Source organism: Hyphomonas pacifica (genome assembly GCF_000682675.1).
Lineage (GTDB): Bacteria > Pseudomonadota > Alphaproteobacteria > Caulobacterales > Hyphomonadaceae > Hyphomonas > Hyphomonas pacifica.
On sequence record NZ_AWFA01000019.1, the window covers coordinates 1 to 42,207 of the forward strand.

Consider the following 42,207-nt stretch of genomic DNA (forward strand, 5'->3'; position numbering starts at 1 on the left):
GTATATCCCGGCACGGAGGGGTGTCGGAAAAATAAAAGTCAGACCCCTGTTTTTGTTTCAGTTTTGTGACGAAATTTGTGGGGTATGCTGTCATAAAACTCATACCGAACTGGATTAAGGGCGTCAGGCATGACCCGTCCTGATTATCGCGCCATTTTCATTTCCGATGTGCATCTCGGCAGTGCCGGCTGCCAGGCCGATGCGCTGTGCGCCTTCATGAAGTCGCATACGTCAGAGCAGCTCTATCTGGTGGGTGACATCATTGATGGCTGGCGGCTGCGCAAGAAATGGTACTGGCCACAGGCCCATACCAATGTCATCCGACGTATCCTGACGGCTGCCAAGCGCGGCACGGAGGTGACCTATATCATCGGCAATCATGACGAGTTCCTGCGCGCCTTCTTGCAGTTCCGGCTGGCCTTTGGCGACATCAAGGTGAAGAACCGCGCGACCCATGAGGGCGAGGATGGCAAGCGCTATCTGGTTGTGCATGGCGACATGTTTGACGGCATGATGCGGGCCGACCGCAAATGGATCATGCATCTGGGCGACCATGCCTATAATTTCCTGCTCTGGGCCAATACGAAGCTGAACGCTGTGCGCCGCCGTATGGGCATGCCCTATTGGTCTCTCTCGCAGGCGCTGAAAAAGCGCACGAAACGCGCGCTGAACCATATTCACAATTTCGAGGGCCATGTGGCCGATTACTGCCGCCGCAAGGATTTTGACGGTGCGATCTGTGGCCATATCCATGTCGCCGAGATGCGTGAGATCGACGGCATCACCTATATGAATGATGGCGACTGGGTGGAAAGCTGCACCGCGCTGGTGGAGCATCATGACGGAGGCTGGGAATTGCTGCACTTCCAGCCGCACGACGTAAAAGCGCCGGAACCGGTGGCCGAAGCCGCAAAGATGCGCGTGGTGGCGTGAGGCGCTGCTAGTCGGCCTTCACCCGTTCTTTCCAGGCGAGGGTGATCTAAATGCGCTTACCGTTCTGGCCGCTTGACTTCCGCGCCAGACGCCGCCACGCAGCAGCATGAGTTCTGTCCTGAAGGCCATTCTTGGCCCCACCAATACCGGCAAGACGCATTACGCCATCGAGCGGATGACGGGCTATGGCACCGGCATGATCGGCCTTCCGCTGCGCCTGCTTGCGCGCGAGGTGTATGACCGCGTGGTGGAGCGCAAGGGCGCGGCCCATGTTGCGCTGGTCACGGGGGAGGAGCGGATTGTTCCGCCTACGGCGCGCTATTGGGTCTGTACCGTGGAATCCATGCCGGTGGAGAAACGCGTCGACTTTGTCGCCATCGACGAGATCCAGTTGGCCGAGGATGAAGACCGCGGGCATGTATTCACCGATCGTATCCTGCATCTGCGCGGCACGCATGAGACGCTGCTGCTGGGCAGTGACACGATGCGGCCCCTGTTGCGGCGGCTGGACCTGAATGCCGAGACCGAGCCGCGCGAGCGCTTTTCGGAGCTGCGCTATACCGGCCATGCCAAGATCACCAAACTGCCCAAGCGTACGGCCATCGTCGCCTTCAGCGCGGATGAAGTCTACGCCATTGGCGAATTGCTCCGCAGGCAGAAGGGCGGCGCTGCCATCGTGATGGGCGCGCTGAGCCCGCGCACGCGCAACGCCCAGGTGGCGATGTATCAATCGGGCGAGGTGGACTATATCGTCGCGACGGATGCCATCGGCATGGGGCTGAATCTGGATGTCGACCGGGTGGTGTTTGCCTCGCGGTCCAAATTCGATGGCCGTCGCCACCGTCTGCTGACCCCGGCCGAGTGCGCGCAGATTGCAGGCCGGGCCGGGCGCTTTCGCACCGATGGCGAGTTTGGCGAGACGGCGACCTGTCCGCCCATGGATGAAGACATGTGGCGTGCGATTGAGGCGCACCGTTTCGATCCTGTGGACCATATCCAGTGGCGCAATTCCGATCTCGATTTTTCCAGCCTGCGCCTCTTGATCCGCAGCCTTGAGAAACCGTCCGGCCATGCGGCGCTGATCCATAATCCACATGCGCTGGATGAATGGGTGCTGCGCCGGATGAGCGAGGATGAAGCTATCGGGCCGCATGTGGCGGGCGCGCGCAAGGTACGCCGTTTGTGGGATCTGGCGCGGCTGCCGGATTTCCGCAAGGCAGGCCCTGAAGGGCATGCGCGGCTGGTGCTGGGGCTGGCGGAAACGCTGGCCGATCCGGATGCGCGCCTCTCTGACAAGGGGCTGGAACGGCGGCTGGATGATCTTTCCTCGGTTCAGGGCGATATTGCGAAATTGCAGCAACGACTTGCCAATATCCGCACGTGGACCTATGCCGCACACCGGCCGGACTGGCTGGAGAACCCTGAAAAATGGCAGGATCGGACGCGGGAGATTGAAGACTCCCTGTCAGACGCGCTACACGAAGCGCTGACGGCCCGGTTTGTCGACCGGCGAACAACGGCCCTGCTGGCAAGTCTGAAGAAGGAAGACGCTCTCGTGACCGAATTGACCCCGGAAGGTGATGTCCGTGTGGAAGGCCATGTGGTCGGGCGCCTCAAAGGCCTGATTTTTGAACCCGTGCTGGATGCCCGCACGCTGGAAGGCAAGGCCGTGCGCAACGCAGCGCAGGCAGCTGTGCGCCCGCTGATCCTGGAGCGCCTGTCGCTGATCGTGGCGGCGCCGGATGATGCCTTCCGTCTGAATGATGAAGGCGAGATCGAATATATCAATTCCCCCGTCGCCCGTCTGATGAAGGGATCGGGCTGGATGGCACCGCGCGTCGAGATTTCCGGCGCTGTGGAAGTGGACCCGAATGAACGCGAGCCCGCTCGTCAGAGGCTGGAAGCCTGGGCGATGGCAGAGATTGCGCGCGTCCTGCCGACCCATGCGAAGCTGGCGAACGAGAAATCCGGCGAGGCACTGGAAGGCCTGGCGCGCGGGATTGCGTTTCGCGTGCTGGAAAGCGGTGCGGCGGTGGATCTGCGCCAGGATGATCCCAATCTGCGCCTCAGCGCCGAACAGCGCGAAGCCCTTAAAGGCATCGGCATTCGTGCCGGCCGGGTGGCCGCACATGTGCCGGACGCCCAGAAGCCTGCCGCGCAGCGCATGATTGCCATCCTGCGCGCGGTAGAGGCTGGTCAGCCTTTCCCGCTGGCCCCGGAGGGCGCAGGATCGTTCGCGCTGGACGGCACCTGGCCGGAAGAAGCGCTGGCGGCCAATGGCTATCTGCGCTTTGGCAAGCGGGCCGTGCGCGCAGACCTCGCCGAACGCCTCGGCTGGGAAATCGCCAAGCGCCGCAAGGAAGCCGGCAAGAATGCCTTCGCCATCGAGATTGATCTTGCTTCTGTCGTATCATGCCCGGCCGATGACTGGCCTGCAGTGCTGAAAGGCTTTGGTCTGGCCCCGGCAGAGAAGGACAAGGAAACCGGAGCGGTCACGCTTTGGCGCTATGCGTCGCGGGCACGTCCGGAAGAGGGCGGCGCAGCGCGAGGTTCCCGTCAGGGTGGCCAACGCGGCGGCGACAAGCCCGCTGGCGACATGGGGCAGGGCCGGAGCCCGAAAGGTCCGCGCGGGGCCAGACCTCAAGGCGGTCCGCAAGGCGGGCGTCATCAGGGCGGCAACCGGGGTGGCACTTCCAGGCAGCCTGACCCGAACAGCCCGTTTGCGGCGCTGGCTGTCCTGTTGCCGGACCAGAAACCGGCCCAGCCCAAGCCAAAGAAGAAAAAGAAGAAGCCAAGAGACAATCAGCAGGGTGGCGCGGCGAAGGCGGCCTCTTCTGACTCCAGCTTTGTGTACAAACCCTTTCAATGAGCGAGGCGGTCACGCTGCGCATTGATGTGTGGTTGTGGCGCGCGCGCTTTTTCAAAACGCGGACCCTGTCAGGCGCTCATGTCCGAAAATCCGGCATACGGCTTTCACGGAATGGTCAGACACGGCGTGTAGACAAGCCGGGAACCGCAATCTGTGTGGGGGATATTGTCACTCTAGCCAGAGGGGCGCATATCACGACCATAGAGGTGCTGGACCTTGGAATACGGCGCGGCCCACCGGAAGAGGCGGCGGCACTGTACAGGACGCTGGAGGCTGACCGATGATGAATGCGCTGAAAAACCTGTTTCGCGCCAAGACCCCGGCAGAAAAGCCGATGGACCCACAGGTCGCCGCAGCGGCCCTGCTGGTTGAGGCGGCTCTGTCAGATGGTGTCTATGTGAACATGGAAAGCGATGTCATCGCGGAAATCCTGCTGGAAGCCTTCCAGTTCGATGCCGACAAGGCAGATGCTGTGCTGGCTGAGGGCGAGGCCCTGGCCGAAGAGGCGGTCGGCTCTCACCAGTTCACAAAACATGTGAAGAAGCTGGCGATTGAAGAGCGCGTCTCGATCATTGAAGGGCTTTACCGCGTGGCGCTGGCTGATGGCGAGAAAAGCGACATTGAAGACGCCTATATCCGTCACGTCGCTTCGCTGCTGCATGTCGATGATATCCTTCGCGCACAGGCCCGTCAGTCCGCAGAAGCCCGCATGCCTGACCAATCCTGAACAGTGCTGTCAGAAGGTCTCATTGACATGAGGCCTCCTGCGCGCCATTTCGCCCCTGCACAATTTCTCAGAAGGCCCCTGCTCATGACTTATATTGTCGTCGACGCCTGTATCCGCTGTAAATACATGGATTGCGTCGAGGTTTGCCCGGTCGATTGCTTCTATGAAGGCGAAAACATGCTCGTCATCCATCCGGATGAGTGCATTGATTGCGGTGTGTGCGAGCCGGAATGCCCGGTTGAGGCCATCAAGCCAGACACCGAGGACGATCCGGACGGCAAATGGCTGAAGCTGAACAGTGAGTATGCCAAGACCTGGCCAAACATCACCCGGATGAAGGAACCGCCTGAAGATCGGGAAAAATTTGCGCAGGAAACGGGTAAACTGGAGAAATATTTCAGCCCTCAGCCAGGGACTGGCGACTGATTGTCCGTCTCCGGACGCCCTGTATTTGCTGCACTTCTCAACAAAAGTTACAGAAAAGCCATGCGCGGTTAACTTTAGATTTGGTCAACACTTGGCCGTATGTGTTGAAAAACCTGCACATTTATGCTAGTGTTCAGACTTGAGTAATAACTGACAAGAGCCGAAATCATCACCTCAGCCGTCATAGTGGCCGGACTGGGACGATTTTTATCGGCTCGTTACTGCGTAGAAAAGGGCGATACCTAACATGGCTAAAAAAGCATCTGCGGAACTGGCGTTTGAGGTGGGTCAGAGCGTCGTTTATCCCGCACACGGGGTGGGCAAGATCACAAGCGTCGAGAAGCAGACTGTGGCCGGGATGGACCTGGAAGTCTATGTAGTATCCTTCGATCAGGACAAGATGATCCTGCGGGTTCCGACAAACCGCGCTGAGGCGTCCGGTATGCGCGCCCTGGCTGGCTCCAAGCTGGTCGATGACGCGCTGAAGACGCTGGGCGGCCGTGCCCGCATCAAGCGCACCATGTGGTCGCGCCGCGCACAGGAATATGAAGCCAAGATCAATTCCGGTGATCTGATCTCCATCGCGGAAGTCGTGCGCGACCTGCACCGCGGCGAAGACCAGCCGGAACAATCCTATTCCGAGCGTCAGCTCTATGAGAGCGCGCTGGACCGTATGGCCCGCGAGCTCGCCGCTGTCGAAAACATCGACAAGGGTGACGCCATGGAAAAACTCGCCAAGTCGCTGGCGAAGAAGAAGGTTGCAGCATAGGGCGTAAGCCCGAACGCGCATCATGCAGAACCCCGGATCGCTCTCGCGGTCCGGGGTTTTTCTTTGGGTGGAGTTTGCCGGCCTTGCCGTGTTTCGGTGCTGAACAGTCTGCCGCACGAACGTACCGCATTAAGTGTGCGCTGCCGACAATATTAGGCGGGAAGGGCCTGCATGACCGCTGAGGCCCCGAAAGTAAACATACTGCGCGCTCGCCTTTACGAAGTCGCGGTTTCTGGCAGGTCCTGTTAACCATACGGCAAAGTCCGCGGTGCAGTCTTTCTCCGTTGCCGGATGTTCCGGCGGCAGATGGGTGCCTTCGCTGACACGGGAAAATTCCCGGGGGCGGGGCAGGGTGACAGGAGAAACAAGATGCCCTTCTCGGATATTGAAATTAAGCCCGGTGGCCTGCTGGATCGTGATGCCGCCGCTGAAGAATTCTATCAGGCAGGCCTCGCCTGTGCCGCAGGCCTGGAATCGGATATCGATCTGATCGCCGCGCACAAATGGTTCAATCTGGCCGCCGCCAAGGGCCATGAAGATGCCAAGCTGCAGCGCCAGGAGATGGCCGACATGCTGAGCACGGACGAAGTGAAAGTGGCGCTGTCTGCTGCCCGCGACTGGCTGAAGCTGGCCCATTAATACCATTCAGGCCAGCTGCCCGGGACGGGGTGCCGGCCTGAATGCTTCTTACGCCTAGCTGATGCGGCGGTCCTGGTCTTTCCAGTAAGGCTCGCGCAGATCCTTACGGAGGATTTTGCCGGATGGGTTGCGCGGAAGGCCTTCCAGAAATTCGATGGATTTCGGACATTTGTACCCGGCAATCCGTTCGCGCGCATAGGCGAGAATGCTTTCTGCCGTTGGCGTTTCGCCGGGCTTTGGCACGATCAGCGCCTTGACGGCCTCGCCCCATTTTTCGTCCGGGACGCCGATGACGGCGACATCCGCGACGCCCGGATGACCGAAGATCGCATTCTCCACTTCTGCCGGATAGACATTTTCCCCTCCGGAGACGATCATGTCCTTCACCCGGTCATGGATGTAGAGAAATCCGTCCTCGTCGAAATAGCCTGCATCGCCGGTTCGGAAAAAGCCCTCTGCATTGATGGCATCCCGCGTTGCGTCGTCTCTGTTCCAGTATCCCTTCATGACAAAAGGAGACTTGATGGCGATCTCGCCAACCTCGCCTTGCGGCACAGGATCTCCGTTCGCGTCCAGACAACGCACGATGGTGGACGGGTAGGGCACACCACAGGAGCGGAGCTTGCCCCATGACGGATCATGCGCTTCGGGCGGCAGATAGGTGGCGCAGCCGGCTGTTTCGGTTAGACCGTAAAGCTGTGTGAAGCGGGCCCCCATAATTTGCTTGGCTTCCAGCAGCAGGCTCTCCGCGATGGGAGAGGCGCCATAGAACACCTGCTTCATGCTGGACCAGTCAATCTGGCGCACATTCGGCATCTGCGTCAGCATCAGGATCACGGCCGGCACCCAAAAGGCATGGGCGATCCTGTGTTCCGGGATCAGCTTCAAGATCAGCTGCGGGTCAATCTCGCGCAGCACCACGGCCTTCGCACCCTGCGCGGCGGTCAGGATGCCGATATTCACGCCTGCCACATGGAATAGCGGCATGGCGTTCATCACGGCCTCGCCGACACCGTAGCTGGCCCATTCGAGGCGACCGGCCTGATCGAACACGGCGTGATAATTGCCATTGGTCAGCTGCACACCCTTGGGCAGACCAGTCGTACCGGAAGTGTAAAGCTGGATGACATCATCCGTATCCAGTGTTTCCAGGTCGGGGGCGATGTCGTCCTGGTTGTCGCGCCAGGCATTATAGGTCGGCCAGTCGCCATGGGGCTCATCAATCGCGATGATATGCTGAACGTCCGGCAGCTCGGTGCGGATCTTGTCGATCATGTCGTAGAAATCACGACCAACGAACAGGACCTTCACATTGGCGTCCGAAAGGATGAACTTTACTTCCGGTGCGGCGAGGCGTGTGTTGACGGCTGTCATCACTGCGCGGGCCTTGGCAGCCCCGAACAGCATCTCGTAATAGGCGGCGGTGTTCTTTGCCAGATAGCCGATCCGGTCATCGGGGGAGGCGCCAAGGGCGATCAGGCCATTGGAGACCTGGTTGGAGCGCGTTTCCAACTGGGCAAAGCTGGTGGTTTCCCCTTCAAACCAATAGGCGTCATCCTGTGGACGAATGCGCGCCTGCACCCCCGGGATGTCGGCTATATGGGGCATTGCCTCCACGTCTATCATGTTTTCCTCCGATACTTGTCTTGTTCTTTTTGAAATATCTTGTTTGACGGGAATAAATTGTCGGAAGCGAGCTTTTTGTCAAATAGGTTGACATTCGGGCGTGAGGGAAACTCCGAACTTATCCGTTCTCTTTCAGGCAAAGATTTATGTCTTAATGGTCGCGGCGCAAGCCATTGCCTTGAAGTCTTGCCGGTAATCGGCCACATCCCATGACATGACTGTACAAACCACATCGCCCGACGCCGCCCTTGCTGAAACCATGCTGGAGATGGGTCGCCGCGCCCGTGCCGCTTCCCGCGCCCTGGGGCGCAAGACCCCGGAAGACCGCACCCGCGGCCTGAAGGCCGTCGCGGCTGCCATTCGCGAGACTGCCTCCACAATTCTGGATGCCAATGCCAAGGATATGGATGCCGCCCGTGAGAAAGGCCTGGACGCGGCCATGCTGGATCGGCTGGCCCTCAACCCGGAGCGCCTGGAAGGCATCGCTGCCAGCGTCGAGACGGTTGCCGATCTGGGCGATCCGATCGGGCGTGAACTGGCGCGCTGGGAACGGCCCAACGGGCTGGAGATTTCCCGCGTGGCTGTGCCGCTGGGTGTTATCGGCATCATTTATGAAAGCCGTCCGAATGTGACGGCTGATGCAGGCTCGCTGTGCCTGCGCTCCGGCAATGCGGCGATTCTGCGTTGCGGTTCCGAAAGCACGAATTCCTCACGTGCGATCATTGACGCCATGCAGGGCGCACTGATGAAAGAGGGGCTGCCGGAACATGCCGTTCAGCTGGTCATGACAACCGATCGCGCCGCTGTGGGCCATATGCTGGCCGGGCTGGAAGGCAATGTCGATGTCATCGTGCCGCGCGGGGGACGCAGCCTGGTCGAGCGCGTGCAACGCGATGCCCGCGTGCCGGTAATTGGCCACCTTGAGGGCCTCTGCCATGTCATCGTCGACAAGGATGCCGATCTGGACAAGGCCGTCTCCATTGTCGTCAACGCCAAGATGCGCCGCACCGGCATTTGCGGCTCTGCCGAGACGCTGCTGGTGGACGAGGCAGTTGCGGATGACATGCTACCCAGCATCGCGGCGGCTCTGATGGAAGCGGGCTGTGAACTGCGCGGCGACGCGCGGGCCCGCAAGATTGTACCCGAGATGAAAGAGGCCGTTGAGGCTGATTGGTCTACGGAATACCTCGCGCCGATTCTGGCCGTTGCCGTGGTGGATGACCTTGACGCCGCGCTGGACCATATCGGCACTTGGTCTTCCGGCCATACCGAATGCATCATAACGGAAGACGATGCGGCGGCAGAGAAATTTTTTGCGACCGTCGACAGCGCCATCCTGCTGCACAATGCTTCCACGCAATTTGCCGATGGTGGCGAGTTTGGCATGGGCGCAGAGATCGGCATCGCGACCGGGCGTATTCATGCGCGGGGGCCAGTCGGCGCCGAGCAGCTGACGACATATAAATATGTCGTGCGTGGATCGGGGCAGGTTCGTCCTTGAGCAGATTGGTCCTGCCGGGTCCGACAAAAGGGCTGCGCATCGGCCTGTTTGGTGGCAGCTTTCACCCGGCCCATTCCGGGCACTACCATGTGGCCTCAACCGCGATGAAGCGGCTGCAGCTGGATTGGGTCTGGTGGATCGTGGCGCGGGGCAATCCGCTCAAGACCGGGCACGGCGATTTTGACAAGCGTTTTGCCTCCGCCAAGGCAATGGCGCATGAGCCCCGCATGATTGTCACCGACATTGAGCGGCAGATGGGACTGACCTATACATATCAGACCCTTTCGACGATTGTGAGCGCTGCTCCGCAGGCAGATTTTGTCTGGCTGATGGGCGCAGACAATATGGTCGGCTTTCACCTCTGGGGGCAGTGGCAGCAGATCGCGCAACTGATGCCGATTGCCATTATTGCGCGGCCGGGTGTCGGGCCGGGGGCGCGCAACTCTCCCTTTGCGCGGCGCTTTGCGGCAAGCCGCATTCCGGAGGCGGCCGCCAAGACTTTGCCGGGCCGCACGCCGCCAGCCTGGGTTTATCTCAATGCACCGTTGGACCCGGCATCTTCCACCGCGATCCGGGAGAGTAGGGTATGACCCCTCTCAGTCCGGAAGACCTGGCGCGCCACAAACGCCACATCATGCTTAAGGAGATCGGCGGCCCCGGCGTGCAGAAGCTGCGCGCCGCGACGGTCTCCATTGTCGGGGCCGGGGCGCTGGGCGGACCGTTCGCCATGTTCCTGGCAGCGGCCGGCGTAGGCAAGCTGGAAATCTGGGATGATGACCATGTTGAGCGCTCCAATCTGCAGCGCCAGGTCCAGTTCGGGGAAGGGGACCTTGGCAAGTACAAGGCCGATGTCCTGGCTGCGCATCTGATGCGAGACCATCCGCATACGGTGGTTGAGCCCCGGCGCAAGCGCTGGGCCGATAGCGACGCGTTGCACGGGAGAATTCTGGTCGATGCGACCGATAATTTTGCGACCCGCTATGCTCTGAACCAGGTGGCGCATGCCAGCGCGCGCTACATGGTTCATGGTGCTGCAGCAGGCTGGCGAGGCCAGGTGAGCGTGTTTGCCTCCGGCCGCACGGGCGACGCACCTTGCTATCAATGTTGGGTTCCGGAAACCCCGCCGGACGCCGAAGCCTGTGACGAGGTGGGTGTGGTGGGGCCAGTGACCGGCATGGTGTCGACGGCGATGGCGCTGGAAGTAATCAAGCTGGTCACTGGCGCCGGCAGCCCCCTGATCGGGCGCATTCTTCTTCTGGATGGACTGTCTGCAACCCCAAGGACAATCGGCCTGAGACGCGATGCTGCCTGTCCGGTCTGTAATCAGCTGCCAGCCATTTGACTTGTCCCCCCGGCGCAGGCTTAGTGCCGCGACGTAGATTTGCTTACAGGGGAGATTCGCGACGTGTTCAGACGATTTCTTGTCGTTCTTCTGACGGTGGGGGTCATTCTGACGGCCGGATGGTACATGCTGAAACGGCCCGACATTTCCTACAACACGCTGGAATCCGTCTACTCCTATAATGACAGTCGCTTTCTGAAATCGGGCGGAGAAACCCAGATTCATTTCCGGGATATCGGTCCGCGTGATGCACCTGTCATCGTGCTGGTGCACGGCTATGCGGCGTCCATGCACACTTGGGATGACTGGGTGAAGCGCCTGCGCCGGGATTACCGCGTGATCAGTCTGGATCTGCCGGGGCATGGCCTGTCGCGCTGTGTCGACAATAACGCCATTGGCATCGAGCAATTCGTCGATACGGTAGACCGGGTTGTGACGACAGTGGATGTGCGCAATTTTACCTTGGTGGGCAGCTCCATGGGCGGGCATTCGGCTTGGGCCTATGCGCTGGAATATCCGGAAAAGCTGGACGCGCTGGTCCTGGTCGATGCTGCAGGCTGGCCGGATGAAAAGGGCGAAGGCGACAGTGATCCGCTTATCTTCAAATTGCTGCGCAATGGCGTTGCGCGCAAACTGATGAAGGATCTCGATATGTCGGCGCTGATCCGTTCTGGCCTTGAGAAGAGCTTTGCGGATCCGGCGCTGGTCGATGATCCCATGGTGGAGCGCTATTCCGCCCTGTCACGTGCGCCTTGCCATCGTGAGGCCCTGCTGAAGCTGATGAGCGGCGCGACGACGCGCGTGCCGGCGACGTCGGAAGCACTGGCCAGAATCTCCGCGCCCACGCTGGTGATGCAGGGAGAGGTCGACAATCTGGTGCCGGCCGCACATGGTCGCAAATTCGCCGAGGCCATTCCGGGCGCAGAGCTGAAACTCTATCCGAATGTCGGGCATATTCCGCAGGAAGAAATTGGCGAAATGTCCGCAGACGATCTGAGGGCGTTTCTGGCCGAGGTGTATGCGCCAGCATTACCGGCAGAGGCCTCTGCACCTACGGAAGGGGAATGATGTCGCAGCTGTGAAACCGGGCTCTGCGCTGATGCGTAAATGCTTCAAAGGAGACACATTACATGCGCATCGTTCTGTCCGTCATCGCCGCTGCCCTTCTGACAGCCTGCACCAGCCAGCCGGATTACCGGGAAGAAACCACGCCGCCGCCAACCGTCTCGTCTGTGGATTTGCAGCGCTATACTGGCCTCTGGTACGAAATTGCCCGCTATCCGAACAGTTTTGAGCGCAATTGTACCGGCGTGACCGCAGAATATGTGTTGAATGAGGATGGGACGGTTGCCGTCACCAATACGTGCTTCAGAAACTCTGTTAATGGCGAGAAGGATGTGGCCGAAGGGCGCGCGCGTGTCGTGGATGGCTCCAACAACAGCAAGCTGAAAGTGAAGTTTGCGCCAGCCTGGGTGCCTTTTGCCGAAGGGGACTACTGGATCCTCGCATTGCAAGATGACTATTCCGCATCCCTCGTCGGTAGCCCGGATGGCAAATATCTCTGGATTTTGGCACGTGAGCCTCAGTTGGAGTCCGGCACGCTTGATGCCTTAAAAGAGCGTGCAAAAGAGCTGGGATATGACATGGCTCCGCTGGAGATGACGGTTCAGTCACAACAGGGGTGACGGGATTTGCGGGCTCTGATACGCGAAGGGAATGAGCCTGCCTGACCTTGATGACCGCAATTTCGACGCCGAGCGCCAGCACTGGATTTCCGTGCGGGTGTACTATGAAGACACAGACTTCACCGGCATGGTCTACCACGCCAACTATCTGCGCTTTTTCGAGCGCGGACGATCAGACCATCTGCGTGATGCAGGCATTTCGCATCAATCCCTGCTGGACCGCGAAGACCCGGCGGCGTTTACGCTGACACGGGTCGAGGTCGACTATAAAAAGGCCGCGCGGGTGGATGATCTTCTGCATATCCGCACGCGCTATATCGGCATGGAAGGCCCGCGTATCCGCTTCTCGCAGACCTGCTTTCGCGGCGAGGAAGTGATTGCAGAGGGCGAGATCACGGCCGTGATGATCCATGCCGATGGCCGTCCGCGCCGCCCGATCCGGGAATTGGTGAAACATTTGGAAGATTATCGCTGGATCGCGCCTGAGGCGTGACGGGCGAGGCTTTGCGCCCTTAGCTTGGGCTTAACGCCCCGGATCGCGTCTTTTCCTGATCAAGCTGAAGTCTTTATTGGATCTTCCGGATTTTTGGCCACGATTCATTAACAAAGCGCGCCTAACGGTTAACCAAGCTGCGGAAACTGGCGATTCTGCCCCGTTTCTGCCGGATTTGACGTTGATGAAGAGGGGCCGGTCCCGGGCGGGATACGGTTGCTCACCCATGACCCGTAATAAGGAGCGTTAGCCCTAATGGAATCAGAAGCGATTGGCACCGCCGCGAGTCACACAGATTTCTCGCTGATTAGCCTGATAATGGCGGCTGACCCCATTGTTAAGCTTGTTCTCTTGTTTCTCCTCCTGGCCTCTGTCTGGTCCTGGATGGTGATTGGCGAAAAGCTGTTTTCTCTAGGAAGTCTGCGCCGCAAGGCCAAGCAGTTCGAGGAAGCATTCTGGAGCGGCCGTACGGAAGATTTCGACATGCGGCCTGGTGTTGGCGGCAATGATGCGGCCAGCCGAGTATTTGCCTCGGCGGCGCGCGAATGGTCCGATGCAAAGCGCATTACTGCCACCCCGGAAGAGGCTGCTGCGATTGTCAGCCGCGCTGAGCGCTCCATGCGCGCGAGCGTGGATCGCGAGTTGGGCAAGGCTGGCAACGGTCTTGGCATTCTGGCTACGATCGGTTCGGCCTCTCCCTTTATCGGCCTGTTCGGTACGGTGTGGGGTATCATGAATGCCTTCCTCAACATTGCGGAAAAGCAGGATACCAGCCTCGGCACCGTTGCGGGCCCTATTGCCGAAGCTCTGTTTGCGACCGGCATGGGCCTCGTCGCCGCTATCCCAGCTGTTATCTTCTACAACAAATTCACCGGCGACCTGACCAAGCTGGGCGACCAACTGGACGCATTCTCCCAGGATGTCCTTGTCCGCCTGTCACGCCGGGCATCTGATAGCGCGAGGGACTAGGCGATGGGTCTGATCCTTGGTTCAGGAGGCAAGGGCGGACGTCGGGGGCGGCGCGCGCTGAATGCCGAAATCAATGTGACGCCCTTTGTGGACGTCATGCTGGTCTTGCTGATCGTGTTCATGATCACCGCGCCGCTTCTGGTACGCGGTGAGGAAGTGAACCTGCCGAAGACCAGTTCCGGGCCATTGCAGACAAATCCGCAGGAAGACCCGTTGGCCATCTCCATCCGCGAGAATGGCGATGTTTTCATCCAGACAACCAGGATTGAGGATCTGTCTTCGCTTGGGCCCCAGTTGCAGGCAATCATTGGCGAAGGCTATGATCAGCCAATCTATCTGCGCGGCGATGAGAACACGCCCTATGGACGCATCATGGATGTGACCGCAGAGATCCGGGCAGCTGGCTATACGCGCGTATCCTTTGTGACTGAACAAAAGAAGAAGTAGGAGCGACCCGCCCCAAATGCTTCGCGGCTTCACCATCTCGACTGTGTTGCATGCCACCGTGCTTGCGGCTGCGGTGTTGACCTGGCCGCAGCGCAAGAGCGAGTGCGACCGGCAGATTGAACGGCTGGAACGCGAGGAGCCAGGCCTGTCGCAGGTCGATATCCTGATGCGCCTGCCGCAATGCGCCAGCGCGATAGATGTGCCGATCGACATTGTCGATATTGGTCTGGTGACGGACATTGCCCCGGTCCGAAAGGCAGATGTGCCACCGGAGGAAGAACCCGAAGAGACCGAGCCGGAAGAACAGCCGGACCCTGTTGAAGAAGACGCCGAGATTGTCGACGAGCCGCCTGAAGAGCAGCCCGATGAAGTCAATGAGACGCGTGAAAGCGAACCTCAGGAAGAGAAAGTCGTTGTTGAGGACCCGGAAGCCGAGCCCGAGCAAGAGCCGGAACCGGAGCCCAAGAAGGAAGAGCCGCCCAAGCCGAAAGACAAGCCGAAGCTGATTGAAAAGCAGAAGCCCAAGGCGGAAAAGGATGATCTGGATTTCCTGAATGATTTTGAAGACATCCTGAAAGATAAGGCGCAGGACCAGCGCAAGGTCGCGCGCGAAGAGGCGCCTCCGCCAATCAACAAGCCGGTGCTGAAGGATGTGCAGGAGCCCCGCAAGGGGGCAGGGGAGCGCCGTGGCAACACAGCGTCTCTGCAAGCCGCGATGCGCCGCCAAATCGGCTATTGCTGGAATGGCATTGATGATCTGCCCAAGGATGACCAAATTGATGTCGTTATTCGCGTTAAACTGAATATTGACGGTTCCCTTGACGGAGACGCGCGCCTGGTGTCACCACGGTCGATACCGGTTGGCCGCAGAGGCGTGGTGGTTCAACGGGCCCTGACGGCTGTGCGCCAATGCGCAAACTATCAGCTACCAGCAGATGACTATGAAGAGTGGAAAGACATTGTGGTCACGGTCGGGCCACTCGAATAACCGAATGAGTACTCCAGGGAGAGTTTGATAATGACCCGTATTCTGACAATGCTGATGCTGGCGGTTTTCATGCCGCTTAGCCTGGCCCTGCCTGCCGCCGCGCAGCTGCAAGTGCGGGTCGATGAAGGCAACTTCAAACCCACACCGCTGGCCATTCCGGACTTTGAAGTTCGCGGCGAGAATGCAGAAATGGCGCAGAATATTGCGGATGTGGTGCGCGCCGACCTGGAATCGACCGGCCTGTTTGACATCCAGAACCCCGCCTCCTTCATCCAGAAGGATTTGTCGATCGACGTTCAGCCACGCTTCCCTGACTGGCGCATCATTCAGACCGAAGGTCTGGTTGTTGGTGCGTATGAGGAGCTTCCTGACGGCAAGATCGCCGTTTCCTTCCGCTTGTGGGATGTGTATGGCGGGGAAGTGATGCGCATCAATGGCCAGCCGGGCCGCCGCCTAACTACGACGCCGGACAATTGGCGCCGTATCGCGCACAAGATTGCTGACTCCATCTATACGCGCCTGACCGGGGAAGACCCGTATTTCGACACCCGTATCGTCTATATCGCCGAGACTGGCCCGAAGACGGAGCGCGTCAAGCGTCTCGCCATCATGGATTCCGATGGCGCCAACCAGCAATATCTGACGCCGGGCACGAATACGGTGCTTACCCCGCGCTTCAGCCCATCTGCCCAGGAAATCACCTACATGTCCTATGAAGGGGGCCGCCCGCGCGTGTACCTCTTCAATATCGAGACGGGCCGCCAGGAACTGCTCGGCAACTTCCCGGGCATGACTTTCGCGCCGCGTTTTTCCCGTGATGGGCAAAGCGTGCTGCTGACGCAGGCACAGGGCGGTAACTCCGAAATCTATCTGATGAATCTGCGCACGCGCCAGTCGCGCCGCCTGACAGACCATCCGGCGATTGATACTTCGCCCTCCATGTCTCCGGACGGCCGTGCGATCGTGTTCACGTCAGATCGTGGTGGCAGTCCGCAGCTTTATATCATGAATACCGATGGCAGCCCGCGGACCTGCCCGTCAGGCGGTCGTGACGTGGCCTGCCGTATCACCTTCAACAAGGGCCAGTATTCCACGCCGGTCTGGAGCCCGCGTGGCGATCTGGTGGCATTCACCAAGCAGCTCGGCGGTCGCTTCTACATCGGCGTCATCGGAATTGACGGTAAGGGCGAACGTCTCCTGACCGAATCCTACCTGGATGAGGGGCCGGACTGGTCCCCCAACGGGCGTGTCATCGTATATTTCCGCGAAAGCCGCCCTGGCGCAGGTCCGCAGCTCTGGTCGGTTGACCTTTCCGGCCGCAATGAGCGCCGTGTCCAGACCCAAACGGATGCCTCTGACCCCGCCTGGTCTCCACTTTTGGAGTAATTTTATAATAATTTCATAGGTTTCGCCCTCGGATTTTCGTCCGGGGGCGTTGCTTTTTTGAGACATATGGTGGAAATAGGTATCAATTGGGTCGGCAGCTATGTTTCCGCCCGATTGTTGCCCGAATTCTGTCAGAATATGGAGACAGATAGCCGCTACATCCGGCACAACGTTGACAAACGCGAGCCGTAAGGCGTCAAATAGCACTCAGGACATCCAGGGGAGTCTGATTAGCAATGAAAACCACTCTTAAAATTACTGCCGCAGCAGCGGTTGTGCTCGCGGTCGGCGCGTGTGCGTCCAAGCCTGAGCCTGTCGAACAGGTTGAGGAGAAAGCACCCGTTGAGGTCGTGGACAACACGCCCACCGTGACCGAGCCGGTCGACACCAAACCGGTAGGCCCGACGGGCCCGGTTGCCGGTTCGCTCGAAGATTTCCGCGTTAACGTTGGTGAGCGCGTATACTTTGACCTGAACGGCTATCGCCTCGACAGCGACGACCAGGAGATCCTGAAGCGTCAGGCTGCTTGGCTCGAATCCTATCCGGCTGTACGCATTCTGGTTGCAGGTAACTGCGATGAGCGCGGCACACGCGAATACAACCTGGCACTGGGCGAGCGTCGCGCGTCCATCGTGAAGGACTATCTGGTCAGCCTGGGCGTTAACCCGTCCCGCATCGACACGATTTCCTACGGCAAAGAGCGCCCGATCGCTGCTGGCTCTGATGAGCAAGCATGGGCCCTGAACCGTAACGGCTTCACGCAGCTTGTTTCCGGCACAACCAGCTAGGTTTCTGCCGCGAATACCTTACACTATGCAGCCGGGTGCCTTATTTTGGCCCCGGCTGTTTTTGTATGTTCGCCCGCATAGTTCCGGAGGCCTGTTTTCATGTTCAAAGCTCCCGCACTCGTCCTGGCTGGTTTCTGCCTTCTTGCAAGTCCCGCCATGGCCCAGCGCAGCGCACCCATTACGCAAGGGGTCACAAGTTCAGACCTCGCCAATCAGGTTGCCCAAGCGCGCCAGCAAAGCGCCGAGGTGCGGGTTGAGGTGAATGGCCTGACCGGAGATGTCATGCAGCTGACAGGCCGGGTCGAGACCCTGGAATTCCAGTTGCAACAGGCCCGCGAAGAAAATGCGAATTTGCAGCGCGACAATGAAACCCTTGTGGATGAATTGGACGAGATGCGCGCTCAGCTGGAGCAACAGTCTCGCGTGCTGGCCTCCCTGCAGACCTATCTCTCCTCTGCCGGCATCATGCCGGAGACAGACATGATGCCGGGTGCAGCAGGCGACTTTTCCGCGCCGTCTTCGTCTGACGGGCTGTCGGCCCGCACGGATGCTGGCGCGTCGTCCGATATGCGCCCGTTGACAACTGATGGCAGCCCTGCCGAGGCGACAGGCCCGAAACGCCTTACGCCGGGACAGATGGCCGGGGATATCAGCGGCCAGGACAATCTTCCGGAAGGCAGCCTGGGCACGCTACCGGCCAGTGCACTGCCTGGCGAAGCAGGCCCGCTCTTTGCCATGGCGAAGTCCAAGCTTATCCAGTTTGACTATGCTGGCGCCGAAGAGGCGTTTCGCGCTTTCCTCGACAAGTTCGGTGATGATCCGCAGGCCGGCGAAGCCCATTACTGGCTGGGTGAGGCGCTGTACCAGCAGAAGGCCTATGCTGACAGCGGCGCTGCCTATACGACGATGATCCGCTCCTATCCGGAAGACCCGCGCGCACCGGATGCGCTGGTCAAGCTGGCCCGTGCGATGCGCTTGATTGGCGACAAGGACAAGGCGTGCCTTGCGCTGGATACGCTGCCGAAGCGTTATCCGAATGCTTCTGGCGTCACGCGTGATCTGGCCGCTGTCGAGCGGACCAAATCCGGCTGCATCAATTAGATTCTTCAGACGGGTTCGATGAACGCTTTTGACCGGCTCTGCGGCTCTGCCATAGGGCCGGTTGGGATTGCGGTGTCAGGGGGAGGGGACTCCCTCGCGCTCCTTCTGCTGGCGCAAAAATGGGCGAGGGCAAAAGGGCGGCATCTGATTGCCTTCACGGTTGACCATCGCCTACGACCCGAAGCCGCCGAGGAAGCGGCAGGCGTTGCGGCGCTGTGCGGGCGGTTGCATATCCCCCACCAGACCCTTGTCTGGAATAGGCCTGCGGGGAAGCAGGCGGCGGCTCGCCGGGCTCGGCATGCGCTGATGGCGACAGAATTGAAGGCGCGCGGCGGCACGCATTTGATGCTGGGTCATACGGAAGACGATCAATGCGAAACCTTTCTAATGCGCGCGCGTCAGGGGTCCACATGGTACGGCTTGGCGGGCATGCAGCCGGTCTCGCTGTCTCCTGTCTGGCCAGAAGGGCAGGGCATCCTGCTGGCACGGCCAGTGCTCGGCTACAGCCGCGAAGCCTTGCGGCACGTTCTGCTGGAAGCGGGGCAGTACTGGGTGGATGACCCGTCAAACGCCAACCCTGTCTACGAGCGTGTGCGCGTGCGGGCCCTGCTGGCCAGACACCCACGTCTGAAGCGGGGCATTCTTGCCTCTCAGGCAAGGCTGCAGCAGCTGAGACGGCTGGAAGAGCGGGCCATGGGGCGCTGGATTGAGCATAATGTTAAGGCGAACGCCGAGGCCGGCCGGTTTGAGATCTCGCTGGGCGGCTTACCCTTGGAACGGGCCGAAAGGCTGATCAGCCTTCTGATCCAGATTATTGCCGGACGGGAAGTACCGCCGCGACGCGATGGGGTTCAGCCGCTCGTCGCACACCTGATCAGCGAGCACCGCTTTGAGGGCGCTACTCTGGGCGGTGCCTTGATCTATCGCAAGTCTGGGCTGATCCAGCTGTCTGCCGAGCCTGCTGTAACCGGGCCAGAGGCTGATTTTGGCCGAGCCGAGGCCCGTCTGGGGGCGATTATGGCGCTCTACTGCGGTCAGACGTGACAAATCAGCTATATTAAGACCAAAGGAGTCGTTTTCCTGTAACAAGACCCCTATGTTATTGTGGAAACATCCGAACCTGAAGCGAGACGCGATATGAACGTCAGGAACCTGGCTATTTGGGGCGCCATTGCCCTGCTTGTTATCGGCATGGCAGTTGCCATGGGCGGTAATTCCGAGTCGGCCGGTGCGAAAAAGGCCCAATTGTCCGAGATCAACGAGTTGATCATGAATGGCTCGGTGACCGAAGCGACACTCGGTAATGAGCGCATCGTCGTTCAGACAACCGATGGCCGCACGCTACAAAGTGAACTCCGCGTCTTTGACACCCGCACACAGGACTATCTGGAAGAGCATAATGTGCCTTTCACCGTGGATGCCGACAGCGGGCAGAACGGCTTTGCGTCTCTCATTTTTTCCATCCTGCCGATTATCCTGATTGTCGGCTTTGTCTTCTTCATGATGCGCCAGATGCAGTCTGGCGGCGGGCGCGGCGCGATGAGCTTCGGCAAGAGCCGGGCGCGCCTACTGACCGAGAAACATGGCCGCGTCACCTTTGATGATGTGGCTGGTGTGGATGAAGCGAAGGAAGAATTGCAGGAGATTGTCGAATTCCTGCAGGACCCGTCCAAATTCCAGCGCCTTGGTGGCAAGATTCCGAAAGGCGCGCTGCTGGTGGGCCCTCCGGGCACTGGTAAGACGCTGCTGGCCCGCGCTGTTGCGGGGGAGGCTGGCGTGCCCTTCTTCACGATTTCCGGCTCTGACTTTGTCGAAATGTTCGTCGGCGTTGGTGCCAGCCGTGTGCGCGACATGTTCGAGCAGGCCAAACGCAGTGCGCCCTGTATCATCTTCATCGACGAGATCGACGCTGTGGGCCGCTCCCGCGGGGCCGGTCTGGGCGGCGGTAATGATGAGCGCGAGCAAACGCTGAACCAGCTGTTGGTCGAAATGGATGGCTTTGAGGCCAATGAAGGCATCATCATCATGGCCGCAACCAACCGTCCGGACGTTCTGGACCCGGCGCTGCTGCGTCCTGGCCGGTTCGACCGTCAGGTCACCGTCGGCAATCCCGACATTATAGGTCGCGAGAAGATCCTGCGCGTTCACATGCGCAATGTGCCGCTGGCCAAAGATGTCGACGCTAAGGTGATTGCGCGCGGCACGCCCGGCTTTTCCGGTGCAGACCTTGCCAACCTTGTGAACGAGGCGGCCTTGCTTGCGGCTCGTCGCGGCAAACGGGTCGTAGCAATGCAGGAATTCGAGGATGCCAAGGACAAGGTGCTGATGGGCCCTGAAAAGCGCTCCATGGTCATGTCCGAAAAGGAAAAGGAACTGACCGCCTGGCACGAGGCTGGCCACGCCATCGTGGCGCTGAAAGTGCCCGTGGCCGATCCGGTTCACAAGGCAACCATCATTCCGCGTGGCCGTGCGCTGGGCATGGTGATGCAGCTGCCCGAAGACGACAAGATGTCGATGTCCAAGATCGAAATGACCTCTCGCCTGGCCATCATGATGGGTGGCCGTGTGGCGGAAGAGCTGAAATTCGGCGACGACAATGTCACCGCCGGCGCAGCTTCTGACATCCAGCAGGCTACGCGTCTGGCGCGGGCCATGGTGACGCGCTGGGGCTTTGCCGAAGCGGTCGGCCCGGTCGATTATGGCGATGATCAGGGGGATGTGTTCCTGGGCCAGCAACTGATGCAATCCTCTCATGTGTCTGAAGAGACTTCCCGCAAGATCGAGGAAGAAGTTCGCAAGCTGATCCAGACCGGCATGGATGATGCCCGTCACATCATGACCGAATACCGAAAGGACTGGGAAGCGATCGCGACCGGCCTTCTGGAATATGAAACGCTGAGCGGCCATGAAATCAATGAGCTGCTGAAGGGCAATCCACCTGAGCGTCCGGACTTTGGCGATGATGATTCCTCACCGGGCTCTGCCGTTCCGGTCATCGGCAAGCGGCGCAAGCCGAAGGGCGATGGCGGCCTGGGCGATCCGGAGCCGAACCCGGCCTGATCCAGCGGCAAGACTGTTTCATCAAGGCGCGTATCCCAAGGGTACGCGCCTTTTTGCTGCGCTGCGGAAATTCATGCTGCGCTGCAAAAAGCAGGAACGGAATCAAATATTAGCCTTTATGTGACCCTACAGAAAGAACGACAGACGACACAGGGAAGGGCTCATGTGTAATCAGCCCGTATATGTAACGCTGAATGATGGTGCGCATGCCGTTTTGCGACCGGCTGATATCCAGGATGAAGCCCGGTTTGCGCATCTTGTGGAGAATATGTCGGACCAGTCGCGCTATCTGCGCTTCTTTTCCGGTGTACGCCAGATCCCGCAAACCATCATCCATATGCTGGCCGATGCGGATGGGCACCGCCATATCGCCTGGGGCGCAGCAGAGGTTAACGCTCCGGGACACCCCTTCATCGCTGCGGCGCATGTTTTCCGGGACAGGGAAGACCCCACAAAGGGCGAACTCGCCATGGGTGTCCTCGACGCGCACCACTCACAAGGCCTGTCGCGCATGCTGATTGCCTGTCTGGCGCTGTGCTGCCGGGATGAGGGCGTCATTGCGCTGGAGGCTGAAACCCTGTCCGAGAACCGCAAGGCGAACAATCTGTTCCGCGACATTGGTGGCCATGTCGTGCGGGCAGGCCCGCCGACCATGCTGTGGAAATTCCATGTGGGGGAGGTGATCAGCCTTCTGCGTGCCATGGAAAGCCCGCGCGGTCTGCGCGAAGTGTTCCGTGTGAATGGCGCGGAAGATTAGAGGTAGGTTAGGGCAGCATCCACTATGCGGAAGAGGGCATAGCCAAAAACGGCGATGGCCCAGCGCCACGCGGCGACAGGCTGGGTCTGATATTGCAGTCCATCATATTTGTCCCAAATCACAAAGCCATCCTCGCCGAGGGCGCGGGCCTGCATGATATGTGTCAGCAAGTTGACCAGTGGCAGACCAAGAGCCCCATGCCCGCTAATATGGACATGCCGGTACGCTTCAGGCTGGCGGAGAAAGCCAGGCGCCTGCCAATCGCATTGCGCACGCGGATGCGCATCAGCGCCTTGCCGGGCGTATTGCCGAATTGGGAAATGCAGAACGCCTCCAGCAGCCAGAAGACCAGCATCTGCAGAACGAAATACCCGATCACAAAGCTCCAGCCCTCGAAATAGGCCTCTTCAAAGGGCCAGCCAAACAGGCCCACGCCAAGGCCAGAAAGCGCGCCTAGATGCGTGGTTCAGTATCCGCATGATAGCCAGGTGTCTTTGGCGTCGCGCCCAGCTCTTCGCCGAACACGTCAATGTCCGGAGTGGATGTCGATATCATTAAAAAAGCCCCCATCTGGCTCAACCCCAGATGGAGGCTAAATTGTTCATCCCGCAATGGGAAGCGAAGATTTTAGGAAACTCGCTCCACCATCATGTGCTTGATCTTGGCGATGGCTTTCGCCGGGTTCAGGCCTTTCGGGCAGACCTGCGCACAGTTCATGATCGTGTGGCAGCGATACAGTTTGAACGGATCTTCCAGATCGTCCAGACGCTCGCCCGTGGCTTCGTCGCGGCTGTCGATCAGCCAGCGATAGGCCTGCAGCAGCGCAGCCGGGCCGAGATACTTGTCGCCATTCCACCAATAGGATGGGCAGGAGGTGGTGCAGGAGGCGCACAGGATGCACTCGTAAAGGCCGTTCAGCTCTTCACGGTCTTCCTCTGACTGCTTCCATTCCTTCTCAGGCTCAGGTGTAACCGTCTTCAGGAAGGGCTGCACGTAGGCGTGCTGCGCGTAGAAATTGGTCAGGTCCGGGATCAGATCCTTCACTACCGGTTGCGAGGGCAGGGGAGCGATGGTGATCACGCCGCCCGGCAGCTCGTCAAAGCCCTTGGTGCAGGCAATTGTGTTCTGACCGGCAATGTTCATGGCGCAGGAGCCGCAAACACCTTCCCGGCAAGAGCGGCGGAAGGCCAGCGTCGGGTCAATATTGTTTTTGATGTAGAGCAGGACGTCCAGGATCATCGTGCCGGCGCGGTCCATGTCTACCCAATAGACATCCCAGCGGGGATTACCGCCTTCTTCCGGGCTGTAGCGATAGATCTTGAATTGACGCAGATTGGTCGCGCCTTGCGGCTTCGGCCAGGTCTTGCCTTTTTTCGGGGCGGACCCTTTGGGGAGTGTGAGCTGTACCATGTCGTGTTCGCCTTGATGTCCTAGTAAACCCGGGCCTTGGGCTCGATATAGCTGATCTCGTTGGACAGCGTGTAATCGTGCACAGGGCGGTAATCGAGGGTGACTTTGCCGCCGTCATCGCACCAGGCCAGCGTGTGCTTCATCCAGTTTGTGTCGTCACGTTCGGAGAAGTCTTCCCGGGCGTGCGCGCCGCGGCTCTCTTCACGGTTGGCTGCGCCATTCACGGTGACAGCCGCCTGCAGGATGAGATTGTCGAATTCAAGGGCTTCGACAAGGTCGGTATTCCAGACCATGCCGCGATCCTTAACATCTATGCCCGGGAGTTTCTTGAAGACTTCCTCAATGGCGTCAACGCCTTCCTTCAGAACGTCGCCGGTACGGAACACGGCGCAATTGTTTTGCATCGCTTTCTGCATTTCGAGGCGGAGCTTGGCGACTGGCTGGTCCCCTGTGGCGTTGCGCATCTTGTCGAGGCGGGCAATGTGGCTGTCGGTTGCGCCTTTTGGCAGTTCCGGCTGGGTTGCGCCGGCTTCCGTCGTTGCGCCGCAGCGCTGGCCCGCCGCACGACCAAATACAACGAGGTCGATCAGGGAGTTGGAGCCAAGACGGTTGGCGCCGTGAACCGACACACAGGCTGCTTCGCCCACAGCCATAAGGCCAGGAACGATGGCGTCTGGATTGCCGTCTTTTTTGGTCAGCACTTCGCCGTGATAGTTCGTCGGGATGCCGCCCATATTGTAGTGCACGGTTGGCAGAACCGGAATCGGTTCTTTCGTGACGTCCACACCGGCAAAAATCTTTGCTGTTTCGGAGATACCCGGCAGGCGAGCGGCCAGAACTTCTGCGCCGAGGTGCTCAAGGTGCAGGTGGATGTGATCCTTTTCTGCGCCGACACCGCGGCCTTCACGGATTTCCATCGTCATCGCGCGAGAGACCACATCGCGGGAGGCGAGGTCTTTCGCAGACGGGGCGTAGCGCTCCATGAAGCGTTCGCCTTCGGAATTGGTGAGATAACCGCCTTCACCGCGCGAGCCTTCGGTGATCAGACAGCCCGAGCCGTAAATGCCGGTCGGGTGGAACTGAACGAATTCCATGTCCTGAAGCGGCAGGCCGGCGCGCAGCACCATGGCGTTGCCGTCGCCCGTGCAGGTGTGGGCAGACGTACAGGAGAAGAAGGCGCGGCCATAGCCGCCGGTTGCCAGAATGGTTTTCTGCGCGCGGAAGCGGTGCAGCGTGCCATCATCCAGTTTCCAGGCAGTGACACCGCGGCAGGCGCCGTCTTCATCCATGATCAGGTCAAGCGCCAGATATTCGATGAAGAATTCGGTCTCTTCCTTCACGCACTGGCCGTACAGCGTGTGCAGCATGGCGTGGCCGGTCCGGTCCGCAGCGGCGCAGGTACGCTGAACAGGGCCTTGGCCGAAATCGCGGGTCATGCCGCCAAAGGCGCGTTGGTAGATCTTGCCTTCATCGGTCCGGGAGAAAGGCATACCCCAGTGCTCAAGCTCGTACACGGCCTGCGGCGCTTCACGGCAGAGATACTCAATCGCGTCCTGGTCGCCCAGCCAGTCAGACCCCTTGACGGTGTCATACATGTGCCAGCGCCAGTCATCCTCGCCCATATTGCCGAGGGAGGCGGCGATGCCACCCTGCGCTGCCACAGTGTGGGAACGGGTCGGGAAAACCTTGGTGATACAGGCCGTTTTCAGGCCCGCCTGAGCGGCGCCCAAGGCTGCGCGGAGGCCGGAGCCACCGGCGCCGACAACAACGACATCATAAGTATGGTCGGTCCAGGTATATGTGCTCATCTCGTTAATTCTCCCGCAGGGCTCAGGCGCCTGCGCCAATCCAGAGTTTCAGAACCGACAGCGCGACCGTGACGAACAGCGCGATACACGCAAAGCTGTTCAGGATCAGCAGGGTCGAACGGGTTCCTGTCTTTTCGATATAGTCCTCAATGACGACCTGCATACCAAGGCGCATGTGAAAGATCGCCGCGCCAGCGGTCAGGATCAGCAGAATGGCATTCAGGGGCTGGCCAGCCCATGCCTGTGCGGCTTCCATGCCGGCACCCATCGCATTGATGATGGAGAACATAAACCATGGCACCAGGAAGATCAGGGCGATTGCGGACACGCGCTGGCGGATATGATGCTCCGTGCCGGATTTGGCGGAGCCGAGACCGCGGGCATTTTTGGCAGGGGTGGTGAATTTGCCGTATGACATGTCAGCAGCCTCCTACAGCCAGATCGTGGCAGCCATGATGGCCGCTGCGCCAACAAAGGCGAACACGTAATTGAACAGGGACACGGCGCTGGCTGTTTTTGGGGTGAAGCCGATATTCGGGCCATCCCATAGCAGGTGGCGAATGCCGTTTGCGAAGTGATAGAGCACGGCAACCGCCCAGAGATACATGATGATCTGGCCGTACCAGGCCGTCACCAGGCCTTCGATGGTGGTGTAGCACTCAGCGCCGGTGGCGAGAGCGACAATCCATGCCGTGATGAGAAATGTCCCGAAATAGAGCGCCACACCCGTAATACGGTGGGTGATGGACGCTGCCATGGTGAGATGTGGACGCCAAATCTGAAGATGTGGCGACAGGGGGCGGGTATCGGCCCGTGGAGTGCCTGACATGAGGATTACCTTGCCTGCAATGAAACGCTTGGCTTTGGGTTCTAGGATTCTCTATGGTCCTGTCAACGCTGCAACGGGCCGGGAGCGACAATATGAAACTTTTTCTCTGCGCTTTAAGTGTGGCCATAATGGTCCCTTTGGCCGCCGCGGACCCTCTGGATGAGCTGATTCCGGCCTATGAGGCGCATGTGAAATCTGCCAGTCCTGAAGCAGCTGCAGGCGATCACGACAAAACCCCTCATCAATGGAGCGACGTCAGCTTGCAGGCGGTTTCCGGCTATGCCGAGGAGGCCCGGGCCCTTCTGGAAAAAGTGCAAAATGCCGAAACAGACCGGGTGATCGACCAGGCCATCCTCGAAAGACTGCTCCAGTCTGAGCTGATGGACGCCGATTATGACACGGCACGTATCCCGTTTACAGGGGATTGGGGCTTTCAGGCTCAGCCTATTTTCGCTGCCATGCGCGAAACCATCACGACTGTGCCGGCAGGACAGGCCTGGATTGACCGTCTGAATGATACGCAGCGCTATTTCGAGCAGAATGTTGCCAATATGCGGCGCGGCATCGAGACCGGCTGGACCGCCAATGCGGACCCGCTGGGCACGGTGATGGCGCAAATCCGCGAGCAGATCGTGGAGGATCCGGTGGAAAGCGGCCTCTATGCGCCATTCCTCAGCCTGCCGGATGACATGCCGGAGGCCGACAGGGCGCGCCTGCAGGCGGACGGACTGGTTGCGGTCAGCCATGCCATTGATGCCTATCGCGAGACGCTGGACTTTCTGGAAACCGAATATGCGCCTGAGGCCCGCGACGGCGCAGGCATTGCCGATCTTCCGGGCGGCCGCGATGCCTATGCCGCCGCCGTGGAGCATTACACAGCAGGGGCAGGCTATGATGCCGAAACGATCCATGCGCTGGGCAATGAAGAGGTCCAGCGTATCCGCGCCGAGATGGAAGCGATCATCGCGGAGATCGGCTATGAAGGCAGCTTCGATGAGTTTCTGACCTATCTGCGCACTGATCCGCAATTCTATGCCGAGACGCCGGAACAGCTGATGGCGGCTGCCGAGGAGGTGTCTGCCCGCCTGCGTGCCATACTGCCGGACTATTTCAGCCACCTGCCGGAGCTGGATTTCAATGTCGAGCCGGTGCCGGCCTCGATTGCGCCCGGCTATACGACAGGCCGCTATGTCTCCGGAGAGCCCAAGGAGGGCCGCAAGGGCACATATCTGGTCAATACCTATGCGCTGGACCAGCGTCCGCTGTATGAGCTGCCATCTCTCTCGGCCCATGAGGCCGTGCCGGGCCATCACCTGCAAATCACGCTGGCGCAGGAAATGACCGACCAGCCGGAATTCCGGAAGAACTATTATGCCACCGCTTTTGGGGAAGGCTGGGGGCTCTATTCGGAAAGGATTGCCGGGGAGGCGGGCATCTACCGCACACCGTATGAGCGCTTTGGTGCGCTGTCCTATGAGATGTGGCGCGCCTGCCGTCTGGTCGCCGATACGGGCCTGCATTGGTATGGCTGGAGCCGTGAAGAGGCAGAGGCCTGCTTTATTGAGAATTCTGCCCTGTCACCGCTCAATATCCAGACCGAGGTGACGCGTTACATTGGCTGGCCGGGGCAGGCGGTTGCCTACAAGGTGGGCGAGCTGAAGATCCGTGAACTGCGCGCCTATGCCGAAGAAAATCTTGGCCCGAAATTCGACATTCGGGCCTTCCACGATGTCGTGCTGGGCGAAGGCGCAGTGCCGCTGGACGTGCTCGACTGGCGGGTGAAGACCTGGGTTTCTGGCCAGGTGGAGTCGGCAGAACCTGCTGCGGAGACGTCGCAAGACTGATCAGTCCACCGTCACCGGCAGTTTCAGATACACTTTGCCATTATCCTCTTCCGGGGGCAGGGCCCCAGCGCGGATATTCACCTGCAGCGAAGGCAGAATCAGGCGCGGAGCTGAGAGAGTCTGATCACGCCTTGTCCGCATGGCAACAAAGTCCTCCTCGGTCACGCCATCATGCACGTGGATATTGCCTGCGCGCTCGTCCGCGACGCTGGTTTCCCATTCATAGGTTTCGCGCCCGTCCGGTAGATAGTCATGCCCCACAAAGATGCGGGTCTCTGGCGGCAGGGACAGGATCTTGCGGATGGACCGGTAAAGCGTTGCCGCATCACCGCCCGGAAAGTCGGCGCGGGCGGTGCCATAGTCTGGCATGAACAACGTATCGCCGACAAAGGCTGCATCACCGATCAAATAGGTGAGGCAGGCGGGCGTATGGCCTGGCGTATGGATCACGCGCGCCTCTATATTGCCGATCTGGAATATGTCACCTTCCTGGAACAGACGGTCAAACACATGACCATCCGGGATCAGATCATCTGCGTTAAACATGGGTTTGAACTGGCGCTGTACATCCACAATGTGCGCGCCGATGCCATATGCCGCGCCAGTCTGCTTGCGGATATAGTCTGCCGCAGACAGGTGGTCTGCATGGGCATGCGTGTCCAGCACCCATTCAACGGTGAGCCCGGCGGCTGTCGCAGCGTCGAGAACCTTGTCAGCGGAGGCGCTAGAAAGTTTGCCACTGTTCGGTTCGAAATCCAACACAGGGTCAATGATCGCAGCCTGCTTCGTCCCCGGATCAGAGATCAGATAGGTCACTGTCGAGGTGTCGGGATCAAAATAGGCATGGATGTCCATGGGGGGCTCCTTGTCCGTATATTTGCCCCATGGAACAGACACAGATCAGCCCGGAGGTCATGGCCCGGAATGCGGGCGCAGCCGCAGACCTGTTGCGGGCATTGGCGAATGAGCACCGCCTTATGGTGCTCTGCCAACTCGCTGCCGGTGAGCGCAATGTGACCCAGCTTTGTGAGGCGTGCCCGGTTTCCCAATCGGCCTTGTCACAGCATCTGGCCAAACTGCGCGCGCAAGGCCTCGTCCGGACGCGCCGGGAAGGGCAGACCATCTGGTATGCCATTGCCGATCCGTCGGCGGCCAGGATCATCCGGACACTGGCGGAAATCTTTTGTCCGGAGGCTTTGACATGAGTACTTTGAAACCCCTCAGCCCGGCAGAAGTCTCCCGCCGCCTGGCCAAGGGAAGAGTTACCCTGGTCGATGTGCGCGAGCCCCATGAATATGCGCGCGAGCATATTGCGGGAGCTGTCTCATTGCCCTTGTCGAGAGTGCGGCGCGGAAATCAGAAAATGCCAGCTGGCCAGGCCATCGTCTTTCATTGCAAATCGGGCATGCGGACGAAGATGCATTGTGATGCGCTGGCGGCGCAGGCAGAAGGCAAGGCCTATGTGCTGGAAGGTGGCCTTTTGGCCTGGAAACAGGCGGGCTTACCGGTTGAGCATGCACAGGGGACAGAGCTGTCGCTGCGACCCTTCCTGTTTGCTGGCGGTGCGGCCATGGCGCTTCTCGTCCTGATCAGCCTGCTGACAAGAGGCTGGTAAGCGAATGTTTGGGCTCGATTCGACAACGCTCGCGTTGGCGCTGGCCAGTGGCGCGCTGGTGGGATTGTTCCTGTCTGCCTTTGGTGGTGGGGGCTCTGTACTGGCGGCGCCGTTGCTGGTCTATGTTGTCGGCGTTAAGGACCCGCATGTGGCGATTGGCACATCCGCTGCGTCGGTTGCGGCGACCGCTCTGATCAGCTTGATCGGCCATGCCCGCGCGCGCAATGTGAAATGGCCATGTGCATCCGTTTTCGCTCTGTCGGGCCTCGCCGGATCGCTGGCCGGGTCATCGGTCGCAAAGCTGGTCGACGGGCAGGCGCTGCTGCTGGCCTTTGCCTTTGCAATGGCGGCGATTGCGCTCTCCATGTTTCGCCAGCGGGAGTTTGCAGGCAATCCGGATGTGCATCTGACGCCGGCCTTCATGATGCGTCTTGTGCCGCTCGGCTTGCTCGTCGGCTTCGCGGCGGGATTCTTCGGGATTGGTGGCGGCTTCCTGATCGTGCCGGGCCTGCTTTATGCGACCGGCATGACGATTGGCGCAGCGATGGCCTCCTCGCTCGTTTCGGTGACGATTTTTGGTGCGGCGACTTCGGCGAACTATGCCCTCAGCGGCTATATTGATCTGCACTTGGCGGCCATTCTGGTGATTGGGGGATTACTTGGCGGTCTGATCGGGCATCAGCTCGCCAGATACCTCGCCAGCCGCGCTCTGCTCGCCCGTCGTGTGTTTGCTGCTTTCATTCTGGTCGTGGCTGCCTATGTGGCGATACAGGCCGGGTTGGCGCTTGCCGCCTGAGCTGGAAGCGGCCTAGACGAGGCGGTTACGACCATATGAGGCGGCATGAAACTCACCATTATTGAAACAGGCCTTTTGCCTGAAGCCATCCGGCATGACTTTGAAGACTATCCGGCGATGTTCCGTCGTCTCATCGGCGCGGCAGATCCGGACCTGCAATATGAGACAGTTTCGGTCATCAAGGGGCGGGCGCTGCCCGATCCGTCCAGGCTGGATGCTGTCCTGATCACCGGCTCTCCGGCCGGCGTGTATGACAGTGATCCATGGATTGCGCCGCTGATGCAGTTCATTCGCGAGGCGGCCGGGGCAGGCGTGCCGCAGGTCGGCATCTGTTTCGGGCATCAGGTAATGGCCGAGGCGCTTGGCGGCAAAGTGATCAAGTCTCCGAAAGGCTGGGGCATTGGCCGCCATACTTATGAGATGAAGGCCTGCCCGGACTGGATCGGAGAGGCCTGCCCGGCAACCATTTCCGTACCGGTCAGCCATCAGGACCAGGTCGTGGCCTTGCCGCCCGGTGCCGGCGTGCTGGCCGCGTCAGAGTTCACGCCCTATGCGGCGATTGATTATGGCGCTGTGCCGGCCATGTCTTTCCAGTGCCATCCGGAATTCAACGAAGCCTACTCGGCCGCGCTTTACACCGCGCGCAAGGGGCGACCGCTGGCGGAAGAGGCCGTTGCACTGGCGATTGAGGGGCTGAAAGCGCCCTTGGATAATCAGAGGCTGGGCCGCTGGATTGCCCACTTTGTGACCCGCCGGGGCTGAACCTGCTCAATACGTGAAGTCCGGTGAGGGCTTTGTTTACCAAGTCGCGCGGCGCTGCCCGCGTTTGCCTGCGCTATGCTATTTCGCCTGTGGCGCGAAACCTGCATACTCATCGCTGAATTGACACATCCGTGCTGTAGGGACGCACATAGCCTGGAGACGTAACGCTCATGATGCCTAAACCGCTCGTAAATATTGCCCCGAACACATTGGAGTTCGAGATCCTTCCGCTGGTGAAGCCGACTGGTTTCCGCGAATATGACGCCCGTTGGTGGTTCAACGGCATCGGCAAGGAGAAAGCCCCCGAACTCAACCTGACCGGGGTGCAGGCATTAGGTCTGGGCATGGCGACCCTGTTCCACGAACTGGGGGTGGAACCGAAAGTTGTGACCGGACATGACTATCGCTCGATCAGCCAGCCGATCAAGAACGCGCTGATCCTGGGGCTTACACAGGGTGGCTGCGAGGTTCTGGACGTCGGCCTCGCCCTCTCGCCCATGGTCTATTGGAGCCAGTTCGAGCTGGACGTGCCATGCTGCGCCATGGTGACGGCCAGCCATAATGAGAATGGCTGGACCGGCGTGAAGATGGGCGCGAACCGTCCGCTGACTTTCGGGCCGGATGAAATGGGCCGCCTGAAAGAGATCGTCATGGGCGGAGACTTCCAGCCTCGTGCTGGCGGCGCGCATCACCGTGTGGACGGCATGCGCGAGAGATATATCGCAGCTGTCGTAGGCGACACAAAGCTCAGCCGCCCGCTGAAAGTCATCGCCGCGTGCGGCAACGGCACGGCAGGGGCCTTTGCACCGGATGCGCTGCGCGCAATGGGCGCAGACGTTATCGAGATGGATTGCAATCTCGATATGACCTTCCCGAAATACAATCCGAACCCGGAAGACTCTGAAATGCTGCACGCCATGGCCGCCATGGTGAGGGAAACCGGCGCAGATGTGGCCCTCGGTTTTGATGGGGATGGCGACCGGTGCGGTGTGGTGGACAATACGGGTGAGGAGATCTTCGCCGACAAGATCGGCTTGATGCTGGCGCGCGATCTGTCGAAACTGCATCCGAATGCGACCTTTGTGGTCGATGTGAAATCCACCGGCCTCTACAAGACCGATCCCGTGCTGAAGGAAAATGGCGCGACGGTTGATTACTACAAGACCGGCCACTCCTACATCAAACGCCGCACGACAGAGCTCGGCGCGCTGGCAGGTTTTGAAAAGTCCGGCCACTTCTTTTTCCGTGAGCCAATCGGTCTTGGTTATGATGACGGCCTGGTTGCCGCTAAGGCCGTACTGGAAATGCTGGACCGCAATCCGGACAAGACCATGGCGGACATCAAGTCAGAACTTGGCGTGGCCTATACCTCTCTCACCATGTCTCCGCATTGTGATGACGAGACCAAATACGGCATCATTGACAAGATGGTCGCGGAATATGAGGGCCTGAACGGCACGGAAATCCTTGGCCGGAAAATTGTCGATGTGAACACGGTCAACGGTGCCCGTGTGACGCTGGAGGATGGGTCCTGGGTGCTGGTTCGCGCTTCGTCCAACAAGCCGGAACTGGTCGTTGTGGTCGAATCCATGACCAGCGAGGATGACATGCGGAATCTCTTCCACAAGGAAGTGAAGCCGCGCCTCGGCAAGCATCCGGAAGTCGGCGCCTACAATCAGGAAATTTGATTGCAGTCAGACCGGGGTTTGACATGTCCTGCTGCCTGAAGGCAGCGGGCACAGTCCTCAGGCCATATCGGCGGCGGCTGCGTCATCCATTTGGGTGGCGCGGGTCCAGGCCTGGCGCGGGGCCAGACGCTCCCAATAGGCTTTCAGCACGTCATGCTCGGGCAGGGTGCCGAATTGCAGGCCCCAGCCGACCTGCGCGCCGACATAGACATCGGCTGCGGTAAAATTCTCCCCGCAGACATAGGGTGTGCCGGACAGCGCGCGGATGAGGGTATGATAGGTGTCATCAAAGTCGCCATAGCCAGCCATGCGCTTTTGTTCCGGCGTGACCTGAAAGCCCAGCGAGCGGTTTATGATCGCGCTCTCCAGCGGGCCGGAGGCAAAAAACAGCCAGCGATAGTAATCCGCCCGCTGATCCCTTGGCGGCGCAAGGCCTGTCTCCGGAAAGGCATCTGCCATATAGGCGCAGATGGCGGCGCATTCGGTGACCGTTTTGCCTTTGTGCACGATAGCGGGTACCTTCCCCATCGGGTTGATGGCCAGATAGTCCGCGCCCTTCATTGTGCCATCATAGGTCAGCAGCACCGTGTCATATTCGGCGCCCACTTCCTCCAGCATCCAGCGAATAATGCGACCGCGGGATTGCGGGTTTGTATAAAAAGTAAGATCTGCCATGCGCCCCTCCATTGTTCACGATTTGATCTAGTCTTTGCGCTGCTTCGCGTCAATCCTTGGTACGGTTCCGGAAAGCCTGGTCATATGGTATTGCGTGACGATAATGTGTTTCTCACTGTGCCAGCGCATGCAGCCTCTTGACCTGTTGGCACAAAAATCGCACCCCTCGCCGCAACCCCTATTGTTTGTTTGTGGTGAGGGATTTCCATGCGCGTCGCGATGATTGGTACCGGCTATGTAGGCCTGGTGAGCGGAGCCTGTTTTGCTGATTTCGGACACGTTGTGACGTGTGTCGACAAGGATGCAACAAAGATCGAAAAGCTTAAGGCTGGCATCATGCCGATCTATGAGCCTGGGCTGGATAGCCTGGTCGCGAAGAATGTCGAGGAAGAGCGTCTGTTCTTCACAACTGAGGCGAAAGACGCGATCAAGGATGCCGATGCGGTATTTATCGCTGTAGGCACGCCATCCCGCCGCGGCGATGGCCATGCGGACCTTTCCTATGTCTATTCTGCTGCAGAAGAGATCGCCCAGCTGATGGACGGTTTCACCGTCGTTGTCACCAAGTCGACCGTTCCGGTCGGCACGGGTGACGAAGTGGAAGAGATTATCCGCAAGGCCCGCCCGGATGGTGACTTTGCCGTTGTCTCAAACCCGGAATTCCTGCGGGAAGGTGCGGCGATCAAGGACTTCAAGATTCCGGACCGCGTCGTCGTCGGCACTGAAGACGAGCGCGCCCGCAATGTGATGAAGGAACTCTATCGTCCGCTGTTCCTGAATGAGACACCGATCCTGTTCACGGCGCGCCGGACGTCAGAACTGATCAAATATGCCGCCAACGCCTTCCTGGCCGTGAAGATCACCTTCATCAACGAGATGGCTGATCTGTGCGAGAAGGTTGGCGCGAATGTGCAGGAAGTGTCCCGCGGGATAGGTCTGGACGGTCGGATCGGCAAGAAATTCCTGAATGCCGGGCCGGGCTATGGCGGCTCCTGCTTTCCGAAAGACACGCTGGCCCTGACCAAGACGGCGAATGACTATAATTCTCCCGTCCGCATCGTCGACACGGTGGTTGAGGTAAACGCTGCCCGCAAGAAGGCGATGGCCGGCAAGGTTATCGAGGCCATGGGCGGCGATGTCAGCGGCAAGACGATCGGCGTGCTGGGCCTGGCCTTCAAGCAGAACACCGATGACATGCGCGATGCGCCTAGCCTGGACATCATCCCCGCGCTGCAAGCCGCCGGAGCCACGATCCAGGCCTATGATCCTGAAGCCATGGAAGAGGCCTCCCACCTGCTGAACGATGTGACCTTTACCAAGAGCGCCTATGAGGCTGTTCAAGATGCAGATGCGATGGTCATCATCACCGAATGGGACCAGTTCCGTGCGTTGGATCTGGATCGGATCAAGGGGGCCCTCAACTCTAATATTGTGGTAGACCTCCGGAACATCTATGCACCAGACGATATGGCGGCCCGCGGATTCCACTATTTCTCCATTGGCCGTCCCAGCGTCTGAGACTTAAAGAGAACAGGACAGGACAGATGAAATTTTTCGTAGATACCGCCGACACCAAGGATATCGCCGATCTGGCTGAAAGCGGCATGATTGACGGTGTGACCACGAACCCGTCCCTCATCGCGAAAGCCGGCCGTCCCTTTGCGGATGTCATTCAGGAAATCTGCGAGATCGTGCCGGGTCCGGTCAGCGCAGAAGTGGTCGCCACAGACTATGAGGGCATGATCACCGAGGGCCGTAAATTGGCGAAGATCGCTGACAACGTTGCCGTAAAGCTGCCGCTGACCTGGGACGGGCTGAAAGCCTGCCGCACGCTGTCGGGTGACGGAACGCAGGTTAACGTGACGCTCTGCTTCTCGGCCAATCAGGCGCTTCTGGCTGCTAAGGCGGGCGCGACCTTTATTTCTCCCTTCATCGGCCGTCTGGACGATATCAATATCGATGGCATGGAATTGATCGCGGACATCCGCCAGATCTATGACAATTATCTGTTTGACACGGAAATCCTGGCGGCCTCCATCCGCTCTGCGAACCATGTGAAGCTGTCTGCCCTGGCTGGCGCTGATGTGGCGACGATGCCTCCGGGCGTCATCAAGTCACTGGCCAATCATCCGCTGACCGACAAGGGCCTGGAAATCTTCCTTGCCGACGCACAGAAGGCCGGTATCAAGGTCTGATCCGATGGCACAGCCAGAGGGTCCGCAGGGCCGTGTCTTGATCATCGCCGGGTCTGATTCCGGCGGTGGGGCAGGCATCCAGGCGGATATCAAGGCCATCACGATGCTGGGCGGTTATGCGATGACCGCCATCACCGCCATCACGGCGCAGGACACACATGGTGTACAAAGTGTGTGGCCTGTGCCGCTGGATGGGGTGCTCAAGCAGATTGACATGACCCTGAAGGATATTGGCGCAGACGCGATCAAGACCGGTATGCTTGGCAGTGCCGAACTGGTCGAGGCAATTGCCGAGCGTCTATCGGAACTGGCGATCCTGGTACCGCGCGTAATTGATCCTGTCATGATTTCCACATCGGGCCATCGTCTGGTAGACGAGAAAGCCGTTGGTGCCATCCGGTCCGAACTCGTTCCTGGCGCGCGGCTGGTGACGCCCAATGCACCAGAGGCTGAAGTGCTGAGCGGCAAGGTGGTTGAAACCGTAGACGGACAACGCCGTGCCGCAGAAGCGCTGCTGGAACTCGGCGCGAATGGCGTGCTGGTCAAGGGCGGCCATATTGGCGGGAGCATCATCCATGATGTGCTGCAGACGACGACCGGAGAGTGGATCTTTGAAAGCCCGCGCATCGAGACGACATCTACACATGGCACAGGCTGTACGCTGGCCTCGGCCATTGCCGCGCTTCTGGGGCAGGGGCTGAGCGTGCCGGACTCGGTTGAGCGTGCGCGTGACTATCTGCTCGAAGCCATCCGTACCGCGAAGGGCTTTGGCCATGGCCACGGTCCGGTCAATCATGGCTGGATGCTGGACGAGCAATAGAGCGCCTCAACGGATATTGAGAAATCATCGTTTCTCCGGTGCCCGGCCTTGTGGCATGAAGCCTGCCCGATTGGAGATTTGAACGATGACGAAACTTCCCTTCTACCAGGTCGATGCCTTTGCCTCGAAGCCGTTCGAGGGAAACCAGGCCTGCATCATGCCGCTGGACGACTTCCTGCCTGACGAGACGCTTCAGGCGATTGCCGCCGAGAACAATGTTTCCGAGACGGCCTATATTGTTCCGGCCGGGGAGGGCGTCTGGAAGCTGCGCTGGTTTACGCCCGCTGTCGAAGTGCCGCTATGCGGACATGCGACACTGGCCAGCGCGCATGTCTTGTTCAATGAACTGGGCTTTGATGGCGAAGCGATTGCCTTCGACACGGTCAAGTCCGGCCGCTTGACGGTGCGCCGTCTGAAAGATGGCCGGCTGGAGATGGATCTGCCTGCTTACAGGATTTTCGAAGTTCCGGTGACGGACGAGATTGCGAGCGCTCTCGGCGCGCGCCCGGTGAAGGCCTGGGGCGGCGCCTATTATGCGGCCATGTTCGAGACGCCAGACCAGATCATCGCGCTGGATGTGGACCATGCCGCGCTGAAGGATCTGGGCGAGGATTCGGCAGACTGGCCGCGCGGAAATTTCGGCTGCTTTGCCAGAGGCGGTGAGGGCGTGGATGTGACCAGCCGTGTCTTCGGGCCCGGCAGCGGCATTGATGAAGACCCCGCCACGGGCAGCTGGCACGCCATGCTGGCGCCGATCATGCAGGCCGTCACCGGGCAGGATGCCGTGTCCTGCTATCAGGCCTATCCGGGCCGGGGCGCGCATATGGAAACGCGTCTCGAAGGTGACCGGGTAAAGGTGATCGGCCAGTCCGTCACGGTGATCGAAGGTCAGTTCACACTGTAACCAGCGCGTGCGGCCGGCGCGGCGATGGCCGTCCGGTGATCAGGATGCTGTTTCATCTCCGCCGCAAGCGGAGGAGGGCACAGTCAGGCGGGTCGCGCGCGCAGGTACAATATGTGTCGGACAAGATGATCTGCTCACGGCAGGGCGCGTCTGCCAGTAGGCAGATGCAAACAGGTTCCGTATCCGGCAGATGCGGGCTGGGCGCAAGGCGTTCCCAGGCGCGGATCTTCGGCGGCTCATATGTGTAGGTTTTTTTGGCCCCGGGCACATCGCCGATATACTGGATGTAGACATTGCCCAATTTGTCGACGACGACAAAGACGTTCCGTCCTGTCCGGCGACGCCACTCGGTCAGCCGCACCAGATTCCACCACAGCCAGGGCCAACAAAAAGCCCAGACATGTTTGAAGAAGGGACGATAGTGCGGATCCATGCGCGCAAGCATGGCGCGGGCTGAATACCGGTTGGATTGGGGGCGTGCATTTTTTCCCCTCTTCCTCCCGCGTGAGGGGCCGGGGGCGAGGGGAAACAGGCTTTCGCTCTGCGCCAGGATCTGCCGTGTAGACAGACGTTTCAGCCGTTGCAGCCTTCCGTGCACGTGGGACCTGTACGCTTCCTCACCCCTGACCCCTCTCCCAGAGGGAGAGGGGGATTGGTGTGGTCTTTTCCGCTCCTTGTGGCGGACGAGGCGCATGCCAGTCAGTACCCGGCGTGCCGCTGAACTTCAGACCTGTCTTTGAGGTGGTTCTTGAAAGAAATCAGTCTTCCAGCCCGCATTCTTTTTCAGCGGCCACTTCATGGGCAGCTTTGATGTAGGAGCGGGCGTAGGGAATATTTGCGGGGTTCATCATTGATCGCTTCGCTCCGGCAATTTCCTGTTCCAGTTCTTCACAGCTCTGGCGTGAAAACCGTGCCTTGTTTCCGCCGCTTGCCAGTGCGCCACTTGCGGCAGAGCCAGCAATCGCTGATCCCGCGGCCCCGGCCACAGTTCCGCATGCGGAAAGGGATGTAAACAGACCGAGCATGGCGGTCGCAACAATCATTTTCTTTTTCATCTTGGGCAGTCCCTTGACAGTTGATCTGTCTGCTCCTTATCTGCCCCTTCGACTCTTCATTCGTGCCCCCCAGGAGGGGTGCGAAGCGCTTTTCTTTCATATTCAATGAAATATGCCAGGGCTCACGCGCTATTGCAGCCCGGGTCTGGCGTGACGCGAGCGCCTTGATGACGGGATCGGGGGGATGTGGTTTTCAATCAGGAACGGATAGGCGCGGGGCCTCTGTGGAAGCAAAATTCCGTGCACGCGGCACCTGCGTGCTCCCTCCCTCCTGACCCCTCTCTAGAGGAAGAAGGGGGTGGTGTGGTCTTTTCCGCTGTTTAGTCTAAGCCCCAGGGGGCGGGTGGGATGTCTATGGGTTTGGACGTATCAAACTCGACACGGAAGAAGCGTCCCGGCCGTTCCATTTCATAGGCGAACAGGTTGTGGGTAGGGCGAACTTCGATGGCCCAGATATTGTCTCCTGACTCAGGAATTCCATTGGCATCAAACAGAGCCTTCGTGGCTTCGTCTGCTGGGAAGTTCAAGCGGCTGCCGCTGAAGCGGTCATCGCGAACGCCGCCATAGCCGGTCACCGGGTCGAGGCTGCCATCTTCATGGCGGTGCTCATGATGCAGGGCGAGGCGGTCCCGCTCGCGGTGGATGACCCAGATGCGCGAGCGATCATCGCCGACATGAAGCGGGATGCGGATTTCATCCTTCCCGCAGGATCGGACATGCATGACGATGCGCTCGGCGCGCCAGGCATCGTCTTCTGCATCGTCGCTGACGATCCTGCCTTCGAAAGCCTTGCCGCAGAGGGCGGAGAGCCGTTGCATGAACTCCGCTTCCTGAACAGTCGGCTGGCTGCATGCGGACAGCAGCAGCGCAGCAACGACGAGGAGGGGGGCACGCATCGGGCTGGTCCCTAGTGGCGGAAGTGGCGCATGCCGGTGAAGACCATGGCGAGGCCGGCCTCGTCGGCGGCGGCGATGACTTCATCATCGCGGATGGAGCCGCCTGGCTGGATCACCGCAGTCGCGCCGGCGGAGGCCGCTTGCAGCAGACCGTCCGGGAAGGGGAAGAAGGCGTCGGAGGCGGCAACGCAGCCCTTTGTTTTCGGCTCAGCCCAGCCAGCCACTTCGGCGGCGTCTTCGGCCTTGCGCGCCGCGATACGGGCGCTGTCGATGCGGCTCATCTGGCCCGCGCCGATGCCGACGGTTGCGCCGTCTTTCGCATAAATGATGGTGTTGGATTTGACGTGCTTGGCGACGCGCCAGGCAAACAGCATGTCTTCCAGCTCCTGCTCGGTCGGCGCCTTCTTGGTGACGACTTTCAGGTCTGCCTTCGTAATGCGGCCAAAGTCCCGGTCCTGCATCAGGAAGCCGCCCGCAACGGTTTTCACGAAACGACCGGCAGCGGCCGGATCGGGCAGGCCTTCGGTGATCAGGAGACGGAGGTTTTTCTTCTTCGCGAAGACAGCTTCAGCGGCGGCATCCGCGCCGGGGGCGATGACGACTTCGGTGAAGATCTGGGAGATTTCTTTCGCGGTCTCTTCATCCAGCGCGCGGTTCAGGGCGACGATGCCGCCAAAGGCTGAGGTCGAGTCGCAGGCAAGCGCCGCGCGGTAGGCCTCGATGATGCTCGACCCCTGCGCGACGCCGCAGGGGTTGGCGTGCTTGATGATGGCGACGGCAGGCGTTTCCGCCCCCAGTTCGCCGATCAGCTCATAGGCCGCGTCGGTGTCGTTGATGTTGTTGTAGGAAAGTTCCTTGCCCTGCAGCTGTTTCGCAGTGGCGACGCCGGGGCGCTGCTCTCCCGTGACATAGAAAGCGGCCTTCTGGTGCGGGTTTTCGCCATAGCGCAGGCTCTGCTGAAGCTTGCCGCCAAGCGCAGCCCAGTCAGGCGCGGTTTCATCCAGCTGCGCGGCATACCACGACGAGATCGCAGAATCGTAGGCCGCGGTGCGGGCATAGGTTTTCGCGGCCAGCTTGCGGCAGAGCGCGACGGAGACCTGGCCGTCATTCGCGTCCATTTCGGCGAGAACGGCATCGACGTCTCCGCCATCGGTGCAGACGGCAACAAAGCTGCCATTCTTGGCCGCGGCGCGCAGCATGGCCGGGCCGCCAATGTCGATATTCTCGACACAGGTTTCGAAGTCTGCGCCTGAGGCGACGGTTGCCTCGAATGGGTAGAGATTGACGTAGATAAGGTCGATGGCGCCGATGCCGTGGGTCTCGGCGTCTTTCACATGGGAAGGATTGTCGCGCAGATAGAGCAGGCCGCCATGCACTGCCGGGTGCAGCGTCTTCACGCGGCCATCCATCATTTCGGGGAAGCCGGTCAGGTCAGAGACGTCTTTCACGTCAAGGCCGGCTTCTTTCAGGAGTTTCGACGTGCCGCCGGTGGACACGAGCTCGACGCCCTTTTCGGCCAGATTCCGGGCCTGGTCTACAAGGCCGGTCTTGTCGGAAACGGACAGGAGGGCGCGGCGAATGCGAACGGGGGTTCCGCTCGTGGCGGCATCAGTCATGGGAAATATCCTCTGGCGCAGGCATGATGGCTTGTGCCGCGGGGCGTAGCATGAAAGGGCTGTGCGTCAAGCGCTCCAGCGCCGCGCCTTTTCAGCGCGTTCAATAGCATATTCCGGCACCAGTATGCCAAGAAGGCGCAGGGCCTCTGACCGTTCACGCCGCGATGCGGCCTCGATGATTTCCTTCAGGCGTTTTTCGAACAGTTCTGACGGGATGGTGCAATTGTCCACACGGTTGACGCCCTCGACTGGTGTCTTGCTGACATGCTCATGTTCATAGGTAAGCACTTCATGCATCTTTTCACCGTCACGAAGACCGGTTGTGGTGATCTTGATATCCACGCCGGGCACCAGGCCTTTCAGGCGGATCATCGTCTCGGCCAGTTGCAGGATCGGCATGGGTTCCCCCATGTCCAGCACGAAAAGGCCCGTATGAGCAGGCGTATCCTGAAGCGTGGCGGCCTGAAGCACAAGGGCAGAGGCCTCCTCCACGGTCATGAAGTAACGCGTGACATTCGGATCGGTCAGCGTGACTGGACCGCCCGCAGAGATCTGGCGCTCGAAAAGAGGCACAACGGAGCCGGAGGAGCCGAGCACATTGCCAAAACGCACAATCGAGGCCGCCATGCCGGATTCGGCAGCGATCTGCGTGATCGCCATTTCGGCAAGGCGTTTGGTGGCACCCATGACATTATCCGGATCAACGGCCTTGTCGGTCGAGATGAAGACAAACCGCTTTGCGCCCACGGCTGCAGCCGCCCGAACGGAGTGGATTGCGCCCGCCACAT

General features: G+C 59.8%; 46 protein-coding genes. 32 read left to right on the forward strand and 14 right to left on the reverse strand.

The annotated features are described in order from the left end of the window. The first annotated feature begins 129 nt into the window (after positions 1-129). From HY2_RS07490 to HY2_RS07520, 7 genes are all read left to right on the forward strand, one after another. A complete protein-coding gene (locus HY2_RS07490) occupies positions 130-933 on the forward strand; it encodes a UDP-2,3-diacylglucosamine diphosphatase (protein ID WP_034826273.1) in 804 nt (267 codons plus the stop codon). Positions 934-1,039: 106 nt separating this feature from the next. Next, on the forward strand, positions 1,040-3,802 hold the full coding sequence (locus tag HY2_RS07495) for a helicase-related protein (protein WP_034826275.1): 2,763 nt from the start codon (positions 1,040-1,042) through the stop codon (positions 3,800-3,802). Beyond that, positions 3,799-4,086 (forward strand): RNA-binding S4 domain-containing protein, encoded by a 288-nt coding sequence (locus tag HY2_RS07500; protein ID WP_034826277.1) that lies wholly within the window; start codon positions 3,799-3,801, stop codon positions 4,084-4,086. Before HY2_RS07495 ends, HY2_RS07500 begins: the two co-directional genes overlap by 4 nt. Beyond that, a complete protein-coding gene (locus HY2_RS07505; protein WP_034826278.1) occupies positions 4,083-4,529 on the forward strand; it encodes a tellurite resistance TerB family protein in 447 nt (148 codons plus the stop codon). The genes HY2_RS07500 and HY2_RS07505 overlap by 4 nt, the downstream gene beginning before the upstream one ends. Positions 4,530-4,613: 84 nt before the next feature. Next, positions 4,614-4,955: a ferredoxin FdxA gene (gene fdxA / locus HY2_RS07510; RefSeq protein WP_034826280.1), complete on the forward strand. Its 342-nt coding sequence runs from the start codon at positions 4,614-4,616 to the stop codon at positions 4,953-4,955. Between the two features lie 247 nt (positions 4,956-5,202). After that, positions 5,203-5,724 carry a CarD family transcriptional regulator gene (locus tag HY2_RS07515; RefSeq protein ID WP_034797599.1) on the forward strand — a complete coding sequence of 174 codons (522 nt, stop codon included), beginning with the start codon at positions 5,203-5,205 and terminating at the stop codon, positions 5,722-5,724. Positions 5,725-6,093: 369 nt separating this feature from the next. Continuing rightward, on the forward strand, positions 6,094-6,363 hold the full coding sequence (locus tag HY2_RS07520) for a hypothetical protein (RefSeq protein ID WP_034826281.1): 270 nt from the start codon (positions 6,094-6,096) through the stop codon (positions 6,361-6,363). A 54-nt stretch (positions 6,364-6,417) separates the two neighbouring features. Here the strand turns inward: HY2_RS07520 and HY2_RS07525 are convergent, their stop codons facing one another. Continuing rightward, positions 6,418-7,989 (reverse strand): long-chain-fatty-acid--CoA ligase, encoded by a 1,572-nt coding sequence (locus HY2_RS07525; RefSeq protein WP_034826284.1) that lies wholly within the window; start codon positions 7,987-7,989, stop codon positions 6,418-6,420. Positions 7,990-8,203: 214 nt separating this feature from the next. Between HY2_RS07525 and HY2_RS07530 the strand changes: the two genes are divergently transcribed. The 15 genes from HY2_RS07530 to HY2_RS16765 all read left to right on the forward strand — a co-directional run bounded on the left by HY2_RS07530 (position 8,204) and on the right by HY2_RS16765 (position 22,506). Further along, positions 8,204-9,490 carry a glutamate-5-semialdehyde dehydrogenase gene (locus tag HY2_RS07530; RefSeq protein ID WP_034826286.1) on the forward strand — a complete coding sequence of 429 codons (1,287 nt, stop codon included), beginning with the start codon at positions 8,204-8,206 and terminating at the stop codon, positions 9,488-9,490. Continuing rightward, positions 9,487-10,080 carry a nicotinate-nucleotide adenylyltransferase gene (locus HY2_RS07535; RefSeq protein ID WP_034826289.1) on the forward strand — a complete coding sequence of 198 codons (594 nt, stop codon included), beginning with the start codon at positions 9,487-9,489 and terminating at the stop codon, positions 10,078-10,080. The genes HY2_RS07530 and HY2_RS07535 overlap by 4 nt, the downstream gene beginning before the upstream one ends. Continuing rightward, a complete protein-coding gene (locus HY2_RS07540) occupies positions 10,077-10,832 on the forward strand; it encodes a HesA/MoeB/ThiF family protein (protein WP_034826294.1) in 756 nt (251 codons plus the stop codon). Before HY2_RS07535 ends, HY2_RS07540 begins: the two co-directional genes overlap by 4 nt. Positions 10,833-10,895: 63 nt before the next feature. Further along, positions 10,896-11,900 (forward strand): alpha/beta fold hydrolase, encoded by a 1,005-nt coding sequence (locus tag HY2_RS07545; protein WP_064773891.1) that lies wholly within the window; start codon positions 10,896-10,898, stop codon positions 11,898-11,900. Positions 11,901-11,962: 62 nt separating this feature from the next. After that, positions 11,963-12,517, forward strand: a complete 555-nt coding sequence (locus HY2_RS07550; protein ID WP_034826296.1) for a lipocalin family protein — start codon at positions 11,963-11,965, stop codon at positions 12,515-12,517. A 31-nt stretch (positions 12,518-12,548) separates the two neighbouring features. After that, positions 12,549-13,010, forward strand: coding sequence for a YbgC/FadM family acyl-CoA thioesterase (locus HY2_RS07555; protein ID WP_034826298.1), 462 nt, complete (start codon positions 12,549-12,551; stop codon positions 13,008-13,010). Between the two features lie 255 nt (positions 13,011-13,265). Continuing rightward, a complete protein-coding gene (tolQ, locus tag HY2_RS07560) occupies positions 13,266-13,979 on the forward strand; it encodes a protein TolQ (RefSeq protein ID WP_034826299.1) in 714 nt (237 codons plus the stop codon). Between the two features lie 3 nt (positions 13,980-13,982). Beyond that, positions 13,983-14,426, forward strand: coding sequence for an ExbD/TolR family protein (locus tag HY2_RS07565; RefSeq protein ID WP_034826301.1), 444 nt, complete (start codon positions 13,983-13,985; stop codon positions 14,424-14,426). Positions 14,427-14,442: 16 nt separating this feature from the next. Continuing rightward, on the forward strand, positions 14,443-15,414 hold the full coding sequence (locus HY2_RS07570; protein ID WP_034826303.1) for a hypothetical protein: 972 nt from the start codon (positions 14,443-14,445) through the stop codon (positions 15,412-15,414). Between the two features lie 30 nt (positions 15,415-15,444). Then, positions 15,445-16,800, forward strand: coding sequence for a Tol-Pal system beta propeller repeat protein TolB (gene tolB / locus HY2_RS07575; RefSeq protein WP_034826305.1), 1,356 nt, complete (start codon positions 15,445-15,447; stop codon positions 16,798-16,800). Positions 16,801-17,036: 236 nt separating this feature from the next. Continuing rightward, positions 17,037-17,588, forward strand: a complete 552-nt coding sequence (pal, locus tag HY2_RS07580; protein WP_034826307.1) for a peptidoglycan-associated lipoprotein Pal — start codon at positions 17,037-17,039, stop codon at positions 17,586-17,588. Between the two features lie 99 nt (positions 17,589-17,687). Continuing rightward, on the forward strand, positions 17,688-18,689 hold the full coding sequence (gene ybgF, locus HY2_RS16760; protein ID WP_051594830.1) for a tol-pal system protein YbgF: 1,002 nt from the start codon (positions 17,688-17,690) through the stop codon (positions 18,687-18,689). An 18-nt stretch (positions 18,690-18,707) separates the two neighbouring features. Beyond that, positions 18,708-19,733 carry a tRNA lysidine(34) synthetase TilS gene (tilS, locus tag HY2_RS07590; protein WP_051594831.1) on the forward strand — a complete coding sequence of 342 codons (1,026 nt, stop codon included), beginning with the start codon at positions 18,708-18,710 and terminating at the stop codon, positions 19,731-19,733. Positions 19,734-19,826: 93 nt separating this feature from the next. Then, a complete protein-coding gene (gene ftsH / locus HY2_RS07595) occupies positions 19,827-21,749 on the forward strand; it encodes an ATP-dependent zinc metalloprotease FtsH (RefSeq protein WP_034826309.1) in 1,923 nt (640 codons plus the stop codon). A 163-nt stretch (positions 21,750-21,912) separates the two neighbouring features. Then, on the forward strand, positions 21,913-22,506 hold the full coding sequence (locus HY2_RS16765) for a GNAT family N-acetyltransferase (protein WP_051594832.1): 594 nt from the start codon (positions 21,913-21,915) through the stop codon (positions 22,504-22,506). Here HY2_RS16765 and HY2_RS17295 read toward each other — a convergent pair. The 6 genes from HY2_RS17295 to sdhC all read right to left on the reverse strand — a co-directional run bounded on the left by HY2_RS17295 (position 22,503) and on the right by sdhC (position 26,553). Further along, a complete protein-coding gene (locus HY2_RS17295; RefSeq protein ID WP_158533976.1) occupies positions 22,503-22,661 on the reverse strand; it encodes a hypothetical protein in 159 nt (52 codons plus the stop codon). The two genes, HY2_RS16765 and HY2_RS17295, sit on opposite strands and share 4 nt — an antisense overlap. A gap of 8 nt (positions 22,662-22,669) precedes the next feature. Continuing rightward, the gene (locus tag HY2_RS07605) at positions 22,670-22,939 is read right to left on the reverse strand and encodes an RDD family protein (protein ID WP_034826311.1); all 270 of its coding nucleotides are present in this window, start codon (positions 22,937-22,939) and stop codon (positions 22,670-22,672) included. 194 nt (positions 22,940-23,133) lie between these two features. Continuing rightward, positions 23,134-23,916: a succinate dehydrogenase iron-sulfur subunit gene (locus HY2_RS07610; protein ID WP_034826312.1), complete on the reverse strand. Its 783-nt coding sequence runs from the start codon at positions 23,914-23,916 to the stop codon at positions 23,134-23,136. A 20-nt stretch (positions 23,917-23,936) separates the two neighbouring features. Further along, complete coding sequence (sdhA, locus tag HY2_RS07615) at positions 23,937-25,724, reverse strand: succinate dehydrogenase flavoprotein subunit (protein WP_034826314.1); 1,788 nt, start codon at positions 25,722-25,724, stop codon at positions 23,937-23,939. Positions 25,725-25,746: 22 nt separating this feature from the next. Beyond that, positions 25,747-26,142 carry a succinate dehydrogenase, hydrophobic membrane anchor protein gene (sdhD, locus tag HY2_RS07620; protein ID WP_034826316.1) on the reverse strand — a complete coding sequence of 132 codons (396 nt, stop codon included), beginning with the start codon at positions 26,140-26,142 and terminating at the stop codon, positions 25,747-25,749. A 12-nt stretch (positions 26,143-26,154) separates the two neighbouring features. Then, a complete protein-coding gene (gene sdhC / locus HY2_RS07625; protein WP_034826317.1) occupies positions 26,155-26,553 on the reverse strand; it encodes a succinate dehydrogenase, cytochrome b556 subunit in 399 nt (132 codons plus the stop codon). Between the two features lie 92 nt (positions 26,554-26,645). Between sdhC and HY2_RS07630 the strand changes: the two genes are divergently transcribed. Beyond that, positions 26,646-28,397, forward strand: a complete 1,752-nt coding sequence (locus tag HY2_RS07630) for a DUF885 domain-containing protein (protein ID WP_034826354.1) — start codon at positions 26,646-26,648, stop codon at positions 28,395-28,397. Here the strand turns inward: HY2_RS07630 and HY2_RS07635 are convergent, their stop codons facing one another. Next, positions 28,398-29,252, reverse strand: a complete 855-nt coding sequence (locus tag HY2_RS07635) for an MBL fold metallo-hydrolase (protein ID WP_034826319.1) — start codon at positions 29,250-29,252, stop codon at positions 28,398-28,400. It abuts the gene before it with no gap. Between the two features lie 29 nt (positions 29,253-29,281). Between HY2_RS07635 and HY2_RS07640 the strand changes: the two genes are divergently transcribed. The 5 genes from HY2_RS07640 to HY2_RS07660 all read left to right on the forward strand — a co-directional run bounded on the left by HY2_RS07640 (position 29,282) and on the right by HY2_RS07660 (position 33,258). After that, on the forward strand, positions 29,282-29,602 hold the full coding sequence (locus HY2_RS07640; RefSeq protein WP_051594833.1) for an ArsR/SmtB family transcription factor: 321 nt from the start codon (positions 29,282-29,284) through the stop codon (positions 29,600-29,602). Beyond that, positions 29,599-30,012 carry a rhodanese-like domain-containing protein gene (locus HY2_RS07645; protein ID WP_051594834.1) on the forward strand — a complete coding sequence of 138 codons (414 nt, stop codon included), beginning with the start codon at positions 29,599-29,601 and terminating at the stop codon, positions 30,010-30,012. The genes HY2_RS07640 and HY2_RS07645 overlap by 4 nt, the downstream gene beginning before the upstream one ends. Positions 30,013-30,016: 4 nt before the next feature. Further along, complete coding sequence (locus HY2_RS07650) at positions 30,017-30,808, forward strand: sulfite exporter TauE/SafE family protein (RefSeq protein WP_034826321.1); 792 nt, start codon at positions 30,017-30,019, stop codon at positions 30,806-30,808. A 45-nt stretch (positions 30,809-30,853) separates the two neighbouring features. Next, positions 30,854-31,570: a type 1 glutamine amidotransferase gene (locus HY2_RS07655; protein WP_034826323.1), complete on the forward strand. Its 717-nt coding sequence runs from the start codon at positions 30,854-30,856 to the stop codon at positions 31,568-31,570. Between the two features lie 173 nt (positions 31,571-31,743). Beyond that, positions 31,744-33,258, forward strand: coding sequence for a phosphomannomutase/phosphoglucomutase (locus HY2_RS07660; RefSeq protein WP_034826360.1), 1,515 nt, complete (start codon positions 31,744-31,746; stop codon positions 33,256-33,258). A gap of 57 nt (positions 33,259-33,315) precedes the next feature. Here the strand turns inward: HY2_RS07660 and HY2_RS07665 are convergent, their stop codons facing one another. Beyond that, complete coding sequence (locus HY2_RS07665; RefSeq protein WP_034826326.1) at positions 33,316-33,933, reverse strand: glutathione S-transferase family protein; 618 nt, start codon at positions 33,931-33,933, stop codon at positions 33,316-33,318. A 207-nt stretch (positions 33,934-34,140) separates the two neighbouring features. Between HY2_RS07665 and HY2_RS07670 the strand changes: the two genes are divergently transcribed. From HY2_RS07670 to HY2_RS07685, 4 genes are all read left to right on the forward strand, one after another. Beyond that, complete coding sequence (locus HY2_RS07670; RefSeq protein WP_034826328.1) at positions 34,141-35,451, forward strand: UDP-glucose dehydrogenase family protein; 1,311 nt, start codon at positions 34,141-34,143, stop codon at positions 35,449-35,451. A gap of 26 nt (positions 35,452-35,477) precedes the next feature. Next, positions 35,478-36,128: a fructose-6-phosphate aldolase gene (gene fsa, locus HY2_RS07675; protein WP_034826330.1), complete on the forward strand. Its 651-nt coding sequence runs from the start codon at positions 35,478-35,480 to the stop codon at positions 36,126-36,128. A 4-nt stretch (positions 36,129-36,132) separates the two neighbouring features. Next, positions 36,133-36,948 (forward strand): bifunctional hydroxymethylpyrimidine kinase/phosphomethylpyrimidine kinase, encoded by an 816-nt coding sequence (gene thiD / locus HY2_RS07680; protein ID WP_034826332.1) that lies wholly within the window; start codon positions 36,133-36,135, stop codon positions 36,946-36,948. 85 nt (positions 36,949-37,033) lie between these two features. Beyond that, positions 37,034-37,852: a PhzF family phenazine biosynthesis protein gene (locus HY2_RS07685; protein WP_034826333.1), complete on the forward strand. Its 819-nt coding sequence runs from the start codon at positions 37,034-37,036 to the stop codon at positions 37,850-37,852. Positions 37,853-37,904: 52 nt separating this feature from the next. On the opposite strand, the gene HY2_RS07690 is transcribed toward HY2_RS07685, so the two are convergent. From HY2_RS07690 to HY2_RS07710, 5 genes are all read right to left on the reverse strand, one after another. Next, a complete protein-coding gene (locus HY2_RS07690; RefSeq protein WP_034826335.1) occupies positions 37,905-38,297 on the reverse strand; it encodes a hypothetical protein in 393 nt (130 codons plus the stop codon). 313 nt (positions 38,298-38,610) lie between these two features. Further along, positions 38,611-38,907, reverse strand: a complete 297-nt coding sequence (locus HY2_RS07695; RefSeq protein WP_034826337.1) for a hypothetical protein — start codon at positions 38,905-38,907, stop codon at positions 38,611-38,613. Positions 38,908-39,227: 320 nt separating this feature from the next. Then, the gene (locus tag HY2_RS07700; protein WP_034826341.1) at positions 39,228-39,803 is read right to left on the reverse strand and encodes a hypothetical protein; all 576 of its coding nucleotides are present in this window, start codon (positions 39,801-39,803) and stop codon (positions 39,228-39,230) included. Between the two features lie 11 nt (positions 39,804-39,814). Further along, a complete protein-coding gene (gene purH, locus HY2_RS07705; RefSeq protein WP_034826342.1) occupies positions 39,815-41,419 on the reverse strand; it encodes a bifunctional phosphoribosylaminoimidazolecarboxamide formyltransferase/IMP cyclohydrolase in 1,605 nt (534 codons plus the stop codon). Positions 41,420-41,485: 66 nt separating this feature from the next. Then, positions 41,486-42,207 (reverse strand): polysaccharide biosynthesis protein (locus tag HY2_RS07710; protein WP_034826344.1); only part of this gene is annotated, 722 nt, incomplete at its 5' end.

What these genes read in the sequence shown, in the direction of transcription:
- thiD (WP_034826332.1), top strand. Translation starts at nt 36,133, where the DNA reads ATGGCACAGCCAGAGGGTCCGCAGGGCCGTGTCTTGATCATCGCCGGG.
- sdhD (WP_034826316.1), bottom strand. Translation starts at nt 26,142, where the DNA reads ATGTCATACGGCAAATTCACCACCCCTGCCAAAAATGCCCGCGGTCTC.
- HY2_RS07530 (WP_034826286.1), top strand. Translation starts at nt 8,204, where the DNA reads ATGACTGTACAAACCACATCGCCCGACGCCGCCCTTGCTGAAACCATG.
- HY2_RS07500 (WP_034826277.1), top strand. Translation starts at nt 3,799, where the DNA reads ATGAGCGAGGCGGTCACGCTGCGCATTGATGTGTGGTTGTGGCGCGCG.
- HY2_RS07490 (WP_034826273.1), top strand. Translation starts at nt 130, where the DNA reads ATGACCCGTCCTGATTATCGCGCCATTTTCATTTCCGATGTGCATCTC.
- tolQ (WP_034826299.1), top strand. Translation starts at nt 13,266, where the DNA reads ATGGAATCAGAAGCGATTGGCACCGCCGCGAGTCACACAGATTTCTCG.
- HY2_RS07525 (WP_034826284.1), bottom strand. Translation starts at nt 7,989, where the DNA reads ATGATAGACGTGGAGGCAATGCCCCATATAGCCGACATCCCGGGGGTG.
- HY2_RS07660 (WP_034826360.1), top strand. Translation starts at nt 31,744, where the DNA reads ATGCCTAAACCGCTCGTAAATATTGCCCCGAACACATTGGAGTTCGAG.
- HY2_RS07635 (WP_034826319.1), bottom strand. Translation starts at nt 29,252, where the DNA reads ATGGACATCCATGCCTATTTTGATCCCGACACCTCGACAGTGACCTAT.
- HY2_RS07520 (WP_034826281.1), top strand. Translation starts at nt 6,094, where the DNA reads ATGCCCTTCTCGGATATTGAAATTAAGCCCGGTGGCCTGCTGGATCGT.
- HY2_RS07550 (WP_034826296.1), top strand. Translation starts at nt 11,963, where the DNA reads ATGCGCATCGTTCTGTCCGTCATCGCCGCTGCCCTTCTGACAGCCTGC.
- HY2_RS07685 (WP_034826333.1), top strand. Translation starts at nt 37,034, where the DNA reads ATGACGAAACTTCCCTTCTACCAGGTCGATGCCTTTGCCTCGAAGCCG.
- tolB (WP_034826305.1), top strand. Translation starts at nt 15,445, where the DNA reads ATGACCCGTATTCTGACAATGCTGATGCTGGCGGTTTTCATGCCGCTT.
- ybgF (WP_051594830.1), top strand. Translation starts at nt 17,688, where the DNA reads ATGTTCAAAGCTCCCGCACTCGTCCTGGCTGGTTTCTGCCTTCTTGCA.
- HY2_RS07695 (WP_034826337.1), bottom strand. Translation starts at nt 38,907, where the DNA reads ATGAAAAAGAAAATGATTGTTGCGACCGCCATGCTCGGTCTGTTTACA.
- HY2_RS07565 (WP_034826301.1), top strand. Translation starts at nt 13,983, where the DNA reads ATGGGTCTGATCCTTGGTTCAGGAGGCAAGGGCGGACGTCGGGGGCGG.
- HY2_RS07640 (WP_051594833.1), top strand. Translation starts at nt 29,282, where the DNA reads ATGGAACAGACACAGATCAGCCCGGAGGTCATGGCCCGGAATGCGGGC.
- HY2_RS17295 (WP_158533976.1), bottom strand. Translation starts at nt 22,661, where the DNA reads ATGCAGGCCCGCGCCCTCGGCGAGGATGGCTTTGTGATTTGGGACAAA.
- HY2_RS07630 (WP_034826354.1), top strand. Translation starts at nt 26,646, where the DNA reads ATGAAACTTTTTCTCTGCGCTTTAAGTGTGGCCATAATGGTCCCTTTG.
- HY2_RS07570 (WP_034826303.1), top strand. Translation starts at nt 14,443, where the DNA reads ATGCTTCGCGGCTTCACCATCTCGACTGTGTTGCATGCCACCGTGCTT.
- sdhA (WP_034826314.1), bottom strand. Translation starts at nt 25,724, where the DNA reads ATGAGCACATATACCTGGACCGACCATACTTATGATGTCGTTGTTGTC.
- HY2_RS07540 (WP_034826294.1), top strand. Translation starts at nt 10,077, where the DNA reads ATGACCCCTCTCAGTCCGGAAGACCTGGCGCGCCACAAACGCCACATC.
- tilS (WP_051594831.1), top strand. Translation starts at nt 18,708, where the DNA reads ATGAACGCTTTTGACCGGCTCTGCGGCTCTGCCATAGGGCCGGTTGGG.
- HY2_RS07505 (WP_034826278.1), top strand. Translation starts at nt 4,083, where the DNA reads ATGATGAATGCGCTGAAAAACCTGTTTCGCGCCAAGACCCCGGCAGAA.
- HY2_RS07555 (WP_034826298.1), top strand. Translation starts at nt 12,549, where the DNA reads ATGAGCCTGCCTGACCTTGATGACCGCAATTTCGACGCCGAGCGCCAG.
- fdxA (WP_034826280.1), top strand. Translation starts at nt 4,614, where the DNA reads ATGACTTATATTGTCGTCGACGCCTGTATCCGCTGTAAATACATGGAT.
- HY2_RS07495 (WP_034826275.1), top strand. Translation starts at nt 1,040, where the DNA reads ATGAGTTCTGTCCTGAAGGCCATTCTTGGCCCCACCAATACCGGCAAG.
- ftsH (WP_034826309.1), top strand. Translation starts at nt 19,827, where the DNA reads ATGAACGTCAGGAACCTGGCTATTTGGGGCGCCATTGCCCTGCTTGTT.
- HY2_RS07665 (WP_034826326.1), bottom strand. Translation starts at nt 33,933, where the DNA reads ATGGCAGATCTTACTTTTTATACAAACCCGCAATCCCGCGGTCGCATT.
- purH (WP_034826342.1), bottom strand. Translation starts at nt 41,419, where the DNA reads ATGACTGATGCCGCCACGAGCGGAACCCCCGTTCGCATTCGCCGCGCC.
- HY2_RS07650 (WP_034826321.1), top strand. Translation starts at nt 30,017, where the DNA reads ATGTTTGGGCTCGATTCGACAACGCTCGCGTTGGCGCTGGCCAGTGGC.
- HY2_RS07690 (WP_034826335.1), bottom strand. Translation starts at nt 38,297, where the DNA reads ATGCTTGCGCGCATGGATCCGCACTATCGTCCCTTCTTCAAACATGTC.
- HY2_RS16765 (WP_051594832.1), top strand. Translation starts at nt 21,913, where the DNA reads ATGTGTAATCAGCCCGTATATGTAACGCTGAATGATGGTGCGCATGCC.
- fsa (WP_034826330.1), top strand. Translation starts at nt 35,478, where the DNA reads ATGAAATTTTTCGTAGATACCGCCGACACCAAGGATATCGCCGATCTG.
- HY2_RS07670 (WP_034826328.1), top strand. Translation starts at nt 34,141, where the DNA reads ATGCGCGTCGCGATGATTGGTACCGGCTATGTAGGCCTGGTGAGCGGA.
- HY2_RS07645 (WP_051594834.1), top strand. Translation starts at nt 29,599, where the DNA reads ATGAGTACTTTGAAACCCCTCAGCCCGGCAGAAGTCTCCCGCCGCCTG.
- pal (WP_034826307.1), top strand. Translation starts at nt 17,037, where the DNA reads ATGAAAACCACTCTTAAAATTACTGCCGCAGCAGCGGTTGTGCTCGCG.
- sdhC (WP_034826317.1), bottom strand. Translation starts at nt 26,553, where the DNA reads ATGTCAGGCACTCCACGGGCCGATACCCGCCCCCTGTCGCCACATCTT.
- HY2_RS07655 (WP_034826323.1), top strand. Translation starts at nt 30,854, where the DNA reads ATGAAACTCACCATTATTGAAACAGGCCTTTTGCCTGAAGCCATCCGG.
- HY2_RS07515 (WP_034797599.1), top strand. Translation starts at nt 5,203, where the DNA reads ATGGCTAAAAAAGCATCTGCGGAACTGGCGTTTGAGGTGGGTCAGAGC.
- HY2_RS07700 (WP_034826341.1), bottom strand. Translation starts at nt 39,803, where the DNA reads ATGCGTGCCCCCCTCCTCGTCGTTGCTGCGCTGCTGCTGTCCGCATGC.
- HY2_RS07610 (WP_034826312.1), bottom strand. Translation starts at nt 23,916, where the DNA reads ATGGTACAGCTCACACTCCCCAAAGGGTCCGCCCCGAAAAAAGGCAAG.